This window comes from Candidatus Poribacteria bacterium, from assembly GCA_026702755.1.
In the GTDB taxonomy this organism is placed as follows: Bacteria; Poribacteria; WGA-4E; order WGA-4E; family WGA-3G; genus WGA-3G.
This window is the reverse complement of the sequence record JAPPBX010000061.1, coordinates 1-57,671: the sequence shown is the minus strand read 5'-3', so window position 1 is coordinate 57,671 and position 57,671 is coordinate 1. Positions and strand designations below refer to the sequence as shown.

General features: G+C 46.6%; 54 protein-coding genes and 1 pseudogene (1 of these 55 running past the window's edge). 35 read left to right on the top strand and 20 right to left on the bottom strand.

Annotated elements, in window-relative coordinates; genetic code table 11:
* The 3 genes in view from yajC to ruvB are tightly spaced (at most 42 nt apart) and all read right to left on the bottom strand, a layout consistent with a single transcriptional unit that may run on beyond the window.
* Positions 1-131, bottom strand: the beginning of a protein-coding gene (yajC, locus tag OXH39_11245; GenBank protein MCY3551023.1) for a preprotein translocase subunit YajC. The gene continues 172 nt to the left of window position 1, outside the view; 131 of the gene's 303 nt are visible here — the first part of the coding sequence; the start codon lies at positions 129-131; its stop codon lies off the left edge, out of view.
* Between the two features lie 20 nt (positions 132-151).
* Positions 152-1,180: a tRNA preQ1(34) S-adenosylmethionine ribosyltransferase-isomerase QueA gene (gene queA, locus OXH39_11240; GenBank protein ID MCY3551022.1), complete on the bottom strand. Its 1,029-nt coding sequence runs from the start codon at positions 1,178-1,180 to the stop codon at positions 152-154.
* A 42-nt stretch (positions 1,181-1,222) separates the two neighbouring features.
* Positions 1,223-2,239 (bottom strand): Holliday junction branch migration DNA helicase RuvB, encoded by a 1,017-nt coding sequence (gene ruvB / locus OXH39_11235; GenBank protein ID MCY3551021.1) that lies wholly within the window; start codon positions 2,237-2,239, stop codon positions 1,223-1,225.
* 118 nt (positions 2,240-2,357) lie between these two features.
* Here ruvB and OXH39_11230 point away from each other — a divergent pair, with 118 nt between their 5' ends.
* Positions 2,358-3,635, top strand: coding sequence for a transposase (locus tag OXH39_11230; GenBank protein ID MCY3551020.1), 1,278 nt, complete (start codon positions 2,358-2,360; stop codon positions 3,633-3,635).
* Positions 3,636-3,768: 133 nt separating this feature from the next.
* Here the strand turns inward: OXH39_11230 and OXH39_11225 are convergent, their stop codons facing one another.
* The 3 genes from OXH39_11225 to OXH39_11215 all read right to left on the bottom strand — a co-directional run bounded on the left by OXH39_11225 (position 3,769) and on the right by OXH39_11215 (position 5,832).
* Positions 3,769-4,365 carry a Holliday junction ATP-dependent DNA helicase RuvA gene (locus OXH39_11225; GenBank protein ID MCY3551019.1) on the bottom strand — a complete coding sequence of 199 codons (597 nt, stop codon included), beginning with the start codon at positions 4,363-4,365 and terminating at the stop codon, positions 3,769-3,771.
* A 32-nt stretch (positions 4,366-4,397) separates the two neighbouring features.
* The gene (ruvC, locus tag OXH39_11220; protein MCY3551018.1) at positions 4,398-4,937 is read right to left on the bottom strand and encodes a crossover junction endodeoxyribonuclease RuvC; all 540 of its coding nucleotides are present in this window, start codon (positions 4,935-4,937) and stop codon (positions 4,398-4,400) included.
* A 148-nt stretch (positions 4,938-5,085) separates the two neighbouring features.
* Positions 5,086-5,832: a YebC/PmpR family DNA-binding transcriptional regulator gene (locus OXH39_11215; protein ID MCY3551017.1), complete on the bottom strand. Its 747-nt coding sequence runs from the start codon at positions 5,830-5,832 to the stop codon at positions 5,086-5,088.
* A 157-nt stretch (positions 5,833-5,989) separates the two neighbouring features.
* Between OXH39_11215 and OXH39_11210 the strand changes: the two genes are divergently transcribed.
* A complete protein-coding gene (locus OXH39_11210) occupies positions 5,990-6,772 on the top strand; it encodes a hypothetical protein (GenBank protein ID MCY3551016.1) in 783 nt (260 codons plus the stop codon).
* Between the two features lie 37 nt (positions 6,773-6,809).
* On the opposite strand, the gene OXH39_11205 is transcribed toward OXH39_11210, so the two are convergent.
* The 5 genes and pseudogenes from OXH39_11205 to OXH39_11185 all read right to left on the bottom strand — a co-directional run bounded on the left by OXH39_11205 (position 6,810) and on the right by OXH39_11185 (position 10,433).
* The gene (locus OXH39_11205) at positions 6,810-7,424 is read right to left on the bottom strand and encodes a phosphatase PAP2 family protein (protein ID MCY3551015.1); all 615 of its coding nucleotides are present in this window, start codon (positions 7,422-7,424) and stop codon (positions 6,810-6,812) included.
* A gap of 3 nt (positions 7,425-7,427) precedes the next feature.
* The gene (locus OXH39_11200; GenBank protein ID MCY3551014.1) at positions 7,428-7,916 is read right to left on the bottom strand and encodes a peroxiredoxin; all 489 of its coding nucleotides are present in this window, start codon (positions 7,914-7,916) and stop codon (positions 7,428-7,430) included.
* A 51-nt stretch (positions 7,917-7,967) separates the two neighbouring features.
* Positions 7,968-8,321 (bottom strand): annotated as a pseudogene (locus OXH39_11195) (peroxiredoxin).
* Between the two features lie 248 nt (positions 8,322-8,569).
* The gene (locus OXH39_11190; GenBank protein MCY3551013.1) at positions 8,570-9,433 is read right to left on the bottom strand and encodes a phytanoyl-CoA dioxygenase family protein; all 864 of its coding nucleotides are present in this window, start codon (positions 9,431-9,433) and stop codon (positions 8,570-8,572) included.
* Between the two features lie 46 nt (positions 9,434-9,479).
* Positions 9,480-10,433 (bottom strand): Gfo/Idh/MocA family oxidoreductase, encoded by a 954-nt coding sequence (locus tag OXH39_11185; GenBank protein MCY3551012.1) that lies wholly within the window; start codon positions 10,431-10,433, stop codon positions 9,480-9,482.
* 221 nt (positions 10,434-10,654) lie between these two features.
* On the opposite strand from OXH39_11185, the gene OXH39_11180 reads away from it, so the two are divergent.
* The 9 genes from OXH39_11180 to OXH39_11140 all read left to right on the top strand — a co-directional run bounded on the left by OXH39_11180 (position 10,655) and on the right by OXH39_11140 (position 19,616).
* Complete coding sequence (locus tag OXH39_11180; protein ID MCY3551011.1) at positions 10,655-11,479, top strand: phytanoyl-CoA dioxygenase family protein; 825 nt, start codon at positions 10,655-10,657, stop codon at positions 11,477-11,479.
* A gap of 81 nt (positions 11,480-11,560) precedes the next feature.
* Complete coding sequence (locus OXH39_11175; GenBank protein MCY3551010.1) at positions 11,561-12,859, top strand: cytochrome ubiquinol oxidase subunit I; 1,299 nt, start codon at positions 11,561-11,563, stop codon at positions 12,857-12,859.
* 138 nt (positions 12,860-12,997) lie between these two features.
* Positions 12,998-14,038 (top strand): cytochrome d ubiquinol oxidase subunit II, encoded by a 1,041-nt coding sequence (locus tag OXH39_11170; GenBank protein ID MCY3551009.1) that lies wholly within the window; start codon positions 12,998-13,000, stop codon positions 14,036-14,038.
* A 1-nt stretch (position 14,039) separates the two neighbouring features.
* On the top strand, positions 14,040-14,309 hold the full coding sequence (locus OXH39_11165) for a hypothetical protein (GenBank protein ID MCY3551008.1): 270 nt from the start codon (positions 14,040-14,042) through the stop codon (positions 14,307-14,309).
* 18 nt (positions 14,310-14,327) lie between these two features.
* Positions 14,328-15,329, top strand: a complete 1,002-nt coding sequence (locus OXH39_11160; GenBank protein MCY3551007.1) for a hypothetical protein — start codon at positions 14,328-14,330, stop codon at positions 15,327-15,329.
* A 34-nt stretch (positions 15,330-15,363) separates the two neighbouring features.
* Complete coding sequence (locus OXH39_11155; GenBank protein ID MCY3551006.1) at positions 15,364-16,431, top strand: DPP IV N-terminal domain-containing protein; 1,068 nt, start codon at positions 15,364-15,366, stop codon at positions 16,429-16,431.
* Positions 16,432-16,536: 105 nt separating this feature from the next.
* Positions 16,537-17,505, top strand: coding sequence for a DPP IV N-terminal domain-containing protein (locus OXH39_11150; GenBank protein ID MCY3551005.1), 969 nt, complete (start codon positions 16,537-16,539; stop codon positions 17,503-17,505).
* A 67-nt stretch (positions 17,506-17,572) separates the two neighbouring features.
* Entirely contained in the window at positions 17,573-18,559 is a 987-nt protein-coding gene (locus tag OXH39_11145) for a hypothetical protein (GenBank protein ID MCY3551004.1), read from the top strand.
* A gap of 67 nt (positions 18,560-18,626) precedes the next feature.
* On the top strand, positions 18,627-19,616 hold the full coding sequence (locus OXH39_11140) for a DPP IV N-terminal domain-containing protein (protein MCY3551003.1): 990 nt from the start codon (positions 18,627-18,629) through the stop codon (positions 19,614-19,616).
* A gap of 606 nt (positions 19,617-20,222) precedes the next feature.
* Here the strand turns inward: OXH39_11140 and OXH39_11135 are convergent.
* From OXH39_11135 to OXH39_11125, 3 genes are all read right to left on the bottom strand, one after another.
* Entirely contained in the window at positions 20,223-20,357 is a 135-nt protein-coding gene (locus OXH39_11135; GenBank protein ID MCY3551002.1) for a hypothetical protein, read from the bottom strand.
* Positions 20,358-20,759: 402 nt separating this feature from the next.
* Positions 20,760-21,275 carry a hypothetical protein gene (locus OXH39_11130; GenBank protein MCY3551001.1) on the bottom strand — a complete coding sequence of 172 codons (516 nt, stop codon included), beginning with the start codon at positions 21,273-21,275 and terminating at the stop codon, positions 20,760-20,762.
* A 158-nt stretch (positions 21,276-21,433) separates the two neighbouring features.
* A complete protein-coding gene (locus tag OXH39_11125) occupies positions 21,434-21,889 on the bottom strand; it encodes a hypothetical protein (GenBank protein ID MCY3551000.1) in 456 nt (151 codons plus the stop codon).
* A gap of 338 nt (positions 21,890-22,227) precedes the next feature.
* Here OXH39_11125 and OXH39_11120 point away from each other — a divergent pair, with 338 nt between their 5' ends.
* The 6 genes from OXH39_11120 (at position 22,228) to OXH39_11095 (ending at position 29,772) form a co-directional block, all read left to right on the top strand.
* On the top strand, positions 22,228-23,496 hold the full coding sequence (locus OXH39_11120) for an ABC transporter permease (protein MCY3550999.1): 1,269 nt from the start codon (positions 22,228-22,230) through the stop codon (positions 23,494-23,496).
* Between the two features lie 437 nt (positions 23,497-23,933).
* The gene (locus tag OXH39_11115) at positions 23,934-24,809 is read left to right on the top strand and encodes a GNAT family N-acetyltransferase (protein MCY3550998.1); all 876 of its coding nucleotides are present in this window, start codon (positions 23,934-23,936) and stop codon (positions 24,807-24,809) included.
* Between the two features lie 459 nt (positions 24,810-25,268).
* A complete protein-coding gene (locus OXH39_11110; GenBank protein ID MCY3550997.1) occupies positions 25,269-27,242 on the top strand; it encodes a TRAP transporter fused permease subunit in 1,974 nt (657 codons plus the stop codon).
* The gene (locus tag OXH39_11105; protein ID MCY3550996.1) at positions 27,226-27,426 is read left to right on the top strand and encodes a hypothetical protein; all 201 of its coding nucleotides are present in this window, start codon (positions 27,226-27,228) and stop codon (positions 27,424-27,426) included. Before OXH39_11110 ends, OXH39_11105 begins: the two co-directional genes overlap by 17 nt.
* Positions 27,423-28,880 (top strand): sodium:solute symporter family protein, encoded by a 1,458-nt coding sequence (locus OXH39_11100; protein ID MCY3550995.1) that lies wholly within the window; start codon positions 27,423-27,425, stop codon positions 28,878-28,880. The genes OXH39_11105 and OXH39_11100 overlap by 4 nt, the downstream gene beginning before the upstream one ends.
* 118 nt (positions 28,881-28,998) lie before the next feature.
* Positions 28,999-29,772 carry a carboxypeptidase regulatory-like domain-containing protein gene (locus OXH39_11095; GenBank protein ID MCY3550994.1) on the top strand — a complete coding sequence of 258 codons (774 nt, stop codon included), beginning with the start codon at positions 28,999-29,001 and terminating at the stop codon, positions 29,770-29,772.
* A gap of 54 nt (positions 29,773-29,826) precedes the next feature.
* Here OXH39_11095 and rsmA read toward each other — a convergent pair whose 3' ends face one another.
* The 5 genes from rsmA to OXH39_11070 form a co-directional block, all read right to left on the bottom strand.
* Positions 29,827-30,708: a 16S rRNA (adenine(1518)-N(6)/adenine(1519)-N(6))-dimethyltransferase RsmA gene (gene rsmA / locus OXH39_11090; GenBank protein ID MCY3550993.1), complete on the bottom strand. Its 882-nt coding sequence runs from the start codon at positions 30,706-30,708 to the stop codon at positions 29,827-29,829.
* Between the two features lie 115 nt (positions 30,709-30,823).
* Positions 30,824-32,047 carry a bifunctional phosphopantothenoylcysteine decarboxylase/phosphopantothenate--cysteine ligase CoaBC gene (gene coaBC / locus OXH39_11085; protein ID MCY3550992.1) on the bottom strand — a complete coding sequence of 408 codons (1,224 nt, stop codon included), beginning with the start codon at positions 32,045-32,047 and terminating at the stop codon, positions 30,824-30,826.
* 98 nt (positions 32,048-32,145) lie between these two features.
* Complete coding sequence (locus OXH39_11080; protein MCY3550991.1) at positions 32,146-32,949, bottom strand: hypothetical protein; 804 nt, start codon at positions 32,947-32,949, stop codon at positions 32,146-32,148.
* A gap of 21 nt (positions 32,950-32,970) precedes the next feature.
* Positions 32,971-33,636: a guanylate kinase gene (gmk, locus tag OXH39_11075; GenBank protein ID MCY3550990.1), complete on the bottom strand. Its 666-nt coding sequence runs from the start codon at positions 33,634-33,636 to the stop codon at positions 32,971-32,973.
* A 138-nt stretch (positions 33,637-33,774) separates the two neighbouring features.
* Positions 33,775-34,233, bottom strand: a complete 459-nt coding sequence (locus OXH39_11070; GenBank protein MCY3550989.1) for a 4Fe-4S binding protein — start codon at positions 34,231-34,233, stop codon at positions 33,775-33,777.
* Positions 34,234-34,529: 296 nt separating this feature from the next.
* On the opposite strand from OXH39_11070, the gene OXH39_11065 reads away from it, so the two are divergent.
* The 15 genes from OXH39_11065 (at position 34,530) to OXH39_10995 (ending at position 53,726) form a co-directional block, all read left to right on the top strand.
* Complete coding sequence (locus OXH39_11065; protein ID MCY3550988.1) at positions 34,530-35,300, top strand: SDR family NAD(P)-dependent oxidoreductase; 771 nt, start codon at positions 34,530-34,532, stop codon at positions 35,298-35,300.
* A 26-nt stretch (positions 35,301-35,326) separates the two neighbouring features.
* Entirely contained in the window at positions 35,327-36,316 is a 990-nt protein-coding gene (locus OXH39_11060; GenBank protein MCY3550987.1) for a hypothetical protein, read from the top strand.
* A gap of 621 nt (positions 36,317-36,937) precedes the next feature.
* Positions 36,938-38,221 carry a sigma-54 dependent transcriptional regulator gene (locus tag OXH39_11055; protein ID MCY3550986.1) on the top strand — a complete coding sequence of 428 codons (1,284 nt, stop codon included), beginning with the start codon at positions 36,938-36,940 and terminating at the stop codon, positions 38,219-38,221.
* A gap of 415 nt (positions 38,222-38,636) precedes the next feature.
* Positions 38,637-39,302 (top strand): hypothetical protein, encoded by a 666-nt coding sequence (locus tag OXH39_11050; protein MCY3550985.1) that lies wholly within the window; start codon positions 38,637-38,639, stop codon positions 39,300-39,302.
* Between the two features lie 10 nt (positions 39,303-39,312).
* Positions 39,313-40,023 carry a hypothetical protein gene (locus OXH39_11045; GenBank protein MCY3550984.1) on the top strand — a complete coding sequence of 237 codons (711 nt, stop codon included), beginning with the start codon at positions 39,313-39,315 and terminating at the stop codon, positions 40,021-40,023.
* A 1,100-nt stretch (positions 40,024-41,123) separates the two neighbouring features.
* Positions 41,124-41,633, top strand: coding sequence for an RNA polymerase sigma factor (locus tag OXH39_11040; protein MCY3550983.1), 510 nt, complete (start codon positions 41,124-41,126; stop codon positions 41,631-41,633).
* A gap of 113 nt (positions 41,634-41,746) precedes the next feature.
* Positions 41,747-43,051 (top strand): DUF1501 domain-containing protein, encoded by a 1,305-nt coding sequence (locus tag OXH39_11035; protein MCY3550982.1) that lies wholly within the window; start codon positions 41,747-41,749, stop codon positions 43,049-43,051.
* A gap of 123 nt (positions 43,052-43,174) precedes the next feature.
* Positions 43,175-43,762 (top strand): 16S rRNA (guanine(966)-N(2))-methyltransferase RsmD, encoded by a 588-nt coding sequence (gene rsmD / locus OXH39_11030; protein ID MCY3550981.1) that lies wholly within the window; start codon positions 43,175-43,177, stop codon positions 43,760-43,762.
* Between the two features lie 51 nt (positions 43,763-43,813).
* On the top strand, positions 43,814-44,548 hold the full coding sequence (locus tag OXH39_11025) for a cupin domain-containing protein (GenBank protein ID MCY3550980.1): 735 nt from the start codon (positions 43,814-43,816) through the stop codon (positions 44,546-44,548).
* Between the two features lie 147 nt (positions 44,549-44,695).
* The gene (locus OXH39_11020) at positions 44,696-47,233 is read left to right on the top strand and encodes an alpha-galactosidase (GenBank protein MCY3550979.1); all 2,538 of its coding nucleotides are present in this window, start codon (positions 44,696-44,698) and stop codon (positions 47,231-47,233) included.
* 192 nt (positions 47,234-47,425) lie between these two features.
* Positions 47,426-48,058, top strand: coding sequence for a uracil-DNA glycosylase (locus OXH39_11015; protein ID MCY3550978.1), 633 nt, complete (start codon positions 47,426-47,428; stop codon positions 48,056-48,058).
* An 83-nt stretch (positions 48,059-48,141) separates the two neighbouring features.
* Positions 48,142-49,692, top strand: a complete 1,551-nt coding sequence (locus tag OXH39_11010) for a DNA methyltransferase (protein ID MCY3550977.1) — start codon at positions 48,142-48,144, stop codon at positions 49,690-49,692.
* Positions 49,693-49,694: 2 nt separating this feature from the next.
* Positions 49,695-50,783 carry a hypothetical protein gene (locus tag OXH39_11005; GenBank protein ID MCY3550976.1) on the top strand — a complete coding sequence of 363 codons (1,089 nt, stop codon included), beginning with the start codon at positions 49,695-49,697 and terminating at the stop codon, positions 50,781-50,783.
* A gap of 200 nt (positions 50,784-50,983) precedes the next feature.
* A complete protein-coding gene (locus OXH39_11000) occupies positions 50,984-51,769 on the top strand; it encodes a hypothetical protein (GenBank protein ID MCY3550975.1) in 786 nt (261 codons plus the stop codon).
* A 43-nt stretch (positions 51,770-51,812) separates the two neighbouring features.
* Entirely contained in the window at positions 51,813-53,726 is a 1,914-nt protein-coding gene (locus tag OXH39_10995; protein MCY3550974.1) for a TIR domain-containing protein, read from the top strand.
* Between the two features lie 103 nt (positions 53,727-53,829).
* On the opposite strand, the gene OXH39_10990 is transcribed toward OXH39_10995, so the two are convergent.
* Positions 53,830-54,615 carry a LamG domain-containing protein gene (locus tag OXH39_10990; protein MCY3550973.1) on the bottom strand — a complete coding sequence of 262 codons (786 nt, stop codon included), beginning with the start codon at positions 54,613-54,615 and terminating at the stop codon, positions 53,830-53,832.
* 503 nt (positions 54,616-55,118) lie between these two features.
* Here OXH39_10990 and OXH39_10985 point away from each other — a divergent pair.
* From OXH39_10985 to OXH39_10975, 3 genes are all read left to right on the top strand, one after another.
* Positions 55,119-55,607, top strand: a complete 489-nt coding sequence (locus OXH39_10985; protein MCY3550972.1) for a Rieske 2Fe-2S domain-containing protein — start codon at positions 55,119-55,121, stop codon at positions 55,605-55,607.
* 106 nt (positions 55,608-55,713) lie between these two features.
* Positions 55,714-56,484 carry a cytochrome b N-terminal domain-containing protein gene (locus OXH39_10980; protein ID MCY3550971.1) on the top strand — a complete coding sequence of 257 codons (771 nt, stop codon included), beginning with the start codon at positions 55,714-55,716 and terminating at the stop codon, positions 56,482-56,484.
* A 90-nt stretch (positions 56,485-56,574) separates the two neighbouring features.
* The gene (locus OXH39_10975; GenBank protein MCY3550970.1) at positions 56,575-57,441 is read left to right on the top strand and encodes a cytochrome C; all 867 of its coding nucleotides are present in this window, start codon (positions 56,575-56,577) and stop codon (positions 57,439-57,441) included.
* Positions 57,442-57,671 lie beyond the last annotated feature (230 nt).

Sequence of the window (57,671 nt, the reverse complement as noted above, 5' to 3'; positions counted from 1 at the left end):
TCGCCTTTGGTCAGGTTTTCCAGCATCGTCTGATGTCTTTTGCGTTTGGCTTGTTCGGGCCTAAATAGCAAAAAATACATGATAGCACCCATAGCGATAAAAGGAACAAGTAAACCTGTTAGTGCTTCCATAAAATCTCTCCTTCTGTTTTTTAAATGATCAGCATGGCATCGCCATAACTATAAAAACGATAGTTGTGTTGAAGTGCTTCTTGATATGCCTTCTGAATTAGGTCTCGTCCAGCGAAGGCACTCACGAGCATGAGTAAGGTTGATTTGGGTAGATGAAAGTTTGTGACCAAGGCATCTACGACGTTAAATTGGTACCCCGGATAAATAAAAAGTTCGCTATCGCCACTATAAGGGTGGACAGTCCCTGTTGCCCCTGCCGTTTCTAAAGAGCGTACCACTGTCGTCCCGATGGCGACAATTTTCGTGCTTCCCTCGCGTGCTCTGCGAATTCGGTTCGCTTCTGTTTCAGTGAGGTGAATATATTCAGCGTGCATCTTGTGGTTCTGAATGTCTTCCACTTTCACCGGTTGGAAGGTCCCGGGTCCAACATGCAATGTTAGGGTTGCTGTTTCTACCCCGTTATCTTTCAATTCCTCCAGCAATTCTTGTGTGAAGTGCAATCCTGCTGTAGGGGCTGCGATTGCGCCTTCAGTTGTTGCGTAAACCGACTGATAACGCACTTTATCTTCGGCATTCGGTGGACGACGAATATAGGGTGGCAAGGGCATATTGCCGACATCGGCGAGAATGGTTGAAAACGTACCGCTGTAGTTGAAGCGGACGATGCAGTATCCACTCTCTGGCTTTGCCAGTACTTCTGCTGTCAAGACTCCGTTGCGGAATACAATCTGTGTCCCGATTTGAAGGTTCCGCCGCGGTTTGGCGAGTACCTCCCAAATATCCGCCTCTTTTTCACGAATAAGAAGGAGTTCTATCTTTCCCCCGGTTCTGCTTTTGTTACCGATTAACCGTGCCGGAATTACCTTAGTGTCGTTCAGGACTAACAGGGCATTGTCCGGTAGGTATTCCGCAATCTGCGAAAACTGAGTGTGATGAAAATCACAGGTATCGCGATCAACTACCAAAAGTCGTGATGCATCACGCTGTTGAAGTGGACTTTGCGCGATCCGGTCGGGCGGTAGATCGTAATCGAAATCTGTGAGTTTCATAACTGTAGATGGGGTTTGAAACCTTGTCAGCAAAATGTACAACTAATGGAACAGCGATGTTTGTGTGCCTACAGGATAGTCAAAGTAGGCATAAGCAGCATCTGTAGCGACACGTCCGCCCGGTGTTAGCATCAAAAACCCCTCTTTGATATAGTAAGGTTCGTAAACCTCAGCGATAGTGCGTTCATCTTCACTGAGGGCGACAGCGAGTGCTTTAAGCCCTGCGCGTCCTTTGAATTTTTCAATAAGCGTCTGAAAGTAGGCATAATCTTGTGTATTTAGTCCGCGTTCATCAATGCGAAAGAATTCGAGTGCTTCCTCTGCGATTTCAAGTGAGAGTGTGCCGCTGCCTTTGACTTGGGCATAGTCTCTGACGTTGGCGAGTAATTTATTTGCGATTCGCATCGTGCCGCGAGAACGGCAGGCTAATGCGTATTCTGCGGCTTCATCGATATCAATGCTGAGTTTCGCGCTATTAATACGAATTGCTTGTTGAATGTCTTCTGCTTCGTAATAGTCGAGGTGGATGCGGATACCGAATCGATCTCGAAAGGGACCGGCAAGCAATCCTTCACGTGTCGTCGCGCCGACAAGCGTAAAGGGTTTGAGTTGAAGTTGGACAACATCTGATGTGGGTCCTTGACCAAGCGTTAAGTCGAGTTTATAGTCTTCCATCGCAGGGTAGAGCGATTCTTGCACATGCCCTTTCATCTGGTGGATTTCATCAATAAAGAGAATGTCGGTCCGCTCAAGATTTGTCAAGGTTGAGGCGAGGTCAAGGCGTTCCATGACGGGCCCGATGGCTTGTTTAAAGTTACTCTGAATTTCATTGGAGATAATTTTTGCAAGCGTCGTCTTCCCAAGCCCGGGTGGACTGACGAGTAGAACGTGTTCCAGTGCATCGCCACGCTTTTTGGCAGCTTCAATGTGAATGCGGAGTTGTTCTTTGGCTTGTTCCTGTCCGATAAATTCGCTCAGTGTCTCCGGACGAAGGCTATAGCCAAAGTCATCATCTTCATGTTGCATCTCAGAGAAATCTGGTATTTCGTGGTGGTCCATTTTGTTTCGTCCTATAATAGTTACTATAGTTTGGACAATTTTAAAAATTAAGATGCGCGAAAGCAGAAAAAGAGGTATCCTTTCATAAACATACGCTTGTTTTGAAAGGAACGTAAAAATGAACCTCCTTCTCTGCTTAGAAAGTATTCTATCGGATTTTCGTCATTTATTCAATCAACAAAACTTTGCTCTTTTTCAAGCCTTTATCTTTGGCTTCATCGCCAATAGAGGCAATGGGACACTGACAGACCTTTATCAATGTAGTGGGTCAGAGACGCAGTATTGGTCATTTCCGAAGTTTCTTTCCCGGGGGAAATGGAACGCCGATGCCGTCGCTGGCGTTCTCATCAGACGCATCCAACACTATTTTACCGATTGGGTTTATGTCTATGATGAGACCAAGGCACTGAAGACAGGCATAGCACAATGGGGATTGCATTTTTTCCGCAACTTCAGTTATCAAAAGCGTCGCGTGAATCAATCGAAGTTTCATTACGGACACGAGTTTGGGGCGTTAGGTCTACTTTGCCAGACAGCGACACAGTGGCATCTATTCCCCGTCTGGGTGAAACTCATTCTGCCCCAGTCGATTCGCGATAAAAGTCAGGCGGTGTTGAAACGTATCTGTTCAAAGATACCTCCGGGACTTATCATCTTTGACCGTGGCTTCGCACGGCGAAAAGTTTTTACAATGGCATTGAGTTTCGGACATCATATCTTATGTCGTGCGAAATCTAATGCCGTGTTCTATCGTTTACCGAAACCGACGAAACGCCGTCAACGCGGGCGACCGAGAAAATATGGCGACCGTCTCGATATTCGCCGACTCCGATATAAGGACACAGATATAGACGGTCAAAGGTATTCGATTGCCTCAAAGGTCGTCCGGACGAAGATGTGTGATGCGAATGTTCGACTCGTCATTATTCGTAAGCGTCCGAAGGCATCAAAACCGTATCGGTATTTCTGCGTCTTTACAACAGATTTGACGCTTGAGATACCTCAGATTGCGACATACTATCGCAAGAGGTGGCTCATAGAAACAGCTTTTCGAGATGTCAAACAGCACTTCGGATTTGATGCCTATCGGCTGAAATCTCGAAAAAGTATCAATCGATTTGTGCAGCTAAGTTTTGTCGCTGCGAGTCTAACGAAGTTGATATTCACACTGCCGAATGCTACACAGAAAACTATCAGTGTTCAGAACGTCTGTCAACATCTCGGCATTCATTGGTATCGTCCGAGAAAACTCACACAAGGCTTGCGGGTGGCTTATCTTCGATCGCAAATAGCGGTGTCGTCATTTTTCGCTAAGTTCAATGAAAAAACAAACTCGCAGGATATTAAGGTGAGTGTTCAAGAGGATACACACCTGCCTTTGGACAAGGCAGCATAACTTTACAACATTGTCCAAACTTTAGTAATAGTTACAAGTCATCAGTTAAGAGAGCACTTGTGGCCGCCACGACATCTCTTATTACTCTCACTGCGAGGCAAACTGACAACTATTAACTGAAAACTTTTTCAAACTAATTTCGGATATAGCGGAGTGCCTGCGCAACTAAATTTTCTCGCTGTGCAGAATCACCAAGTACTTTCTGTGCCTTTTCAACGGCTTGTTCGGCTTCGAGTTCCGATGCGCCGAGATTGACGAGCATTTTAATCACTTCTACATTTAGGGATCCCGTCTCTCCGAGTTCAGCCTCACCTTCGAGTTGCATTTTCATAATATTCTTTTTCAGTTTAGTGATGATGACTTGGGCGATGTCTTTTGTTAACCGTGGGACACGCATGAGGGTGGTTGCATCTCCACGCTGAACGGCGCGCTGGAATTGTGTGGGGGAAAGTCTCGCAACGATGTTTTGTGCAAGTGCGGGCCCGACACCGGTAACGGTAAGTGCCAATTCAAAAACTCTCAAGGCATCTCTGGAGGTGAACCCGTAGAGGGTAATTTTATTTTCTCGAGTTTGGTTGTAGTATGTATAGAAGGTAACGGTATCGCCTATGGGTGGTAAATCCGTTATAACTCTCGGTGGTACATCAATGGCATATCCGATGCCGTTTACATCTACAATAACCTGTTTTGTCTCTTTGTGGACGATAATGCCTTTGATATAAGAGATCATCCTAACGTTCCTTTAAACAGAGATCCGCTGCGCTACTGTGTATACTTTTTTTGGAGTTCAAGAACTTTATAAGAACGGGCATGACAAAGTGCGAGCGCGAGGGCATCTGCTGCGTGATCGGGACGAGGCGGTTCCTTGAGTTGAAGGAGTGCCTGTGCCATCTTTTGCATCTGAGATTTCGTGGCTCTCCCGTAACCGACAATCGCTTGTTTGACCTGCGTTGGTGTATACAAGGCAATGGGACAGTCCGCATTCGCGGCTGCAAGTTTGACGATCCCTTTGACTTCACCTACGGCGAATGCGCTGCTTACGTTTTTGCTGAAGAAAATATCCTCAAGTACTATATTCTCAACGGCGAACTTTGCAATCAGATGGGTTACGGCATCGTAAATTTGTTTTAGTCGCACCTCTGACGCTGTTTCCGGGCTTGTCCTGATGTTTCCAAAGTCGCGCGGGGTAAGTTGGTTCGCGTGAGATTCAACCACCCCGTATCCAGTATTTGCGATGCCCGGGTCAATGCCAAGAATTATTTTTTTAGTGTTCCTTTCGGTTGGGTGAGGTGATTTTTGCATTTGATGTCCCTTCCCATAGAGCCGTCCTCCACTACATTACGCACTAAGTTTTTGATGCTGTGAAGAATTTTACCAAACACCTTGAGCGTTATGATCAGAACTTGCCCCTACGACTGATACTCAAATAGTCGCGAGTTGGATGCGGTCGTTAAGCTGCGGCTTCTAAAAGGTTATCGGGAATATCGAAATTGGCATAGACTTTCTGTACATCGTCGAGTTCGTCAAGAGCATCCATGAGACGTAGCATCCGTTCTGCTTCTTTTCCTTCGAGTTTCACTGTGCTTTGGGGAATCATGCTAATTTCAGCGAGTTGGATTTCAGCGGATGTTTCCTGAATTGCCGTTAGAACGCTGTCGAACATTTCAAAGGGGGTAATGATTTCTATGCCTGTCTCGGAGGCAGTTACATCTTCAGCCCCCGCTTCAGCTGCGGTCATGAAGAGTTCTTCTTCATCGATGCTCTCTGATGTAACGACGATCAATCCACACTTGTCAAAGCCCCACGCGACGCATCCCCGCTCACCGATTCTCCCTTCGTGTTTGCTGAAAACGTGTCGAACCTCAGCGATAGTCCGGTTACGGTTGTCGGTTAGGGCTTCTATCATCACTGCGACACCACCGGGTCCATAACCTTCGTAAAGGATTTCTTCATAAGTTTCACCTTCGAGTTCACCAGTGCCGCGAAGTACCGCTTTCTCAATGTTATCGTTGGGAACATTGCTTGATTTTGCTGTCGCAATTGCGGTTCGTAGTCGTGGGTTCATATCTACATCGCCGCCGCCAATACGCGCTGCTGCGGTAATCTCTTTCACCAACTTTGAGAAGAGTTTACCGCGTCTGGAGTCATTTGCTGCTTTTTTATGTTTAATTGTTGACCATTTAGAGTGTCCTGACATAATCTGTATCCTTTCTGTTTCTGATTCAATTAATATAGCATAAAAATGAAAAAGATGAAACTTAAATCTACGCTACTTGTATATTTTGATTGGACAAAACCTGAAGTCTGTGCTAAACTTGTTACATCCTTCGTTTGAGGAGTTTAAATACGTTGCTATGTTACCCTTTGTTCTGAAGATCGCCGACCAACCTGTTGAACGTCTGCATCGTATCAATGCTGAAAATCAGCCTATTGATGTCGATGTGCGATCGGAGTTGTACTCGCGAGAAATTGAGCGTGCTGGTCCGGCGCGTGCGTCGCAGCCACGGCGGTTAAGCCAGTTAATTTTGCAAGAAGCTACCGAGAATGCTTATACAGCGTTTATTGGTTTCCTTGAAGATAACGCGGAACCGGAGGCTTTTTTGCCGTTTGAGCGTCTCTCTGAGTATTCTTGTCAACAATATGCGTTGATTCTCTCGGTGTCGCGTTCTCACGAACTCTTTGAAATTTGTCAGATCCAACCCGATGCCAGCCCTTCTGTGCTGTACTACGGAGGGTATGAGATAGCCATCAAACCGCGCAGATACATTTTAGATACTGCAGCTTATTTGGTCGCACCTGATAAATATACGCTTTTTGTACGACAGGCACGGGAAGAAGACACAATTCGGGTTTACCGTAGCGAATTTATTAATCTCACCCAAAATTCACCACCGCCGTATAAACTTAATACCAGCGATATAATTGAAAGTGTGCAATTAGAACTCGTAGGGGAACGGGAACAGGCTGTGCCAATAGAACAGCTGCTCATGTTTCCACCGAGTGCCGAAGAGACTAACTCTGCTTCGGTAATTAAATGTCCTGAATGTGGTGGGCGTGTGCGCCAGCTCGGCAGAGAAGGTATTTTCTGCTTAGAATGCGATTGGGATAACCTACCTCCGCTCAAACACCCACGATAACTTGAGACTGAAGCGCACATCCAATCCTTTCTGCGATTCAACTTTGGCTTCCAAGTTTTGCCATCTCCAGAACAAGTACCGTGTTGCCAATAGCAAGTAGCGCGCCGACAACGGTTTGGAGAAGCGTGTGCCGTTTTCGGTAGATCCGCGCCCAAGCGATTAAGGGAATCAGCAGAAATAGCCATCCGAATTGTGGGTTAACGAGCATGACGAGAACAGTAATGCACCCCGTGGCGACACTGCTGTGAAAGCTGATTTTCCACATCGGGGTAATTGCGGAGAAGATAACGCTATTTGTAATGTATGCGACTCCCGCCCAGACGATTTCGCGTGCTGCACCCAGCTGATGGAGTAGAACGGTACCTGCAATCATGCTGATAAGCGTACAGCATAAAGGTAGTAGTCGTTCTTCCCTGTTCTGCAGATGAAAGTCACTGACTTTAGCACACCGGACCATCACTGCTATTGACAGGACAGGCAGCACGGTAACAAACAAGACGACAATCGCTAACCAGCGGAGTGCGTTTTGGGGGTCCGCATGTTTTTGGACGACCCCAGCAGCTGTTACAATTGGCACCAAAAATGGGCTGAATAAAACAGAGGTGCACCATGCGATGCATGCCGGGATTGTCAATGAATTGCTACGCGTCATCAATTAATTTGACGTTTCCAAAGTTTTGAAGAAATTGACTAAGTCGGTGCCGTGCGTGCCGGCGTTAACGTTTTTGTCGATTTCCAAGATTTTCCCAGTTTTGTCAATGACAACGGCTAATCGCTGAATCTTGCCGTCTGGTGCATTCGTAGCGCCGTAGAGGAGCGCGAGGTTGCGTCCAGTGTCCACCAAAAGCGGGAAGTTCAACTGATTTTCTGCCGAAAATTTCTGATGTGAGTCTGCGTCGTTTGAGGTAATCCCAAAGACCTGTGCATCGTATTTTTCAAAACTACTCGACTCATCACGGAGCGAGCAAACTTGAGCCGTTCAGCCACGCCCGAAATCGCGTGGATAGAACGCTAATACGACATTTTTCTTCTGATGTAATTCGCTGAGTTGGTGCGTTTTACCGGTTCCATCAGTTGCGATGAAATCTGGTGCGGATTGTCCAACTTCTACCTTCGGTAGGACTTCCTTGAGCAGTGCGGTCACATCTTCACCGTGCGTTTTGACGTTGACTTCTCTATCAATGGCACGGATGTATCCGGCTTTATCAATGATAAAGGTTGTTCGTTTTGAGGCGTTGAAGTTTTCGATGATGCCGCTGTACTGATGACTCACCTCAAATTCGGTATCGGCTAAGAGTGAAAATCCAAATTTCTCTTCTTCCCTAAACCGCTTATGTGAATCAACATCGTCAACACTGACCCCGAAAAGGACACTGTCGGTTGCTTCTATCTCGCTCAAACTATCCCGGAGCGAGCAAAGTTCAGCCGTTCAGCCGCCGGTAAAATCTTTTGGATAAAAGGCGAGGACGATATTCTTTTTGCCTAAATAGTCGCTGAGACTTCGCTCAACGCCTTCTTCATCTTTCAATGTAAAATCGGGGGCGATCATGCCCACTTTTAGCGTATCTGGCGTTTTCACTGCTTTCTCTCCTGAAGCTGTTGGAATCAAAATAGCGGTTATGAGGATAACAGCCCAAACGCTCGCATTAAGCCATGTTTGAAACATCGCGTCATGCCTCCGTTAAATATGTTGTTACTGAAATTATACGCTATTTTGTTGTGGGTGTCAAATGAATTTCTGTTCAGTAGGGCACCGTTTTGTGCTTGTATTAATGTCACGTTGTGATAGGTGTCCTATCAGTTTGAGAGGATACCCTGTTCCTCAAGCCACACCTTCAATGGAACGTCTGCGTCCTTGGGTGAAAAATGCCCGTTTGCATTGGTTCCGCCACCGAGTAGCTGCTGTCGGATCGGATCGTTCCGTTCAAACATCTCTCGTGGAATCGTCATGTTGTCTTTGCTCCGTAGCCATCGGTAGCCGTATCCGTAGAAGAGTCCCTTGCGAGTGATGTCCGAATCGTTTTCACTACGGGCGTGCCATATACGTCGGTCAAAGAAAACGGCATCACCGGGTTTACAGCAGACTGGCGTTGCGCCTTCGGGGAGCGAACCGTCTACCGGTTTCTCAAGTTTGTCCGAGAGATGGCTTCCCGGAACCACATAGAAATTCCCGCGTCCCGTTTCGGAACAATCAGAGAGCCAATAGACGACTTTTATTGAGAGACGTGGGCGCGGTGAACTTTCAATTTCCGTGTTGACACGTCCACTGTCCTGATGCCATCCGAGTGGGGCAGGTTTGCCACGAACCTCATCAGGACGAGGTGGTGTGATGATGAAATGGCTGTGGTAGGAATAGATGTTCCATCCCAGAATGCCCCAGACCTTCGGGAATGTTTTATGCCAGTCCAGGATATTCACGAAAATTTGATCAGTGCCGAGGAAGTTCGGGTAGAAAAAATTGCTGTGCTCAGTCATCTGATTTTTGGTATGTGGATCATAGCCAGCGTCGAGATGGTCTTGGTAGATGCGATCTACCCGTGTTTCAAGACGTTCAACGAGATCTAATGGGAGCGCGTTTTCAACGATGAAATATCCGTCCTCGTTCAGCTTTTGGTGCTGTTCGTCAGTAATCTGATGTTGTAGATGTCGTTCGTCAAGCATGGATTAAGTCTCCAATTTGTGATGTTTGTCCACATAAGCGAATGGGTTAATCTGGTAGAGGGCCTTCTATCTGATCAACCAGGTGGATGGAGTTAATAACATCACGGAGGTCTGTGAGCGGGACTTCTCGGTTGCGGACGCAGTCGGCAAAGTGACGGTGCATCGTTAGTACACCCTCATAACTGGGGCTGTCACGCTGGTCCACTTGATCAACTTCCCAACCTCCCATAACGCTTCTATTGTTATCTTCGTGAATTTCGATTTCTTCGGGAATTTTCATATAACAACCGATACCAACCCCGTGCAATTCGGAACGTAGGACACGTCCACCCGATGCGCGACTCCCAAAAAGTACACCTGTGACGTTGTTATCAAAGCGGACAAAGGCGGTGTAAAAGTTGCGTTGTTCGGCACCAAAAGTGTCGCGATGCGCGGTGACTTCTACGGGTTCACCACCTGCCATATAGCGGAGTAGATCGACAACATGGCAAACATCGTTCCAAAGGGTTGTCGTAAATTCCCGATTTCCGCCCAACATCTGTTTGTTAAAGGTGGTGACGGCTAATGTAACGGGTCCCTTCTCTGCGACGCGCCGCATGGCTTCACGTGTAACAGCAGCATATCTACGCTGAAACCCTACCATGCAGTAGACATCGTTTGCCACCGCTGCCTCAAGTAATTGTTGTGTTTCGTCGCTGTTCGCACCCGGAGGTTTCTCAATAAATAGATGCTTGCCAGCGTTGAGGCAATCCAAGGCGGGTTGCAAAATCCACTTCTCGTTCATGACACAATAGACGACATCTAAGTCCAGTGTGTCGAGCATCTTCCGGTGATCTGTGAAGGTGTTTGGGAACTCATATTTCTGGGCAACTTGTGCGAGTTTCTCCTCATCCAGTTCACAGGCACCGAGCATTTCGACATCATCTTCCAAACGATTTACGCTTGGGTAGTGCGCGCCTTGGCTGCGTCCTCCTGCGCCGATAAATCCTGCTTTGAGCATTGTGGCTCTCCTTCGTCTCAGTGTTCGCTAAATTTCGCCGGTTGAAGTATCCGTACTTTAGCACAAGGCTGAATTGATTGCAAGAAAATTTTTCGGACATTAAAGTTTGATTCTCTCAATTTTTTGTGGTATTCTTAACACGACAGTAATCTTTGAGCAGTTAAAACATTTCTCTGTTCGTAGGGTAACTCGAAACTGAACTGATTAATAAGGAGAGACTCATGCCAGTTTTTGACGCAGAAGCCTTGGATTTTTGGGAAGAGAACGGTTACGTCGTTGTGCCGGAGGCGGTACCACTTGAGAATTGCCGCGCCGCGGAACAAGCCGTCTGGGATTTTCTTGAGATGGACCGCGACGACCCGGACAGTTGGTATCCTGAGCCACCGCGCAAGAGCATCATGGTGGAGATTTATCAGCATCAGGCGTTGTGGAATAACCGCCAATACCCTCGCATCCATCAGGCGTTTTCAGAGATTTGGGAGAACGAGAAACTTTGGGTTAGTTTTGATCGTGCGAGCATGAATCCGCCGGAACGTCCAGACTGGAAGTTTACCGGTCCTTATTTACATTGGGATATGTCGTTAGATAATATGCCGGTACGTTTGAAGGTGCAAGGTGTTTTATATCTGGCGGATACCCCGGGGAATCAGGGCGCGTTCACTTGTATTCCGGGCTTCCATCGGAAGTTGGAAAAATGGTTGGGGGACTTACCTGATGATGCGAACCCGCGGGAAGTTGTGCGAGACTACCAGGCAGAGGCGGTACCCGTTGCAGGAAAAGCGGGGGATCTGGTTATCTGGCATAGTGCATTGCCACACGGCAGTAGTCCGAACTCTGCTGTGCGTCCTCGGATGGCACAATACATCACGATGTCACCAGCACCAAATGATGGTAAGGATACAAACGAAAGCCGTGTTAAAGGATGGCGCGAACGGTTAACTGGTCTCGGGAAAGAGGCGAAAGAAAAGGAGCATTACCAGGGTGAAACAGCGGAATTGACACCTTTAGGAAAGAAACTCCTTGGTCTTGAACCGTGGGTTGCGTGATGTGTCTTTGTCGTTAGCAAATAGGGTGGGTGCCTGTGACGCTCACTGATGTGCAGCTGGCGCATGAAGGAGGTTACTCTCATGTCAGATTTATTGGCAGCACGCGCACAGATGGCGATGTCACTTGCATTTCACATTATTTTTGCGGTGATCGGTATAGCGATGCCGCTGCTGATGGTGATCGCAGAGGGACTATGGCTCAAAACGCGAGAGGAGATTTACCTGACGCTTGCGAAGCGGTGGGCAAAAGGCACTGCGATTATGTTCGCTGTTGGGGCGGTTTCTGGCACTGTCTTGTCTTTTGAACTCGGTTTGTTGTGGCCCAATTTCATGGCTTACGCCGGTCCGATCATCGGCATGCCGTTTTCATTGGAAGGGTTTGCGTTCTTCCTTGAGGCGATTTTCTTGGGGCTTTACCTCTACGGCTGGGACCGCATTCCAAAATATGCACATTGGTTTGCTGGTGTGATGGTGCTGCTCGGCGGTACCTTGTCCGGTATTTTCGTTGTCACCGCGAATGCCTGGATGAACACGCCTACCGGGTTCTCTATTGTTAATGGCGAAGTGACAGACGTTGATCCGATTGCGGCGATGTTAAATCCTTCGTCGTTTAGCCAAGCACTTCACATGACCATCGCTGCTTTTCTGACAGTCGGGTTTGCAGTGGCGGGCATCCACGCCTATTTTCTGCGACGCGATCCGAACAACCTTTTCCATCGCCGGGCGTTCGCGATTGCCTTGAGTGTTGGTGGTGTATTCGCGCTTCTCCAACCGATTTCAGGCGACATTAGTGCCAAGAAGCTCGCGAAGCACCAACCCATTAAACTCGCAGCGATGGAGGCGCAGTGGGAGACGGAGCGCGGCGCGCCTTTACGCATCGGTGGTATTCCTAACGAGGACACTGAGGAGACCCGATACGCGCTTGAGATTCCGAAGGCTCTTAGTTTTCTTGCGCATTCTGACTTCAACGCTGAGATTATGGGGCTTAAGGCAGTGCCGCGGGAAGACCGTCCACCTGTGGCAATTGTGCATTTCGCATTTCAAATTATGGTGGCGTGTGGGATCGTATTGATTGTCGCTGGTGTTCTCGGTGGTTGGCTCGCGTGGAAGCACAAAAGCCTGCCAGACCAACGCTGGTACCTGCGCTTTGTCACGTTCTGTGCTCCGCTTGGGTTTATTGCGATTGAGGCGGGTTGGACGGTCACGGAAGTCGGGAGGCAACCGTGGATTATCTATAACTACATGCGCACTGCTGAGGCGGTAACCTCAATGCCGAACCTCGTCGTTCCGTTTGCCAGTTTTACGGTGCTTTATATTTTCCTCTCAATTATTGTTGTTATCCTGTTACGTCGTCAGATCTTCCAGAGTCCCGACTTGTAAGGAGCCATGGAAAAGAGGGAAGATTGGAAGAGTGGAAGGACTACTTTTGCTATCCATTCTTCCAATCTTCCATGCCTTCAGGCTGCTTTAAGAGATAACATCTAACATTGAAAATTGCTAAGAGGTAGCGAGAGTCTTATGCTGACCCTTGAATTCTGCATTGCATGTGTGATGCTTATTTCCCTGATTATTTATATGCTAACGGGTGGTGCTGATTTTGGCGGCGGCATTTGGGATCTCTTCGCGACGGGTCGTCGTGCGAAAGCGCAGCGTTCACTTATCGCACACGCGATTGCCCCGATCTGGGAAGCAAATCACGTCTGGTTGATTGTGATTGTCGTTCTGCTTTTCGTAGCGTTTCCTGTCGCCTTCGCGGCGATCAGTACGGCTTTGCATGTTCCACTGACATTGATGCTTATCGGTATTGTGCTTCGCGGCACGGCGTTTGTATTTCGTACTTATGATGTCCAATCGGATACAATACACCGACGTTGGAGCCGGTTGTTTGCGATTGCGAGTGCTATTACGCCTGTGATGTTAGGAGTTACGTTGGGGGCTGTCGCATCTGGCACGATTCACGTTGATGTGGAGAATGGACAAGTGGAGACCGATTTTATCTCAGCGTGGTTCGCGCCGTTTCCGTTTGCAATCGGGTTCTTTACTTTGACGTTGTGTGCGTTGCTCGCGGCAGTGTATCTCACGCTTGAAACCGAGGACACTGAGTTGCGGGAGGATTTTCGGCGACGTGCGCTTCTCTCGGCAGTGAGTGTCGGCGTGATGGCGGGATTGAGTTTTATATTATCGGCTGAAGGTGCGCCTACAATTCGACGAGGACTCGGTAGCGCGGTCTGGTCAATCCCGTTTCACATCTTGACGGGTGCGGTGGCGTTGTGGGCAATCTGGACGATTTGGAACCGTCAATTTCACCTTGCACGTATCCTCGTTCCGATACAGGTTACACTCATCGTTTTCGGTTGGGGGCTGGCGCAGTATCCGTATCTTGTCACACCAGACTTAACCTTTTCAAATACAGCTGCACCGGATACGGTGCTACGTCCGCTGTTGATTGTGCTGATTGCCGGGGGGGTGCTGTTGGTGCCTGCTTTCTGGTATCTTTACACTGTGTTTAAGGGTGCAGCTCGGAAGGCGGGGGAAACCGAAGAAGAGATTCGTACTTAACGTGAATTTGATAGAAGATTTTGAAGCGTGCGATTGCGCTGCGTTCAGCGAACTGGGCGCGGGCATGTTTAATATAATTGAGGGGCATATTTTTGCAAATTATGCACCCTTTGTCTACATGTATTGTGTCTTTAATGTTAAAGGCACGAACAAACAACGAAAAGGTTGGCTGAAAAAAGTGTTTGATTTTCCAAGAACTTTACATCAGCTTTACATATTTGAAGCGGATGCTGATTTAGAAGTTATTATTCAAATTGCAGGATGGTCTTAGGAGGGAAGTCTTATGAGAATGATGAGATTATTAGTGCTTTTCTTATTCACTTTGTTAATTCTGAATGTAGATGTCCTTCCGGTTTTCGCGAAAGCACCGACGACCCCAAAAATCCTGTTTACCTCCGCACGAGATGGTAATTACGAAGTCTACATCATGAACCCGGATGGCTCAGAACAGGTGAACCTAACACAGCACCGCGCGCAGGACCTGGATGCCGCTTGGTCCCCGACTGGCGAGAAGATTCTTTTTATCTCCGATCGCGGCGGGAAGCGAGACCTCTATCTGATGGATCCAGATGGTTCCAATGTCCAACGCGTTTTCAGATCCAAGACAAAAGAGATGAGAAGAAGTCCGACATGGTCCCCTGACGGAAAACAGATCGCCTACGATCAAATAAACTTTGACACTCGCACATTTCATACCTACATTGCGACGCTTGGCGAACAAGATAAAGAACAATTTGTACCGGGTACTGGTCCAGCATGGTCGCCAGATGGAACGGAAATTGTTTGCCAAATACGTAGTCGACTTACACTTGTCAATGTGCGCACACAAGAACAAAAATTACTTCTACCCAAGAAAGCAAATGCACATCAACGTGCTTCATCTTGGTCGGCATCCGGTGACAAACTTACATTTGCTTGGAATAACAAGCCGTTACCGCCGCTCTTGCCGGGTGGACGTCTTCCTGACGATTGGCGTGATACGCAGACGATCTACCTAATCAATCGAGATGGCACCGGTCTCCAACAACTTATTGATGAAGCCGGTCCTATGGCACAGTATCCGGAACTATCACCAAATGGAGATGAAGTCCTTTATACAAAGGTAGTTAACGAACGGCACCAGATCTTCAAACTTGATATAAACACCGGTGTCCAGACGCAATTGACACATGTTGGGATGCCAAGATTCGGAAATTTTGGGGGCGATTGGTTTGATCCTTCGTATGGGTTGCCAGTTTCACCGCAACCGGAGCTGCTGACGACACTATGGGGAAAGGTGAAACGGGAATAGGAGTTCAGGCATAGCCGAACAAGAGGAGTTTATTATGAAATCAGCGATGACAGATAAACGGGTATATTTCGCATTTGGGGTCGCATTGGTGTTAGTCCATACACTGCTGATAAATAATATCTGTGCTCAGACTTATGGTACTCAATACATTTCCTATGTATCCAACATAACAGGAGACTATAACGTTTATCGGCAGGATACAAATGGCGAAAATCTCCGTCCACTCACAAACCATCCAACAGATGAGAAAGATTTAACGTGGTCGCCGAATGGACGATTTTTGGCTTATACCTCAAATCAAGACGGAACCTACAAGATTTATGTCTTGGACATAAGGACAGGGGAACATTGGCGACTCACAAACCGCCACGAGAGAGAGTGGACACCGGCATGGTCTCCTGATGGAAAATGGATTGCATTTGCCTCTGGTAATCTTGACTTTATTCCCGGGGTCAAAATCAATCTAACGACCGATATCTACAAAGCGGATATCAACGGCGCACATCTGGTGCAGTTGACCGACAAGGGAACAAACGTGGGACCCACTTGGTCACCAGACAGCCAACGGATCGCGTTTGTCTCCTACCATCGGGGTAATGAAAGGAAAGGTATCTATGTGATGGATGCCGATGGAAGAAGGTTAAGACGAATTAATGATAAAGAGGTACAAGCACTCGATGGCATAATTCAAAGTCAGTGTGCTTGGTCTCCCGATGGCGAACAGATCGCCTTCAGTATGGTTGTCCCCAGGGAGGATCGCATGCACTTGTACGTGATTGACATAGATGGTAAGAACTTTCGTCAACTCACCGAGGGTCCCCCTATATTGGGGAACAAGGATGGTGTTCGGTTTCCTGAGATTCGCCAGCCTGTCTGGTCGCCTAATGGAAAATGGATTGCCTATGTTTATGAAAAATCATTTGGCGATGCTGATATTTATGTTATAGATGCGATGGGAAATGGACGTGGAAAACCGCTTGTGAAGGCTGGCGGGAGGAATCTATCTCCTGCATGGGTGCCGGAGGGGTTTCTCTCTGTATCCCCGAGTCCGGAGAAACAGACAACACTCTGGGGTAGGTTGAAGCAGTCTGTCCACGACTAATTATGTTGTGGATGTTGGGATGCAGCGGCAAACTCTGTCAACGCCCATTTCCCCTATTATTACTAAACTCGTTATGTCTGACTGGTATACGTGGAGGATATAAAAATGAAAGGAAAACTTGCCTATATTGTATTGGGAACGACACTGCTATTCGTGTATTTCTTATTGGCGACGAATCTTTATGTATACGCATCCGATGTGCCGTATATTGCCTTTAGTTCCAAGCGGCGGAATGAAAATTATGATATCTACATGATGGATATCAACGGCAATAATCTCCAGCGGCTGACAGACCATTTAGCTCATGAGACTTATCCTACGTTTTCGCCGGACGGACAGCAGATGGCTTACGTTTTCTCTCCGGATGGCAATAAGGACATTTATGTGATGGATCTCAAGACGAAGGTATCTAAGCGACTGACGAACCATCCGGCACGTGACCTTAATCCCGCATGGTCTCCGGATGGGCGATGGATCGCGTTTGCCTCCGAGAGAGCAGGAACACTTGACATCTACAAAATCGAACTGAGTGGTGCGAATCTCCAACAGTTGACGGACGCGGATGAGAAGAATAACACCCCGGTTTGGTCCCCTGATGGTCAATTCATCGCTTTTCGTTCTTTCAAGGACCCGGCTGGCATCTATATCATGGATGCGGATGGCGGAAATCAGAGCAGACTCAAAAACCAACCCCACCAGGCATATACACCCGCGTGGTCTCCGGATGGCAAACAGATCGCCTTTTGCGCAGTTTTTTTCGGAGGCTATGACATCTGCATCCTAAACGTTGATGGGACAGATCTCAGACGGATCACCCGCCATCGGAACGGTGAGGGGTCGCCCGCTTGGTCACCTGATGGACACACGATTGTTTTCTCGTCCTGGTGGGACAGAACTTCTGACATCTATCGAACAGATATCAATGGCATCATAGGGAATCGCCGCAGATTGACACGCCATCCGGAGTCAGATATGGGTCCGACCTGGGTGCCAATAGGTCCTTTATCTGTTTCTCCGACTGCGGAGACACAAACAACACTCTGGGGCAGACTCAAGCAGACCGCCCACGACTAAATGAAGGACATCGGAGTAGATAAAGCGGTAAAATCAATTCTGACTGGCAAACGTGGAAAAAATAAAAATGAAACGGCACCTGACTTATATCATGTTCAGAACGACCTTGCTTGTGGTGTACTTTGTGTTTGCGGTAAACCTATACGCCTACGCATCCGATGCTCCGTATATTGCTTTCAGTTCCAAGCGGAGTGGAAATTATGACATCTACATCATGGATATAAAAGGAAAGAATCTCCAGAACTTAACAAACAGCCCAACACATGAGTTTCAGCCCACGTTTTCGCCGGATGGACAGCGGATGGCTTATGTGTCCTCTCGGCATGATGGCTATCTCGAAATCTATGTGATGAATCTCAGTACGAAGGTATCCCACCGCTTGACAAATCACCCAAAACATGACGCGAATCCCGCATGGTCCCCAGACGGGCGATGGATCGCTTTTGACTCCAATAGAACAGGGAGGTATCACATCTATAAAATCGAACCAGACGGCGAGAATCTACAACAATTGACGCACGAGGGGTGGGATAACTACAACGCGGCTTGGTCCCCTGATAGTCAATTCATCGCTTTCGGTTCTTTCAGAAGCGGCATCTACATCATGGATGCGGATGGCGAAAATCCGAGACGACTCCCAAATCAACCGCGACGGGGACAAGTGCCCTCATGGTCGCCAGATGGAAAACAGATCGCTTTTAGTGATATGACTTTAGAGGCAAAGCGGGATATTCTACTAATGCCTGATCGGAATATCTACACCGTAAACGTAGACGGGAGCGATCTCAGGCAGAGGACACGCCATCCAGCGGATGATTTGGCTCCTGTCTGGAGCCCTGATGGAAAATCAATTGTTTACTATTCCGTGTGGAATGAGAAATCTGACATTTATCTTATAGAAGGTGGGCTTGGGCGACATGGCGGCCAACTGACGCGTCATCCGGCGGAGGATAAGCATCCGACGTGGGTGCCAAAAGGGTTCTTTCCCGTCTCGCCAACTATGGAAACACAAACAACACTCTGGGGCAGACTCAAGCAGACCGCCCACGACTAAATGAAGGACATCGGAGTAGATAAAGTGGTAAAATCAATTCTGACTGGCATACGTGGAGGAGATAAAAATGAAAGGAAAACTTGCCTATATTGTATTGGGAACGACCCTGCTATTCGTGTATTTCTTGCTGGCGACGAATCTTTATGTATACGCGTCCGATGTGCCGTATATTGCTTTTAGTTCCAAGCGTAATGGAAATTATGACATCTACATGATGGATATCAACGGCAAGAATCTCCAGCAGCTGACAGACCACTTAGCCAATGAGACTTACCCTACGTTTTCGCCGGACGGACAGTGGATGGCTTATAATTCCTCTCGGGACGGCAATGAGGACGTTTATGTGATGAACCTCAAAACAAAGGTATCCCACCGGTTGACGAACCATCCGGCACGTGACTTTAATCCGGCATGGTCTCCAGACGGACGATGGATTGCGTTTGTCTCTGAGAGAGCAGGGACGTTTGACATCTACAAAGTCGAACCGAGTGGGGCGAATCTCCAACAGTTGACGCATGGGGATGAGAAGAACAACACCCCGGCTTGGTCCCCTGATGGTCAATTCATCGCTTTTCGTGCTTTCAAGGACCCGGCTGGTATTTATATCATGCATGCGGATGGCGGAAATCAGAGCAGACTCAAAAACCAACCGGAACCGGGATGGATGCCGGCGTGGTCTCCGGATGGGAAACGGATTGCCTTTACCGTAGTTTTAGGCGGAAATTATGACATCTACACCCTAAACATTGACGGGAGTGATCTCAGACGGGTAACACGCAATATGGCGGGTGATTGGTCGCCAGCCTGGCACCCTGATGGACACTCGATGGTTTTCTCGTCCACACTGTTGAACAATTTGCTGGGAAAGTGGGAGGGAAATTCTGACATCTATCACATAGATGTCAATGGTGCTGTAGATAATCGTCGCAGATTGACACGCCATCGGGAGACAGATATGGGTCCGACATGGGTGCCAACAGGTACTTTATCCGTTTCTCCGACTGCGGAGACACAAACAACACTCTGGGGTAGGTTGAAGCAGCCTGTCCAGGACTAAATGAGGCGTATCCAACGTCAAAATAATGCGGCGTGCTGAGTAGGGGTGAAGCCTTGTCGGTTGGATGTGGTCGCCGCGACAGATATGTCGGAAGAGGGCACCGCGCGTGATGTCGGCGCGTTCGCGATACTGGTTTAGCACGTGATGTGTTGTGTCACAAACTCGGTACGCTTACTGTATTCGCTTTCAACCCTAACAACTGTAATAGGTGGATTGAATCCCCGCTGTCGGAGAGGGGTTTGATCGCCTTGACCCATCACATAATCGAGTTTGCCCTCAAATCACCTATATTCAGTGTTTGCTTTGTGTAAATGGTAAGGTTGGAGTTATTATGCTTGTAAAGTTCAAGGATAATATTGCTAATCACAAATGTCGAGCGTGCTTGTTCAGAATGGATTTTCTTTACAAGGGGTCGTGCGATTTCGAGTGTTTCGTTGAGCTACCTACTGGGGCGTAGGTGTTCAGTGTTCGAGAAAAGAGAGGGTTTGTCTTGAGGGCTTTACCGAACTGCTCTTGGATAATTCTTCACCTTCTCTATGTTTGCACTTAACAAAGGTTCGGGACTCGGTTATGTTGACGATAGTCTTCATAGGGATACCTCTAATTCTATTTATCGAAACTCTCTTTAGATGCATACATTTCAATAACCCACTTCGGGGGTGGATACTTCTCCCAATCCCTTTCATGGTCCCACTTGCCTTGTCTGTGTTCTCGGTAGATTTCAAACATCTTTTCTTTCATTCGGCTTTCTCGCCTTGAGGTGTAAAAACCAAATACGAGAAACAGTACCGCCATCAACACAATTTCCATTTCATAAATCCCTCAATTTCGTGCATTGCTCATCGTTTCAAAAGTAGCCAATGTTGCATAACACTTAAGTACTAACTCTAAAAAGAGTATTGCATCTGCCTCTTTTTTCAGCACGTCGGTCTTGTAGAGCTGAACATCCAAAAACAACTATCTTTTCCCCAGAACCCGCCCAATTTTATGAAGCCCAAGACGCGCTAAGTTCGCCCTCAGAGGCTCCGCCAGAAATTTTAACACAATTTCCAAACAAACCAACCCATCTATAACTATCAATTCGGAAAAGGGGACCGTTCCCCTCCATTGGAACCTCTCCCTCAATCACGATACTGCTTTCCATCACTCATCCGTACCCACCACACCGACAATAATAATAACAGTCCCACCGGTTAGCGTCAGGCAACCGAAGGCGGATCCTGCGGCACCTGATTTAATCTGATACGATCGCATTTTCTCCCGATAAGCATTGGCGTAAGACTTGACGTATTCAGGCGATTTTCCGATCAATCTTTCAGGGGGCGGATTCGGTGGATGGAGACGCATATAATATCGAGTCAATAGACTGAAGACCGTTGCAGCACTCATTCCAGCAATTATGTACGAAGGTTCGGGCTGACTATGTCCAAAGTGCAAGTCAGCGATACATCCAGTCATCAAAGCACACATCCCTGCGGCGAGAGGTGCACTCACGCCTGCTCCAAAGTAAGCCAGTAAATTGACATCGTGTTTGGCATCCGATTCAGCATCTATTTTCGCCTGAAGGTATATGGAATCCTGTGGTGTATTCTCATAACGTTTAGAACCGCAGCCTGTAAGAACAATTGATAAACAACAGAAATATAGCAAGAATCTCACAAGAAATTTCCTTGAAGTGTAAGTTCGGAGAAATCTAAGAGTGTTCATAAGCAAATCGGAAACTTCGGCACGGATTTTACTGTGCATGCCAAAATTTCCGACTTGGGTTTTAATCTAAATCACGGATATTTCTTTATCCTCTACTGGTTCTGCCGCGACTACTCGTCAGGCGGCGGATCCCCGTTCGGAGGTTCAGGCATGGCTTCAGGAGGGTTTATTCTTATTATCATTGGTGGGTCATCATTCTGCTGTATTTCAATAATAATCTCAGGAACTTCGGGTGGTTTTAAGACGCGTATCTTTGGCGGATTCTCAAGTACTTCAGCGATAATAACTTCGGGTACCTCTGGAGGTTCTAATTCTGGGGGCTCCGGTGGATCCTTCTCTAATATCTCAGCGATAACATTGGGATCTAACGGTGGTATCGGTGGGCCCTGATTGAGTATTTGAACGATAACATCGGGCAGTTCTGCTAACGGCTCCTCCTCGACTGGCGGCTCAAGTTTTTTAGCGGATTGGACCATATTTATTGATGGATCCGGTGTTATAATGTCTGAATCGCTTCCACAACCGAGTAGAGCGATCAGAGCGGTGAGTGAGACCAAATGTTTCATGATACTCTCCTTTGTTGAGTGATAGAGATTTTTCCAAACAGTGTAGGTGAAGTTTTCTACCTAAGAGTATACCACAAACACACGAAAATACAAGCAAAAAATTTGTTTGTGATTTGTTTGGGGGAAACCGCTTTTTCCTCGTTTTTTCATTTTCTTAAACCTTTTCCCAAATATTTCCCTCTTTAAGTCTAAAAAATTAGTGGTAAATTAGGGTTGTTACCTTTTTCTATAACGGTGATATCTGGCTACCATTCTTTTTTAGCAGATGAGGTCCTGCTTGGAGGTGGAAGTCTTGATGGTATTATCATTCTCTGGGCTATGAAACCTTATCTACTAAAATGGAAATCCATGATGTTGTCGCTACGGGTATCTTACATCTTTCTCAGAACCGATTGCGTGCTGGGTTATCCATTCTCGGTATTCTTATCGGGATTGCAAGTGTGCTATGCATGATGGCTATCGGCGATGGTGCGAAACGTCTCATCGTTAAAGACCTTGAAAAACTTGGTGGTGCAAACCAAGTCCAATTGTGGACACGGAGTACCATTTGGAAGCGGCGAGGGCTCGTGCGGCGGACAACTGAACGGTATACGCTTGCGGACGCTCATGCCATTGAAGCAGAATGTCCCAACGTCTTATTTGTTTTACCGAAAAATGAAGTATTCAGCCCGCACCTCGTTAGTAGCCGATACGGCAGTCGACCCGCTCCGCGTCTCGAAGGTGTCACCGCAGACTATGCACTCGGTATGCACTGGGAGATTCAAGAGGGCAGATTCCTCTCCGAGAACGATATTGAAAACGCAACTCAGGTCTGTGTCTTAGGTGCCAGTATTGCCAGTGAATTGTTTAGCGAAACCTCTTCTATTGGTCAAGAGGTAAAGGTGCGGTTTTCTTGGCGGTTGCCCTCGGTGAGGCTACGTGTTGTCGGTGTGATGAAAGCAAAGGGTCGTAGTCTCAGTTCTTGGCGTTCTTTAGATGATACCATTTGTGTCCCGCTGACAACGCGTCAACAACGGATTTTCCGCAACCCGTATGTTGATAGATTGGTTCTCTTTTTTCAAAAAGATGCGGATGTTTACAGTGTCATTGATTCGGTTAAAGATGTCCTTCGCAAAAGACACCGGGGGAAAGATGACTTTATCGGTTATTGGATACCGAAAGGTAATATTCAGCGGCTTGCGCACACGCAAAAGATGATAAAAATCGCGTTGGGAAGTATCGCAAGTTTCTCGCTTTTCGTTGGCGGCATCGGTATTATGAATATGTGTCTTGTCTCCGTCGGTGAGAAAACGCGGGAGATCGGTTTACGAAAATCGGTTGGAGCGAGACAGATTCACATTTTCTGGCAATTTTTGACAGAATCAATATGTCTCTGTTTCTGTGGTGGCATATTTGGTATCGCGGGAGGTTGGTTAGCGGCGCACGGAATGGCAAGACTCGCCGTACGCATCGTACCAATTTTGCCTGAGTGGCCCGTCGTTCTCTCTTTACCTTGGATACTGACTTCTGTTATTTTTTCGGTTTTCATGGGTGTTAGTTTCGGCGTGTACCCCGCGATGCGGGCGGCGCGGCTTTCACCTATTGACGCACTCCGGACCGAGAATTAAGATAGTTTCTGTTTTTTCTCCATGTTCAAAGATTATGTTTTAGAATTTTTTTGACAAACGATTTTTTAGTGTGTATAATTTCCTTACTCTATCAGCGGAGATAACAAGAAGATGACTTGACGATTCTATCTAAACACCTCAACCAGAAACTTTTTGAACAAGGTGCTAACCGCTTTGGCAATTGCTGTGCGTGCACCACTGATTCTACTTCTTTTCTCGAAAGTTAACAGTTGGTTTTTCCTTTCTCAAAGTGTTAACTTCTTAAAATTAGTCTTATTCCACTGCCCTTTCACTGTTCCCGTTGCTCTGCTGGGCAATTCCCATAAACTTGAACCTCTTAATATACGCCGACAAGCCCCTTCAAGTACCGCGCGTTATGTGGTTACTTCAAGGGGTACATCTGTTTTGTCAGATGTGATTTACACGAAAGGAGACGTATGCGCAATACAATCGTTTACAGACATTGGATGCCTGGCGATGATGACGCTGTCTTGGCATTTCGACCTAATACCAATGAAGATTGGTTTCGACATAAGTTTGACGATGAGGACCTTGAACCTGAAGGGATTCGTTTGGCGTTTCTCAATGAAAGGGTTGTTGGACATGTTATGGGTGAACTTACTACACTCGATATTGAGGGAAAGGTTCAGAAATTCGGAGAGGTTATGGATGTCTTTGTCGCCCCGGATATGCGTCGGCAAGGCATTGCAACCCGTTTGATGCAGGAGGTGCACACCTACTTTGAGAGGAAAGGTTGTTGCGGAAGTATCCTTGACCTAAATACGGAAGCCTCTCTTCGATTATATCGGAAGGTCGGATATCAGGAGGTTACCAGAACATTACGCACACAACTCTTGCCGAGTTCGGAGGACTCTCAACTCAAATGGACAGACCCGCGTCTTGAAGATTTAAAGGTCTTACATCAATTAGATAAGAGATGGTCAAGGCAGAATTTCCGAGTTTTGTGGGCACCAGGGCACGTGAAGGTAAATCAGTTCAATTTGAATAATTACCGTGTCCTACGTCGCGATAGCGACATCATTGGTTATGCAGAATGGTCTGAGTCGTCGGAAGGCTATCCAAGCGGATTGATTTGGGACCCGATTGTGCCGAATGTGGATCCAATAGAAGTTATCAAATCAATTCAAGCAGTGATTCCGACACCGCTGGCGTGGTGGACTTGTACTGGAAGCAGATATGAAAATCCGCTTCGTCACCTCGGATGCTTGTTTGAAGAAACACTGGATGTCAAAATGATCATATTTTTTGGGCAGCAGATTGATTTGACTCGGCAATTCCGAACCTTTTCGTAGCAAACAGAATTTGATATTCAGGGGCACAATGAAACATTTGACCTATCACGAGTGGGTAGTGCTACCCTTTTCCCTTGATTTACCGCTTCTTTCCTGCTAAACTTAAAGAAATTTAGGGTATCCCGTTATTCGCTTTGAAAATAGGTGGAAGTTCAAACTACACTATAGGTGTCAATTTAGGGATTTTTCAAGTAACAACCTCTCTACAAATGCCGCCCCTACCGGGCTTAGGTCTGTGAGGTCCCGTTTTTCTACACAGATACCATCCCTACGGGATTCAAGAGGTTTTTGAAAGTTTCAAGGTTTCTGTGTAAAACTCGGTTCGGTTAGGAAGGCAGTTCGCATTTGGGCGAGTACGCCGCAAAACTCGGTCCGCGATGGTTGTTTTTCTAAAATTGACAGTTATGGTGGAAGTTCAAATCACACCAGCAGATCCAAAAAGCAGAATTGGTTAATCTATTGAGAGAAAAGATAAAAAATAACATCTTTCTTGCAGTCTCGGTGCTGCTGTGCCTCTTTATCTTAATCGAGGTTAACTATCCGCAGCTTGCACCACAATCTGAGTTGGCACTCTTTGCGATGCTGGGGTTAATAGTGGTATTCTTGAAATACCCTATTCATCCACGTTTTGCGGACTACCTTGTCTTTCGGCTTTTGGATATCGTGCTGATAGTCGGTGTGATTATCTGTTTCGGTTATGTTGTCGGTCAAACGGAACCGATCTTCCGAGCATTTTGGTTAGGTGATAAGTCCCTCGGGGATCGGGCGGGGGCGGAACGGCTATTGGATTATGTGGTTGGCGGGTTTGGACTTATCTTGATTTTAGAGGGGACGCGCCGTTCTATTGGCGTGACGCTCCCGCTGCTCTCTCTTGCGTTTCTTCTTTACGCTGGCTTTGGTCAGTTTATGCCGGATGGATTGTTTCCGCATCGCGGATATTCCGTTCAACGGATTGTCAGCCAGACGTTTCTGCACAGTCAAGGCACATTTGGTGTCGCGCTGCGAGTGATGTTCACTTATGTGTTTCTTTTTGTGTTGTTTGGGACGTTGTTGGAACGCACGGGAGCAACCGGTTACGTTTTGGATTTGGCGAGGCGTGTGTTTGGTTCAAGCGCAGGTGCGCCTGCGAAGGTCGCCGTGTTGGGCAGCGGTATGATGGGATCATTGTCGGGTTCCGCCGTTGCGAACACCGCAACGACCGGTACGTTCACGATTCCGTTGATGCGACGCGCCGGATTCCAACCGGCGATGGCGGGAGGTATTGAAGCTGCTGCGAGTTCTGGTGGCGCGTTGGTGCCACCGATCATGGGCGCAGGGGCGTATATGATGCTCGAAATCGTAGAGCCTGCTGTTACGTATTTTGAGATCATCAAAGCTGCATTATTACCAGCGATCCTTTACTATGTGGCGATGTTGTGTATGGTGCATTTTTTGGCGAAACATATCGGGAACGCCGCGTGGGATAGTGCTCCGGATGTCGATGCTACGGACGAAAATCAAACGCGTGCGTCTACGGACAAACTTCCTAAGATGCAAGGTGTCGTCTTTTTCACGGCGTTTATCACACTGATTGTTTTCCTGCGAATGGGTGCTACACCCTTCCGGGCGGTGAGTTGGAGTCTGTTAGTTGTATTGGTTGTGGGTCTCTTTCATCCTAAAACCCGCGTCGGGATTTCGGGGATTTCAAAGGCGATGGGAAACGCTGCACAGAGCGGTGTGTCGCTGATTGCAGCTGCAGCGTGTGTCGGTATCATTTTAGGTGTGGTGACACTAACGGGTATCGGTAGCAAGCTGCCCTCAACACTTTTGCCGATTGCGTCTACGAATCTGATGTTAGCGTTGTTTTTTCTGATGATTTCGACGATTATTCTGGGAATGGGCTTGCCTTCATCGGTCTGTTATCTATTGATGGCTATTTTGGTGGGTCCCGTGCTTCTGGATTTGGGGGTCGTTCCACTTGCTGCGCATTTTTTCATTTTCTATTTCGGAATGATGTCGATGGTAACTCCACCTGTCGCCTTGGCGGCGTATGCTGCAGCTGCCATCGCGGGTTCGGGGATAATGGCAACGGGATTCGCTGCGTTCAGGTTCGCGCTTGTCGGTTTTGCACTGCCTTACGTGTTTGTGTTGCGACCGGCGTTACTCTGGTTGAGTGGGGATGGTAGTACGCCGGATATGTGGACGGTTTTCGGGAATTTCTCACTAACGTTAGTTGGGACGATTATCTTTGCGGCTGCGATTGCTGGTTATATCTTTAACAGACTGACGCTATGGACGCGCGGCATTTTGTGTATTGCTGCGCTCATTCTCTTTTTTCTACCGACCGGCATGCAGTTCGTGTGGATTCATGGAATAGTTGTCCTCGCAAGTATTGCCGTTTTCTACTATAATTGGCTGGCAAAAAAGGAGGCGCGTCATGAAAAACCCGGTTAGATGGTTGTTGTCCGGCTTGCTCGTGCTACTGTTTTTACTACACAACGATTTCTGGTTCTGGAAGACACCGCAGCTCGTTTTGGGCATACCGGTAGGGCTGCTCTATCATATCGGTTACTGCCTTGTGGCGACGTTGCTAATGGCAGCCTTCGTCAAAGCGCGCGGGGATTGGGGAGAGAAATGAGTCTTGCGATTATTTTTATCTACCTCGCTATGGTGCTGTTGCTCGGTGTTCTGAGCCATAAACTCTTCCGAAACACTGCGGAAGACTACTTCGTCGCGAGTCGGACAATCAATTGGTTTATCCTGTTGATGACGCTTTTTGGCACGAACATGACGGCGTTCTCGATCCTCGGTGCATCGGGTGAAGCCTATCACAGAGGTATCGGTGTTTTTGCGTTGATGGCTTCTTCTTCAGCGATAGTTGTGCCGTGTGTGTTTCTTTTCATCGGAACTCGTCTGTGGCGGCTCGGAAAGCGGTTCGGTTATGTGACACAGGCACAGTACTTCCGCGACCGGTGGGAATCCGATGGTTTGGGGCTGCTTCTTTTCATCGTGTTTGTGTTGCTGCTCATCCCGTATCTACTTATCGGAGTGATGGGCGGTGGCGGGACATTGGCGACACTCACAGATGGCAAGATTCCACAGTGGGGTGGGGGTTTACTCATCTGTGCTGTCGTCCTCTGTTACGTTACCTACAGTGGCATGCGAGGCACTGCATGGGTAAACACGTTCCAGACGCTCGTTTTCATGACCCTCGGAGGCATCACGTTTTTTGTTATCACGAATCGGATGGGTGGGTTTTCAAACGCTATCTCTAAAGTAGATACGGGTTTGCTGATGCAGGCGGAGCATATAAAACCGTTGGAATTATTGACGTATCTCTGTATTCCGCTCTGTGTTGGTATGTTCCCACATATCTTTTCACATTTCTTAACAGCCAAGGATGTGGGAACATTCCGTTATGCAATCATTCTGTATCCATTGTGTATCGCGATTGTATGGATTCCGAGTGTGCTGCTCGGAATATTGGGGAGTGTAGATGTTCCCGGTTTAAAGGGGGCGCAGGCAAACAACGTACTGATTCAGATGATTAGTATGCATGCCCCTGGTGTTTTGGCTGGGTTTTTAGGAGCCGGAGTGTTCGCGGCGATTATGTCCTCATTGGATTCACAATCGCTTGCTATTGGGAGCATGTTCACACACGATATTGTTGAGCATTATCGCCGGGAAGTGTTTTCGGAGAGACAGCGGGTATGGGTCGGGCGGCTCTTTGTGAGTGGTGTGCTTTGTATTACCTATCTAATCTCACTCATTGCGACACCGAGTATTTTTAGACTTGCTATTTGGTCGTTCACCGGATTTGCGGGTCTCTTTCCGATTGTGGTTGCGGCGTTGTTTTGGCGACGCAGCACAAAGTTGGGAGTGTTCGCCGCGATTATAAGTGTTATCTTATTATGGCTCTATTTCTTTCTTCAAAACTGGCGGACACCGGGGTATAGTGTGGACGGAACCGGTATTATGCCTGCTGCGATTCTGATTGCTGTTTCGTCTGTCACGCTGATAGTCGTTTCTCTATTCACGAAACCGCCGAATTCACAAACGCTTGAGAAGTTTTTCGATTCTAATAAAATCTGACTTTTCGGTTGTCGGTTGTCGGTGTTTGGAATGCGCGGCTCACTTGAATGCCACGAGGCTCTCTGGCTGACCAGCGAGTGCTGATAACTGATAGCCATTAAAGGATGGCAAACAGACCATGATATTGAAAAAAAATATTTTACTTCTGTTACTGCTGGCATGTATTTTTGCATGTGGGGAAGCGGAAGAGACAACTGAACCTGAAGAACCAGTTGTGATTGAATACGGAGCAGTCTCTGGAAGCATCACGGATGCTGGAACAGGGAATCGAATTCCTGGGTCAACTGTAACACTGCTGGAACAATCGATCGAAACTGGCGTGGATGGTGCTTACGCCTTTCAAGGTGTTCCTTATGGAGATACCCATACCTTAATTGTTTCAGATCCGGATTACAAACCGTATAGCCAGCCCATTACCCTCAATCAACAGCGTTTGGTTGTGGATATTATGTTGACACCACTTCGGGATCCGGTTGAGGAGATACAGGAATTTTTTGACAATTTTGCTGACCTCCTTGAATCTGTAGATATGAAAAACATTGAAGCAATTGAGGCACTCTTTTCGGAGACGTACGTCGCTGCTGACGATCCAGCGACACTTTTCGGTGTAGCATCAGGAATTATTCCTGAGAATTATGCGGATGTTGTTCCGGCAATGACCCAACTCTTTGAGGAGTATGTCTCACTTCAATTCCTGTTCCAGGATATGGAGATGGATATTACACATGCCCGGAAAGCGGCGGTAACGCTTCAGCTTGATATAAACGCCGAAAAGGGAGAAGATCTCGATTTAAGGGAGCTCAAAGCCCGTTGCCAATTTGAATTTCGCCGTGAAGGACCGGATTTGAAGATTGTGCATTGGCAACTTTTTGAATTGGATGTCCGATTGTGATTCCGTAGGGTTGGGTAACCCAACCCCTACAGACTTTAAAATTAATATAAATACCTAAGATCGAGACAAGAAATTGGTGAGGGCTGCGAATTCCGTGATGTCTAATGTTTCGGGGCGTCTCTGTGGTGCTATGCCGAGTTCCTCAAATGCGGCGGCTAATACCTCTGCCGGTGCGAGTCTGCCTCTGGTTAGGGTGTTTTTTAGCATCTTTCGTCGCGTCCGAAACGCTGTCCGTACTATTTTAAAGAAAAGTTCCTCATCGTCAACGGCAACCTTTGGGTTTTCACGCATTGTCAGTTTTAAGAGTGCGGAATCCACTTTGGGGGCAGGGTAGAAATTTTCTGGCGATAGAGTCGAGATTAATGCCGTATCGGCGCGATAGCCAACCCCAATTGTCAACGCACCATAATCTTTTCCTCCCGGTCCGGCGACGATCCTTTCAGCAACCTCCTTCTGCATCATCAACACACAACTATGTATCTCTTTGTGATGCGAGAGGAGTTTCCACAGGATGGGTGTTGTGATGCTGTAGGGCAGATTAGCGATGACTTTAAAAGTAGTAGGCACACTCCATGTGCCGTAACAAGTCGTAGACTCGTTCCATAGACCGTCAGACAACAATAAATCGAGTTCCAATTTAAGAATATCAGAGTTAAAAAGTTGAACGCGCGAATCCATCGAAAATTGTGCCTCTAAAGCCTTGTACAACAATTCGTCCACTTCAACGGCAATTACGCGTTTGGCATGCCTCACTAACACATCCGTGAGACACCCTAAACCAGCACCGATTTCTATGACTGTATCGGTGTCTGTCAGTTCCCCTGCTTCGGCGATAGTTTTGAGGACTTCTGGGTTAACGAGGAAGTTTTGTCCTAACTGTTTTTTGGGACGGGTCTGATTTAGGGCAAAGAAGTCGCGGACCTGTTGGTGGTTCATTTTTGAAGGATTGTCGGGGGAGTGGTTGTTGGTTAAGAGAGGTGAGTCACCCCCAACGTTTTGCTTGCAACCCAAACCCTCTTTAACTTCTAACCTCTTAACTTATAACTTATAACTATAGCGAAACAACCTTTGTTAAAATAACATCCGCTACGTCACGCTTTGAGGCGCGTGGCAGTTGTTCGCAGGTGCCGTGCCGATCCAGTAAGGTGACAATGTTGGTATCGGATTGAAATCCCGCGCCTTCCGCAAGAATGTCGTTCGCGACAATGAGGTCGCAGTTTTTACGGATTAACTTCTTTTGCGCGTTTTCGAGGAGGTCGTTGGTTTCGGCGGCGAAGCAGACGAGCGTTTGATGGGTTTTCTGTTCGCCGAGAGCCTGTGCGATGTCCGGATTTTTTTCGAGTGGGAGTGTTAATGTGTCGTTCGTTTTTTTGATTTTATGGGGCGTAAATTCGCGTGGTCGATAATCAGCGGGTGCTCCTGCCATGATGACGATATCCGTTTCATCAAATGCTTGCAGGACAGCGTCGTGCATTTCGAGCGTTGTTTCGACCTTTTCGATCTTAATACCGACGGGTGCGGGGACAGTGGCGGTTCCACTAATCAAACGGACTTCTGCGCCGCGCTGTGCTGCCGCTTCAGCGATAGCATACCCCATCTTTCCGCTGGAGCGGTTGGTAATAAATCTGACGGGATCTATGTATTCGCGCGTTGCACCTGCCGTGACGAGGACACGTTTCCCTTGCAAATCATCTGCTCTTTTAGTAGGGGGCGTACCCTCCGAATCGCGACCCTTTAGAATATCACTCATAGTTTGGAGGATCGTCTCTACTGTATTCAGTCGTCCTGTACCTTCATACCCACAGGCTAAATCACCGCTTTCAGGTTCGATGAAATGGACACCTTGGGCTTTCAAAGCGTCGATGTTTCTTTGGACGAAGGGATTTTGATACATGTGTCCGTTCATTGCGGGTGCGAGGAGTATCGGGCAGTGAACGGAAACCGCGACGGTGGAAAGTGCGTCATCGGCGATGCCGTTGGCGAGTTTACCGATGGTGTTCGCTGTCGCAGGAACAATCGCGAATAGATCGGCACGGTCGGCGAGATCAATGTGGGGTGGCTTCCAATCTGTCCCCGTGTCGAAGAGATTCAGGAGGACTGGGTTTCGTGAGATGACTTGGAATTGCAGGGGCTGTACGAGACGTGTGGCGTTCTCCGTCATCACGACGTGGACGTAAGCACCGCTTTTAACGAGTTGGCTTGCCACGTCAAGCGATTTGTGAATGGCTATGCCGCCTGTAACACCTAAGATGATCGTTCGCCCTCTGAATTCCATATTTTTGAGGATTACAAGATTTTATTTGCGCAATCTGAAGGATGATATGTAGAACGTAAAGGAGTGTTGCAACTGATAATTTGTGTTTGTCGTATGCTTCATGAAATATCGTTGTTCTGGTGATGAGCGAGTTGCTGACGGAGCCGTTTTAGCTCGGCTTCCATTTCCTGTCGTTCCTGTTCTGCTGCTTCTGCGCGCGTTTCTGCTGTTTCTGCGCGCGTTTCTGCCTCTATCCGAAGGGAATGCTCTTCCATAGAAGTCGTAATCGGCGTGCCGTCTGGCAGATACGGACGCAATAGTCTAACGTGTGTATGATGTTGTTCCTCGCAGTGAAAGTAGAGATTTAACGCTTCACTGAACAGACCACCTTCCGCATCCGGTTCCATCTCAACAATACTACCTGATAGATCCTGCCGCCACCCCCGAAACTCTGCGGGTTTCTTCAGCTCCGGTTGATGGATAAAATACTCTTGGACACCTATATCATTTAGATACACACCGACTTTTTCATTTCTATCTTGACGTGCCGTCGCGTCGGAGAGAAACTCAAAGACAGCAACCGGGGCGGCACCTTCTGCCCACGTATAGAAACTACGCCGTAACGGATACTTCGCGACCCCGAACACAATGTGAATATCAGGTGCCACACATTTTGTGATGTCGCCTTCACTATAATAGATAAAACTGTCGATACCGATGTGAACAAGTTCATTAATTGCGAAGTATCGCTTGAACTGTTCGTAAAGTGATGCAATCTGTTCGCCGTGAAAATAGGTTGCGGCCATAGGTTCGTCATCTTCACACGGATAACCTTCAATATAGACAGTCGTTTTACCGTTTGCTTTTGGAAAGACTGGCATATATTTTTTTCGTTTGAAGCCAAAGTCGTTTATGGTATCCATGGTTATCTCCATTTGATTATTTTAGGGTTTACTATAATCTGTGCCATCAATACCGAGCAGTGGATTAATTGTCTCTATCAGTTTGTCATCAACGCGGGAGCGTTCTGCAGCGATGATAGTCTGAATCTGTTGAACTGCCTCTTCGATTGCCTTCTCTGGATTGCTAACCCAGTAATCGTAATTCTTAATCTCTTGGACTTCGGATTTGGCTATGTCCAATCGTTGTTTCTGTTCTGCCTCCGATTCTGTTTTTCTGCGGCGAAGGCGTTTCGCTAAGACAGTCAAAGGTGGGGGTATAATGAAGATGAGCACACTTCTCGCTGGCGCAAGATTTTGCTTTTGAATTTGCAGAGAACCTTTTACCTCGATCTCTAAAATAGAATCTTTCCCGGCTTCGCGTGCTGCGGCTATTTCAGATTTGAGCGTGCCGTAGAGGTTGCCTCCATATTCTGCCCATTCTAAGAAGCTGCCTTGCTGAATATGCTTTTCAAATTCTGCTTTTGATAAGAAGTGGTAATCAACACCGTCTTTTTCACTTCGACGCCGCTTACGCGTTGTTGCAGAGATGGATAACCGCAGCGTTTCATCCAATTTGCAAAGGGCGTTAATAACGGTGCTTTTCCCTGAGCCGGAAGGTCCAGAAATGACGATGACAAGGTTTGGTTTGTAAAGATGGATATTCGCCATTGGAAACATTGCACCCTTACAAAGGTGTTAGGACTTACGCAATTTTCTATGAATCCCTACATATTACGTGCGGCTGTCGAGGTTCCAAACCTCGACAGCGAAAGGGCTGCGTGAGTCTTGGGTGTGTTGCCTTGAATGTTAATCTGCGGCTTCATCTAACTCCACGAGGACAGGCGATTCAATGCGAATAGCGTCTTTGATACAGACTTCTTCGCACAACTTGCATCCGACACAATCCTTGGGTTTAACCAATTCGCAGATGCCGAAAAAACTTTCGGCGTGCTCGCCGGTGTCCGGGTCCTTAAGTTCTAAACACTCCCAGGGGCAGATGTGAACGCAGAAATCACATCCGGAGCAGAGTTCTTCGTAGATGACGGCAATGGGTCGATGTGTTGGACGGCGGATAAACTTGCACACCTCACCAAACTGGTCCCGAATCGCTTCAACGGGGCAGACCATCCCGCACGCACTGCAGTCGATACAAATATTTGGATCGATGATGTGCAGCATGTTCCTGTCACCCGTGATTGCGTCAACGGGGCAATTGGTTAAACACGCCATACACCCAATACATTCGTCAGTGATATAGTATGCCATGAGTCCTTTCCCTGTTTTTTAAATCGGACAGAATTTTCTATTATCTTCAACACATATATTTTACCACAAGCTTTGTAAATTGTCAAGTGTGTTTTTATTTTAATGGAGTCATTGGGCAAAACACCCTCACCGTTGCTGGCGAGGGTTGTATCCTCGCATCTTATAACTGAAAACCGAGAACCGAAGACTGAAAACTATCCCGTTGATATTTTCAGGGTTATTCGCTATAATAACAGCATAGATATATTAGGGTGTTACTATACAAGTTCATACTACAAGAAAGGACGAGGATTCTAATGGACTTAGGACTGAAAGGCAAAGTGGTTGTTGTAACGGGTGCGAGCCGTGGGATCGGTCGCGCGATTGCACACGGATTCGCTGAAGAGGGTGTACGGCTGAGCATCTGTGGCAGAACCGAGGATACACTCCAAAGTGTTACGGATGAACTCACAGCGAAAGGTGCGGAGGTTTTCGCTAAACTCACGGATGTTACGGATGGGACACAGGTTGAGGCGTTTATCACAGAAACGGTGGACACCTACGGCGGGATCGATGTCGTTGTGAACAACGTGGGTGGCAGTCGGTGGACACCTTTGGAGGAGATTTCGGATACCGAATGGCACGAGATCCTTGATTTGAACCTTGTTTCTGCGGCACGCGTTAACCGACTCGCGATCCCTGAGATGAAAAAGCGAGGTGGCGGTGCCATTCTGATGATAACGTCTATCTACGGCAGGGAAGGCGGCGGACATATCACCTATAACGCTTCAAAGGCTGCTGAGATTAGCATGACAAAATCGTTGGCGAGAGAACTCGCACCGGACAATATCCGCGTCAATAGCGTTGCCCCGGGTTCGATTCTGTTTCCGGGTGGCGGTTGGGCGCGTCGGATGGCGGCGGACCCTGAGGCGATGGAGGCTTTTGTAAAGAGCGATATGCCGCTCGGCAGGTTCGGGAAGCCGGAAGAAATCGCGAATGTCGTTGTTTTTCTTGCATCGGAACGGGCAAGCCTTGTGACGGGTGCCTGTGTGAACGTTGATGGGTGTCAGTCGCACTCAAATATTTGACTCGGTGAATTTCAAAAGGAGTTATCATGAAACCCTTTTTCAAATTCCTCTGTTTATGTCTGACTTTCCTGCTTCCGTTTGCAACAGCACAGGCGAAACTTACTGGCGAAGTCATCTTTAGACCTCCAATTAATGCATTCAACGAACTCTGGATCACCAACGTGGAAAAAGCACGCGATGATCACCCATTGTTTACCCTGGGATATTCGCCAGAGGGACTCGCCGTACAAACAAATGGGAACCTCGTCGTCACGATGGCTTTGCACAATCAACTCATGTTTGGTAACGACATCTACGTTTTTGATAAAGAGGCTGATTTTCCAAAAGTTCGAGACCTTACACGTCAGCAATTTAGTCTTATTTGGGGTCTCGACATCTCACAAAACGGTGATATCGTCTTCACGCACGAGCGGACAGGACCGGCACCAGCGACTGGGATATATCTCATTCCAAAACATGAATTAAAGAAATTGCGACCGAAAGTCTACCTGTTAAAAGAGGGTGAGGCGTATACTGTAGAATGGTCATCGAGCGGAAAACATATCGTTTATAGTACTTCCGACGGCGTTTGTATCTTGAATATCCTAACCCAAGAAGTTTTACAGATAAGCAGAGATGGTGGTTACCCCGCCTTCTCACCAGATGGGAGATACCTCGCTTTTGCGAATAGGGCTTTTGCACACGGGCGTTGGGCAACTACGTATACGATTAGCATTGTCTCACTTACTGGCCGACCAAACTTGAAAGCTATAGAAACGCAAGAAGCCCAGGGAGGCTACTTTAACCTCAAATGGTCACCTGATGGACAGTACGTCGTTTACACAATAAGATGGAACGGAACATATCGCAACTTCGCAGCACCTATCAACGGAGGCCCCCATGAAGAATTCTTGGATGAATATGAGGAAGGTGTGTGGTTATTTGATTGGACCCAGACTGATGTTGCGTATGCTGTAGAACCTACTAACCGATTGACCACGCTCTGGGGAAAACTCAAGCAGCAGGACTTAAAGTAAGAAAACCCGTCTGTAGTAATATTCGGTTTCGCGTGCCTTTGACTATCTATATGATAGTTGCCAGTATCCCTTTAATCCAACCTACACACCAAGTTGAAGATTATGGGCGGGGAGTCTCCGCCCTTGTTTTTTATACACCTTCCTCCTCTTACATTCACCACCATTTTAGTTCAACAGCAACCTTTTATTTTTAACGTGCATTTGAAAATAAAAATTGAAGTTCCCGTAGGCGTTTTTGCTTAGTGTCTTTGCTTGGGTGTTTCTGCGGATTTCCATTAGGTTGGATGGAGACCTCCTAAAAATCGCACACAGCACAAAATTTTCTTTGCTTTTTCCTAAAAATATTGTATGATATTGGTTAGATATAGTCTTTTAAATTGGTTAGATATAGTCTTTTAATTTAATAATTGAGATAATTTTGATAAAATTAACATAAGTTATAACCTAAGTAGTTGCGGGTTGCAAGTCTAAGCGAACCTCAACATCTCACTTTTATCAAACTCACGTTTAATGAACGGATTATATCCATTTGGCAAGTACCGATCGCGAGGATACTAACGGAAACACCCCAACAAAAACACCTTCGCCAGCGACAGTGGGATCGGGAAGGAGGTCTCTATAGTGAAACACATTGTTATTGTAAGTAATGTACCTGATACAGCGAAAGAGGTAAAAGAAGATCTTGAAGGGATGGGATACAAGGTCTCTATTGCGGCCAATCAAGGTACGCAGACCTCGCCTCTTACAAGCGATCCAATCTTAAAGATAATCCACGGGGATGATGCCGATGTACTGGTTCCACAACGGAGAAATAGTGTATCTGCAGTTATAGAGGAGACAGTTTCTCAAGTTACGTCCGCCAGAGATAGTTTGTCTGGGGACTACAGAGAGATCATCGGGAGGAGTCCCCAAATTTTTGAGGTTCTGCAGCGCATTGAGAATTTTGCGGCTACGCCGCTGAGGATCCTGATTTTCGGCAGGACCGGGACCGGTAAAGAGTTGGTCGCGCGTGCCTTACACAAAAACAGTGGCAAGTCGGGAAAGATGGTTCCTGTCAATTGTGCAGCGATGCCGGCAGACTTATTGGAAAGTGAACTGTTCGGACACGAGAAAGGCGCGTTCACGAGTGCGGATACACGTCATATTGGTAAGTTTGAAAGGGCAGACAAGGGGACACTGTTCCTTGATGAAATCGGGGAGATGCCATTTGCTATGCAATCGAAGTTGTTAAGGGCGATTGAGGCGGGTGAGATTGAACGCGTCGGTGGCGAGAAACCGATCGCGGTGGATGTCCGAATCGTGGCGGCTACCAACCGAGATCTTACACAAGCCGTTAAAGATGGCTTTTTTCGTGAAGACCTCTATTATCGGTTGAATATGGCATCTATTTCTCTACCGACGTTGGCGGAAAGACGAGAAGATATTGAAGATTTAGTGACACACTTTCTTAAGAAATATCGCTTGTCCTATGACTCGGAAGTTCCACAGATAGCACCGAGTACGTTGGCTCTCCTTGAAAGTTACGCTTGGCCCGGGAATGTCCGGGAGTTGGCAAGTGCTATTCAAAGGGCGTGTTACGCTGTCAAGGAGGGGGTTCTTTTACCAGAGCATCTACCCGAGGAGATTCGGATGTGTCAGGAACGCCCCATGAATTCCCTTAAAGAACTACTTACATCTGAAAATGAACAGGAGATAAGTTTTCCTTTCGACACGACGCTTGAGGCGATGGAAGGATCGTTCATCCGTACCACATTGGCGCGGCTTGACGGGAGTCGGAAAAAAGCCTCGGAGATGTTGGGGATAAGCGTAAGGACCTTGCAACGGAAGTTGAAAAAGCATCGTGCTGACGATCAATCCGAAGAGAAGCGCACGGAAAATGAGAAGTTTTCTTTATTGGATGAATGACGAAAATCTGATAAAATCCTGCTCACGGCGAAAAGGATGTCCAGTTTTTATTTGTGGTAAATACGTCAAAAATGACGGGGTTAGGTGCGTCAATAATGACGTACACGTCAAAAATGACGGGGTTCAGAATTGTCCTGAATTTAACTTTTTCCATTCTTCAAGGGGGTAGTTTTTTGAAAGTAAACGTCTCTGTTTGCTTTGACAAACCGAGCGTCTACCTATATTTTGGGCGCATCAAACTAAATAAGGCTTTTGTAATTTCACTGGTTTTGACACACAGATTACGTTTTATTAGGGCATTGGCATGAAATTTGCTTTAAGTGCTTTAAGACAGACAAACTAATGTGATGTAGCATAAAACGCCTCTGTTTTGTGAGACTTTCAGGTTAGCACCTTTAATATAGGAGATATTTGGATGTTCAAACGAAAGTGGTACTGGGCACCTACTGCAGTTGTTGTTCTCTGTATCAGCGGAATTGTCCTTTTCTTAAAGCCAAAAACTGAAACTCAAGAACCCATAAAAATCTATAAAGCGGTAACACCAGACCCGAAAACGAGGGCAATAAAGGAAACTGGTAAGGAAGAAACGGGCATCACTCCGTCGCACAGCCACAACCACGACCACAGCCACGGGCATTCCCATGAGACTGTGCCGCACTCCCACGGGGACGAAACGAACATCGGCAGTAGCGGATATGACTGGCGAGACGAGAGCGCATTTGATGCTGCACTCCCAAAGAGCGATCCGTGGAAACAAACCCATCCAGAGAGTGAACCTACCGACACTGCTGATGACACATATCCGCCCCGAGATTGGTACAAAACGGAAGATCCGGAGTTGCACGCAGAATACCTTTACGCCCAACTTCTCAAGCAGTTTGGGGACATTCCAGAAGTTCATACCGTTGGCGAACACAATTTAAACGTTGCAAAGGGTGTCCCGCAAACTCTTGGTAATATTGAAGCCTATCTTGAAGCAAACTATTATCTCTTTCCGAATGAGAAAAATAAAAAAGCGATCGAAGACTTTCAGGAGATAAAAGCATCAGGGGCAACAATGAGCTCTGAGAGCTCTGAATAGAGGAGATCTCATGAACACTCACAACTTTTTTTGTTTTCGTTTCTTTTTGATACTCACAGTTTTCGTCAGTTTACTCTCTTTTTGGGGATGCGGCGACAGAGAAGACGACCCCGTCAATCCAACGGCTCCTCTTGTATCGGGAGAATTCAAATGGCCCCCCGGAACCACAGGTGAAGCGTGGGAACTCACAGATGCGGATGTCGCTGAGCTGTTAGCACTAAACCCACCGCCAGATTGGCCCAAGACAGAAGATCCCGAGTTGCGCCAAAAATATGAGTTCGCCCAACTTCTCAAGCAGTTTGGGGACACTCCCGAGCTCCGCTACATTATAGTATTTAACCTAAAACCCAAGAATAATATCACACTCGAGCAAGCCATCGCTTATTCTGAAGCCATGTACCGCCTCTTCCCAAGTGAAAAAAACCTAAAAGCAATGCGAGACATTCGCGCAGTGTCCACCGAAGGGTATCTACCGCCACAAGACGGACCTAAAGATGAAGTACAGGTATGGATGGAAAAGGATCCTGAGGGATTCATAGAGTCCCAGAGGTTATTGTATGTGAAAAAATACGGAGACATCCCAGAGGTCCACACTTATCTGAATCTCCTACGAAAACAGTTGTTGGGAGAAATACTCACAGATGCGGAGCGTCAGGAAATGCAAGCTGCACTTTCACATCTTCGGCAACTTCGAGAACAGGATGATGATAATGATAACTAAAACTCGCGAGGCTTTTTTACTGTGCAGGTAGGTTGATTCTTCTCTCTAAAAGTGAGTGGACCTATCTCAGACGCTGGCTCATGCCAGCAAATTTACCAAAGGTGAAAAGGTAAAAGAATGAAAAAATCGCATGCGGACTGTCTACATGCGGCGCGTTTCCTTTTACCGTTCACCATTTATCCCATAAGGAGAACAAATGTTAAAAAAAATATTGGGAGGCTTTTCCGTCTTCCTATTTGTATTTGCTATTGTAATGCCTTTACTGGTTACCACCGACACTGCCCATTCGACCCCTAATAAGAGAATTTTTTATCGCTGCGAGATTACCACGGTCTGCCCTGATGGATCGGTTCTTTCGAGAGATACTGAATGGCGAAGCATGTTAGTAACGGACAGCGATCATCCACCTGATGGGGAATTTTGCTACGATACGGGCCAGGGAATACGATGTGATCCTGTGCACGCAAATCATGGGATCCGCGATGTTATCAACCATGGCCTTACAAAGATCACCAGATATGCTTCTGCAAGGGCCTGTCGTTAATTCGTTAGAAACTGACTGATGCTTACGTCAGTATATGGCAAAAATAGATCGTCAATACTGACAGAAATTCAAAAGGGAACGTGGTTATACTACATCGTTACTACGTTTCCTTTTTTCTAATATGATAAACCATGTCTCCAAAACCCCTAAAACTCACTGAAACACCGCACTGGAAAGAAGAAACCCTCATTCTCAACGTTAAGACAATACCTCCGCTTAAAGAAACATTTCTAACAATCCGTACTCGCGGCCCAGGCGCACAGCAAATTGCTCCACATTTGCGGTTTGCTGACCTCTTGCTGCTCTTCTTCCCAACCAAGACATCCTTAGCACTCCGCTATAGTGCAAATAACAGACTACAAATCATTACCTCTGACGAAGAGACAAAGATTAATATTGAAAAAAGGGAAATCTTAACATCATAGAAACTTGTATTCCTCCAAATTCCTAAAACGATTACCAATCCACACACGCGAACCACTTTGCTTACATACTTCGGCGAACACGCATCCATCCACTATATACAGCAGGAAGATACCGAAGCCTTTGATCCTTGGTGCGAAAATACCACCCCAAAATCTATACCCACATCCTGAGGTGCGTCAAAGACACCGAAATCGCAAAGGAATTGACACAAGAGACATGGATAAAAGCGTTTCGTGCCATCAACACCTTCCGTGCAGACGCTTCGTTTTACAGCTGGCTCTACCGCATCGCCGAAAATGTCTGTATCGACTACTACCGAAAACGGAAGGTAGCACACACCATTGAACCCATTCATGACATCGACGAACGTCGCATCATAGATACACATCCTTGTCCAAGCCACAACATTGAGCGGCAGGAACTCCGACACCATCTTCAGGAGGCTGTTGCGCCCCTGACACCGACACGCAAACGCGTCTTTCTTCTATACTATGTTCATGAAATGCCTATCAAAACCATCGCAAAACAGATAGGGCGGAGCGAAGGTACTATCAAGACCCATCTTCGCAATGCCCGCCTCCAACTCCGAGAACGTCTCACCCCTTACCTGAAAAATCAACACATTCCATGGCTCGCATGAGCTTTCACACAAAACCTTCCATCTTATCTTCCACCCTTCCGTTAAATTTTGTCCTTGTTTAAAAGACGTGAACATGTTAAAATGATAGGAATGAAGAATTAAGGAGGGTGGACATGGACGCGAAATTGTGGGTGCCAGAATACGATACCCCGGAATTATGGCACAAAGAGATCTCACGGCGTGGGTTTTTCAAAAGTAGTGTCGGCAGTTTTTTAGGACTCGTCGCGATGCAGCATTTTAGTTCGATGGGACTTGCGCAGCTTGAGGATGTTGTGCCGCGCGCCAAAAATTGCATTGTGCTGTTCATGAGCGGTGGCGCGAGTCAATTAGACACGTTTGATCCGAAGCCCGGCACCAAAAACGGCGGTCCCTTTGCAGCGATTCCGACGAGTGCTGAAGGCATAAAGGTTTCGGAACACCTCCCAAATGTCGCGGAGCAGGCGCATCATCTCTCCATCATCCGATCGATGGTCTCACGTGAAGGAAACCATGAACGCGCACGCTATCTACTGCATACGGGTTATGCCCCCGGTGGTGCGGTCAGACATCCCACCCTCGGTTCACTCACCTCTTACTACCTTGAAGATGACACTTCCGATCTTCCGAGTTGCGTTAATATCAATGCGCCGGCGTACTCTGGTGGTTTCCTCGGTGCGACGCACGATCCGTTTATCGTCAAGGATCCGATGAGTCCTGTGGATGACCTCTCCTATCCTGCGCAGATGGATACACACCGTTTTCGCGAACGTCTCAAGATGCTCAAGGCGATTGAAGCGGATTTCATTGCGAAACGGACTGGGCGCAGCACGGAAGCACACGAAGCGATTTACAAGAAAGCCGACCAGCTCATCAACTCCCCCAAAATAGATGCGTTTCATCTCAATGAGGAACCCGTTGCTATCCGTGAGGCTTATGGCATGAATAAGTTCGGTCAGGGCTGCTTGATGGCACGCCGACTCGTGGAAGCCGGTGTTAAATTTGTGGAGGTTTCAATAGATGGCTGGGATACGCATGAAAACAACTTTGAACGGACGAAAGAACTCCTTGATATGGTGGATCCCGCATTCGCGATGCTCCTGAAGGATTTGGCTGAACGTGATCTTCTTGAGGAGACGATTGTGCTATGGCTCGGCGAATTCGGACGCACACCGAAGATTAATGACAACGATGGACGCGACCATCATACCGAGGGGTGGTCGGCGGTTGTTGCAGGCGGTGGTACACGCGGTGGTCAGGTCATCGGAAGTACGAATGAGGATGGGACTGAGGTTGCCAGTGGTGCTGTCCGAGTGCCTGACCTGTTCGCGTCCCTCTGCTTTGCCCTTGGGATCGACGGTGCCGAAGAGAACTATTCCCGATCTGGTCGTCCAATTCGGGTTGTTGACGATGGCACGGCGATAGAGGAGTTATTCATATAATAGTTGTCGGTTGTCAGTGGTCAGTTATCAGTTAAAGAAGGTTCTGGTAACAATAACCGCTTCTTAGCGCACTTCAAGTTGGGTAGATTTTTAAAACCTTTCTTAACCGATAACTGGTAACTCATGCGCGTTATTGCTGGCATATTCAAGGGTAGACGTTTGGCTGCTCCTAAAGGAGATCGTCTCGTCCGTCCGACTGCCGATCGGGTTAAAGAGTCGGTTTTTAGTATTCTGCGGGAGCAGGTCGTTGATGCGAACTTCTTAGACCTTTGTGCCGGTACAGGGAGTATGGGGATTGAAGCATTAAGCCGTGGCGCGAAGCATGTCACATTTTTGGAGCGTGACGCGCGGTGCATCGAGATTATAGAGCGAAATCTCCGTATGTGTGGACTCCTTGCTGGATCCGAGGCGAGGCATTGTCTGCTCCGTCGCGATGCTGTGAAAGGGATTTCGGACCTCTGCAAGCAGTCTGCTGTGTTTGAGGTTATCTATTTTGATCCGCCATACAGTGTTGGTTTCGTGAATGGCTCGCAACTCTATACGGACTGTCTAAAGTTGCTTGCTGAGAGTTCGCTACTCCGTGTCGGTAGTGTCCTGCTTGTTGAACATGCGAAGCAGTACGTTGTGCCGGACGCAGTTGGGAGTTTGAAACAAAGTCGGCAAGCGCGTTATGGGGATACGGTTGTATCTTTTTATGAAAAAAGTCTGTAGGTATTTAAGCATTATTGAAGGCATATTGTGCTTTAGGGACTGAAGAAAAAAATGAAAATCTTGAATCTGCAATCCGGAACGCCCTTTCAAATGGGGAAAGGTAAAAATTGGCGTGTTGTGCATCCCGATATGGGTTCCAAACAGTTGACGCTGAACCACGGAGTTCACGCCCCCGGTCAAGAATTTACACAGCATTACCACGATGCCTCGGAAGACGCGATTGTTGTCTTGGAGGGTGGTGGGGCTATTCGACAGGGGGAGGTTTATACACCGATTGCTGTGGGCGATGTTATTTTTGTGCCTGCAGGGGAGGTCCACGGAACGGTGAACACAACGCCGAATATGGCGCGTCTCATTAGTTTCCAGGCTCCGCCGGATATGGCACTCTACCGGGGTGAACGGGATACTCCCGATGAAGCCCCGATGCCCCAAGATGGACATCGGAGTAACGTTCAGGTGATCAATATGGCGCGTAGTGGTCCCGTTTTTGGGAAATCCACCGATTGGCGTAGCGTGGTCTCACCCGAAAAAGGCTCTGTTCATCTCTCCTTGGATTACATTTCCCTCAACAAAGGTGAGCGTTTTACACATGAACCGATAGATAGTGAAGCGATTTATGTGCTAAAGGATGGAAATGCTGGTGTGACAACTGGGACTGGTGAAACGTGCGAATTGGGACAACATGATGTCCTCTTTCTTTCTCCTGGAGACACCTTCTCGCTTTCCCAAGCAGGAGATGAACCGACAGCGGTCATATCTTGTTGGGCAGTTGCCCCTTTCGATTAGCGAAACTTGCACTCCTATATTATTAAGGTGGTGGAGGTTTCGCTTGTCGTTTTGATTGCCCTTTTTAAAGGGGATGTCTGGCAAGATTTCGGCTTCTGAATAGGTACGGCAGATTCTTTACGCAAAGATGAAAAGGAAATTAAATGGATGAGAGCAGATGATATAGAAGTCTCACGGCAGGGGAATCTCGCCGTGATAAACCACAGTAAGTATGAGATTAAATTTAACCTTTCAAAAGGAACATGGGATTACATTGATGAGGGCGGTGCCACAATTATTCGGGACGGGTGTGCCCAGATAACGCTTAAAGATGGGAGCGTCGTCAAAATGGAAGACGCTGGCACCCGCGAATTTATCACCGAGCTCTCGGAGACGGATGTTTTCGGTGACTATCACCAGATTCGCTTCTCGCACGAAGCGACAGGTAAAGGGGTTCGGATAAACACTTACCTCAATTGCTATGCCGCTCACCCTGCCGTCCACCTCAAAGTTGGCGTTGAGAACCTAAAACCGGAACCGCTGCAACTGGATAGCATGACGGTGCTTGGCGTTTCAGGGAACCGTGGGGCTGTGCTGCTCGGAGATGCCTCGTCAGATTATCATCTCTTTATCAACATGCCTCCTGTTTCTCCCGGTGTCAGTAAAAGGTTGTATGAGGGGTTTCTACTGAGTGAGACCGAGGCTATGCATCCCAGTCACGATGGTATCCTTCACGATACAAAGAGTGGTAAGGCACTTGTCTTCGGTTTCTTGACGACTGAGAAATGGTGGCCCCGAGTTCAGATTGGATGTCAAGATGCCAATAAGGGGCGCGGCTCGCAAGGGCAGCGGAAAAAATCATCGGCATCCGCTGTTAACCCGTGGGCACTTTATCATCAGTGTGAACAGCAGTGCGCCTCCGGTGAAGAAATCACCTCCGAAACTGCCTATATCAACTTTACAGAGGGGGCTACGGCAGCCTATAAACATTATACTGAGTTGGTGGCGCGGAGCGTTGAGCAAGCGTCTGGATCCGTACCGGCATGTCGTAAACCGATTACTGCATGGACGTTTCCGGATACACAAGAATCCCTTGACACGAACGCCATTTTAACGCAAACGGATGCCCTCGCCGAGAATCCACTGTTTCAGCCAGGTTACACTGGCGGTATTGATTATATCCAATTAGATGCGGTGTCGGAATCAGAGTTGGGGAGTGTTGCAGAAAGTTCAGAGGCTTCGGCACTACAAGATGGTGGCGGGATCCAAGCGGTTGCCAATCAAATCCGGGCAAAGGGTTTTAAGGCGGGCATCCGTTTTAATCCATTCTGTGTGTCACTTGATTCGGAACTTCTGAAGAGCCATCCAAACTATTGCATACAGGAACAGACCACGTCTCGTCGTGGAAAAGGAAATTCTCGTAGTCGTTCAGGGCGTAATAGTTACAAACCTGCCACAGTCCATCTGCCAGAGGGTGGTAAAGAGGTTGCCCTCTTGGACGTTTCGCATCCGGAGGTGCAATTGCGCATTCGTGGACAGATTAAACAGATTGTCAACGAGTGTGGGTATTCCCTCATCAACGCAGATTTCACGCCTTATACAACAGGACTCACGAACGGTTCACACAACTTGCATTGGCACGACAGCAACCTAACTTCAGTGCAGCTTTATCGGCTCGCTGGAGAATTAATCAGGAATGCGATCGATGATGCACGCTCGGAAAGGTCACCTTTTTTTAAAGAGGACGTTTTGCTTGCAGGATACAATGCCGTTCCGGGTCCCTGCATCGGTAGTATTGGTGTTAGTGCCCCACTCCTGAGTTCTTCGGTTTCCACTGACGGTGCGGTCTCCAACCGCACAAGCGACCCTTGGCATCATCAGCGTGGCACGAAGCATCGCTTGAGTAGATATGCAGCACATATAAGGGAACATAACGTTCTCTGGGGGCATGTTTTTGGTGAGATTGCTGTTGATGAACCACGACCTATCAACGAGGTAATCGTGGAGGTAACAGCGGCTGCGTTGAGTGGTGGAACAGTCTTCTGCGCCGATCAATTCGCGACCCTCACTTCGTCGCGCGCTGCATACTTGGCAAAAATCTTCCCACTCATAGGTGAAGCGGCTACACCGGTAGACCTTTACGATGAACCTTTTCCTAAAATATGGAGCCTACCGGTTTCAACGCCTCGTGAAACTTGGCATCTCGCTTCTGTCTTCAACTGGGATGACCACGAGAGTGATGCTTACTTTGAGTTAGACGCGCTTGGGTTGCCTGCGTCTAAAGAGTTTCTCGTTCACGATTTCTGGATGCGCCAATATCTTGGAAAGGTTTCAGACGGTGTGACCTTGTTGAACATACCGCCTCGTTCTGCCAAACTGCTCTGCTTCCGCGAAGAGCAAGATGTACCGCAATTGCTCGCTACGGATATGCATTATACGCAAGGTGGTGTTGAAATTCTGTCTGCGGGTTGGGATAGTCATAGTGAAAGTTATCTGCTTGTTTGCAAACCGCTTAGACAGGCTGATGGTACCTGCTTTATTCATGTGCCAGAGGATTACTTACCGACAAGCGTGGCAACTTACGGCAGCGATTATCAGTATGAATGGGACAAACCGATCTGTAAATTAACATTTACGGGAATCCAACCGAATAAGTTGGTGCAAGCCAGCATTCACTTTGCGAAAACTTCGGGTGGAACCTTGTAGTTTCAGTGGTAGTTTGTTCTAAGGAAATCGGTCTCCAACCAAAGTAGGTGCGGAATGTAATACAAGGAATGGATTTAGTCTAACCCCAGACTAAATCCCCTAACCGCACGGAATCTGAAAAAGTGACGGTTCTCATGCCTGAATCGGCTGAGCTATTTATGAGGGAATTTGTAGAAAAATTGGTGTGAGGAGATGAATAGTACGCATACCCAGATACAAGCCCTTAAAGCGCGCGCCAGCACTTGTACAGCTTGTGATTTGGCGAAGACCCGTGCGAATGTTGTTTTCGGTAGCGGGGATTCTACGGCGAAATTAGCAATTGTTGCGGAGGGACCCTCCGCTGCCGATAATCACACAACATTTCCATTTTCAGGTCCTGCTGGCGATTTGCTTGATGAAGTTTTAGCGGCAAACGAGTTAACGCGTGCAGATATCTGGCTCACGAACATCATTAAATGTCGTGCAGCAAGTCTGAAGGGCGGTGTGTTGAAAAATCGTCCGCCGAAGGCATCAGAGATTAAGGCGTGTGCTAAATGGCTTGACGGAGAGCTTACGTTGATGCTGCCCTCGGTGATTCTCTGTATGGGTGCCCCTGCAGCAAAAACTCTTATTGATCGCAGTTTCCGCATTACGGAGGAACGCGGGGTCTGGTTTACGGATACCCACTATGCGCCGTTTGCCATGGCGACGTTTAACCCTGCTTATGTACTACGACAAGAGGGCGAGAATTTTACAGCACTGCGCCAAATCGTCATTGACGATATTGCCGAGGCGGTGCGGAAACTGCAGGAACCGATCGAAGTTCCCAAACTAACGCTTTTTTAAAATGAAAATACGGTTTAAAAAATCGGCAAACCAAAAAGAAACTTGGAGATGGTGCTCAATCAACAAATCTTGGGAATTAAAAAATGGTAGAAAACTTGCAAGCCACATTTGACTTCGAGGAAAATAGGGAGGTCGGTGTCCAATTATCGCCTGATCGTCCTTGTGATACTCATCTACCAGCAGGGTACAAAGGATTCGCCAGTTTCCACAAATATTGGGGGAAAAAGCCAATTGAATCATGGCAATTTCTAATAGATAAATTAACAGAACCCAATAGTATTGTGTTGGACCCATTTCTTGGTTCTGGACTTATCGCTAAAGAATGCATCGCTCGAGATCGCAGATTTATTGGTTTTGATGTCAATCCTATCAGTATTGAATTGACAAAACTTTATCTGCAGGCACCGGACTACATGGATTTAAGAAATGCTGTTTGTCACATTGACAATCGTCTTAAGGTGCTCATTAATTCTATGTACCTTTTGCCGGATGGAAATCTCGCTACGCATATTCTGTGGGAGAATGAGCGAATAACACAGGTGTGGACGAAACGTGGCGCGAAGCGGGTTGAGCTTACCTTGGCTAAAGAAGAAATGGAGAGACTCCAAAGCGTGGAAATGTACGAACCACGTCTACTAAGGGAGCTCCGGTTGTTTGATAATTCGCGAATTAACTCACAGAAAACCTGTAACTTTACAAAACTTTTCACCCCGCGTGCGTTGCGATCAATTGACTTAATCAAGGCTGAAATAGAGCAGTACTCCGGTGATTTAAAGAGAGCTCTCTATCTGATCCTTTCAGCATCAGTAGGTCAAATGTCTAAGATGGTTTTCGCTGTTTCAAAGAGAAATAAAACCAAGGACGTGGAAGCAAAAATTGATAAGCGAGTTGATCGTCTTCGTGATAGCAGATCTATTGAGGTAGGAAGTTGGGCTGTTGGGTATTGGCAGCCAGCCCGACATTTTGAAATAAACGCATGGAATTGTTACACTACCAAAGCTCGAAAATTATTAAAAGCTGTCGCGGAAGCAGGATTAACAAAACCGGTGGTAATTTCGCCGTCTCTAAGCTGTTTTATAAGTGAACACCAAGCAGCTTATATCCAGCAAGGTGACTCCGAAGTCCTTCTGAAGGATATACCGACAGGCGCAATCAAAGTCGTTTTAACGGATCCACCTCATGGAGATCGGATCCCTTATTTAGAGCTCAGCGAAATGTGGAATAGTATAATCGGTCTTGAATCAAACTATGAAGATGAACTCGTTGTCTCAAATGCGAAGGAGCGTGGTAAAGATATATCTGCTTATAACAAGAAATTGGCATCAATTTTTCATGAATGCTCTCGGGTATTGGAGAAAAATGGCGTTTTGGCAATTATGTTTAATGCGCGTTCAACGGATTATTGGGATAACCTGTGCGAATTGGAAGCCTCTTCAGATCTCGTCTATTTAGGATGTTACCCTGTTGCATATTCTGCTGGATCGATTCTTCAAGATAACAGAAGAGGAGGATTAAAAACAGATTTCGTGTTACTATATGGCAAATCCATGAACAAGGAAGATCAAGTCCCGATTATAGATGCTTTTAGAAGGACGAATGGATGGACAACCCGACATCCTAAGAAGATTTATTGAAGATGTTAAACTTCAACACAGCGGTGAATCTCTACAAAAACGATAAAATTCAAGAACTTGCGGGGACAGATGAGGGAATGCGGTTTTTGAAACTACGTTCGCTCTCGCGAAAAAAACACCTTGATTACCTAATCCGTAAATTTGAAGTGGAAGTAGGAAACCTTAAGTCAGCACAGTGGCTGCAGTTTATTTATGAATCGGCTATCCAATTGGAAGATATAGATGATATTATACAAGAATTGTTTGAAGAGGAACGGAAAATTCGACGCGATAACGAACAACAGTTAATCAATGAGTTGTATAAAATCCAGTCTTTTGATTGGGGAGGATTACATCAGAATAGTTTAGAAACAACAATTGTGAACAAATATGTAAAACAGATTACCTCTTATGAATCCTTACAAAACGAGATAGAAGGCGATCTTCATAAGAGTTTGCGGGCTTATGTAGTAGCTTCATGGTACAACCATTGGAGTTCTATCATCATTGAAGATATTTTTAAAGAACATGTCAATGTGATTCCAGCAATTGGACAAATAAAAAAAATTGACTTTTTCGTTAACAATAAACCTTTTGATTTGAAAGTCACCTATTTGCCTGAAGGATATATTAAAGATCATCGTAAATCTCGTGGTTTTCGTCCGGAATTAACATTGATGAAAGGCTTAGCTAGGGAACTCGATATAGGATTTGACAAGTCAGCAACGGATTCAATATTGATTCCAGATTTATGGCGTAAACTCGACGACAATCCGCATCGTAATGCCCGGAAACTAATACGTGAACTGCAAAAATACCGAGAGACATTGTTAGACGACTGTATAGCGAATTCGGAACCACTTGTTAGATGGTTGTATGAAAACCAAGGCACACGGCGTTTTGATGCTTCAAACCGGTTATTTTTGGTTTTGGTAGATAAAAGCGATTTTTTTAATTCGTGGAAGTTGAAAAGAGCTAGGTCCCTAATTTCAGAGCACGTGACCAATTATTTAACCGAGGTCGGTCAAGATATTGGTTTTCAGTTGGATTTCCTCTGGGAAGGTGAACCTTACTCAACTGAAGCAGATGTAATATTCGTGATTAAGCAGTAGTATCCGTCACATCAAGGCATTCAGTTTGCTATTTTCTGAAAAGAGTTGACGCGCGTTGGAATTGCATTTATACTTTCTATGCTAATCTCAATCTGTAGACGCGTTAATGAATATCATATCGAGTTTGATTGATATGCTCAACAACCAAAAATATCGCAATATCATGTAAATGGTAAAAAGTTGTAAACCGGAGATCAAAAATGGGTCATAGGCGAATAGGTGTTCTTCCGACAAGTCAAAGGTGGCAGGATATTGCTCAATTGATTGCTGGGGAGCATATATCTGATGCCGAAGTCGCGGACATTGCCCAAAAGACAATCCAGAATGTTAGGTCTCGGTTTCGTCATATTGAACGAGATGATGGCGTTTTGGGGACGTTTCAATTCCTTGTCAATCTTGCTATTGCTTCACGTGAAACAGATCCACAAGCCTGGCTATTGAATATTGGGATTGAACTTCCTGATAATCTTACACCACTTTCGTTTGCGAAAGCTGTCAATGCTTATGTTGCACCAAAGAAAGATTCTCTTGAGTACGGTGAAATGGCGCAAAAAGCTGCTAGTGATGCAATTTCTATTTGGTACCATCAGAATCAACCAACAACAGGGAGTCTTTTCAAGTCATTGGAGGATCCGTTTGAAGTGTGGCGTAAAGCCGGAAGTGGCGCAGGATTCTGTGAGTTATCGCGTCTGTTTTTCGCAAAGTTTACGCAACGGTATTTAGAATATTTTCTTCAAAGAGCATCCCCAGCGACTTTGGGGGGTATTGACGAACGAGCCCAATTTAATCAACAACTTGCAAAACATGTTGATGATATTTCCTTGCATGCCTTTGAGACGGCGAAGATTACACAGTCTTTTGCGGCGGGTTGGTTTAATGAACGCTTAAAAGGAGGCGTTCCAAACGAAAAAGAAATTGAGGGATTTCTCTCAGTCGCTTTTGGGAAGATACGTGATGCCTTGCAACAGGAGGACGATAAGGAATGAGAAATGTCTCTCCTCGAATTGTCCCCTATGTAACGGTGCTGATTTGCCTCAGCAATGGGCTCAATATGAACCTTTGATTCTTGAATATAGTGAGGCTGCTAACAACACCCAAAATGTCAACCTTTCTTTGTCCAGCTTTGTCCGTAGTGTTGGTCATCTTCCGGATCGTATTCTTGATTTATTGGAGATTGCCACCTATGTCTTTTGTGCGGATCGGCTGATTTTACGTGGAAATAAAACCAGTGTGGAGTACCATGGTTGGTCGCGATTATTTCACTTTGCCATTAAGGTCCGGGATTGGGATTTCTGGAACACTATTGAGGTGAAGGAAAAACTTAAAGAGGCCCTTGTTTTCATGTCAGGGGATCAAGCTTATCATTTTACCTTTCAGCCCGGACATTCAACCCAACTATCAGGCTTGTTTGATGGTGAGGAGTTTCAAATTGAATCCCAGCAAAATACAAAAATTATACTTTTTTCAGGTGGACTTGATTCGTTGGCTGGAATCGTTAGCGAGCTTGAAAGTTCTTCCGACCAACTTTACCTCGTTAGTCATCGCTCTGGTCAGCCCGCGACAGCAAAAACGCAAGATCAACTAGTTGATGCCCTTGAACAGTATTATCCAAATCGAATCAAATACTACAAATTTAATTGCAGCTTACACGGAATTGGACGGAAAGAAGAAACACAGCGAACCCGCGCTTTTTTATACACATCTATCGCTTATGCATTGGCGTACGCTTTTTCTCAGCGAGAAATTTTTGTTTATGAGAACGGAGTAACTTCAATAAATTTTCCCACTCAACAGAATCAGATGAACGCAAGGGCTAGCCGTACAACGCATCCAAAGACGATAGCTTTTCTTGAAAATCTCTTTCATTTGTTTGCAGAAACCGATCAACCGAGGGTCAAAATTGTTACCCCTTTCCTATGGAAAACCAAAACAGATATCTTTCATATCCTAAGTAAAGTTGGACGAAGAGATTTAATCTCAAGTACGGTATCTTGCAGCCATACATCCCATAATCGTGGGAAAGTGACTCATTGTGGTGGTTGCTCGCAATGTATTGATAGAAGATTCGCCGCCTATGGTTCGGAATTGGATGATGTGGACGATGTTGGTATTTACACCTCGGATTTTATTCGCAGCGGAATTGAGAATGATGAAGTTAAGACTATGTTACTTGATTATGTTTATCAAGCAAAGGAGTTCGCTTCATTGAATCTGGACGGCTTTTATTTACAAATGTTTAGTGAGTTAGCTGATTTCATTGATTATATTCCTGGAGCGAACGAGCAGGAGAAAGTTGAAAACATTTGGGAACTCTGTTGTCGTCATGGTAAACAAGTAGGTGCTGCCATCCGCAGAATACAAGCGATACATGATGATCCGTTTCTTCTATTACCAGAAGGTTCGTTTCTCCAAATGATTGCGGAAAGAGAGTATTTACCCGAACCAATTCAAGAACAACAACGGAGTAGAACAATGAATTCAAGATTGGAGCCAAATAGTGTTAAACTTTTTTATGCTTACTCACATCAAGATGAAGAGTTACGGCAACAACTTGAGAACCACCTATCTATTTTGAGAAGGCAGAAAGTCATCATAGATTGGCATGATCGAAAAATAGGGGCTGGTAGAGAATGGGAAGGAGAGATTCATGAGCATCTGAATACTGCTCATATAATACTCCTGCTTATTAGTTCTGACTTCCTTGCATCCGATTATTGTTATGATGTTGAGATGAATCGAGCACTGGAAAGGTACAACGCTGAAGAAGCCCGTGTGATTCCAGTAATACTTCGTCCTGTTGACTGGAAAGACGCACCCTTTGGTAGACTTCAAGCATTACCTAGGGACGCGAAGGCTGTGACACGATGGGAAAATCAAGATGAGGCATTTGTGAATATTGCAAGGGGAATCAGAAAGGCTGTTGAGGATCTCAATCAGACCTGAATCTATTATGAAAAAATTGCCTCTGCTAAAGTATATCAATAAGAAATTCCAATCATACCTCCGAGGGCGCGCTTTTCAAGCGCGCCTACCGGAGAGTGCCTACCTATTTGTCCGTAAATTCTGACTTAATTTTACCCCAAATTGTTGCAGCTTTGTTTGCTGCTTCAACAGCGAGGGTGTCTTCTAAACCGTTCTCCATGAGCATTTGAATGTCGTCTTCCTCCAATGCGACATCAAAGAGTAGCATTTCATCGAACATGCCTTCCCACTCTCTGCCGCCACCACTCCATGAACCGATACGTCCGGGTCCAAATTCTCCGGGCAAGGGACCCCATTTGCCCTCGGCATCAAGTTCACCGTCGAAGTAGACGCGAACGAATTCATCCGTGCTGCTATAAGCAACTGCGAGATGAAACCATTTATTTAGGGTATCCTTGTCTGCTGTAAAATCCGAATTGGGCCAACCCGGATGTCGCACTGGGTTGTTGGAGTGAATCGCCATCTCCATCTTGTTGTCTGGACGGAATTGATAGTGGACAAACCCAGGAGACCAACCATCACGGTTAAAGAAACATCTCCACAGCCCAACCCTACCTGTCGAATTAAACCATTTTAGGAGTGTAAAGTCCTCAAGTGGTCCAATTTCTGGCACAGTGACCCAAGCATCCTTACCGTTAAGTTCAATGGCGTTACCGAATTTACCCTTCACCCATTTAGCACCGCCAACAAGGTCACCATCGTTGCCATTGTCGGATGAATCTGCAGCGACTTTTCCACTTTTTTCGTTGAACAACCACGCACCAACAATAGATTCTGGGTCAATTTCAGCGGTGCTAAGTTGTGTAAACATGAGAGTTATGGTGATTAAACTGATTATCAAGCGTATCATCTTGGTTCCTCCTTCGTTCGGTTGCTGGTTCCTGAAAACTGGGAAATCATCGGGTAGATTATATCATAAATCGTTGAAGAATTGAACAAAATTTTGCTCGTTTTGTTACAAATTGGATAGTTCACCTCAGCGATTTCCTATAGACTCTGTCCGTTTTGTTGAGCTTTGCAGTCCTTTAAAATGTTGATCGAAAAGAAAGGGCGTGTTCACCTATAATTTTTTTTAAAATTCTGTGAAAAAATTTAAAAAGTGGTTGACAAACTTTTGAAGACATGTTATAATAATTAACGCTCGTGGCGTGAAATTGCTTTGGGCAAACTTTGTGCTCTTTTAATCAAACCAATCTGAAATTGATGCGCCTGTCCTGTTTGTGTAAAACGGACTTTCAAATGCGGCAAGATTTTGGTGACATTTATTTTCAACTGGTTTATAATAATATACGATTTGCCTTATAATTCGTGGGTGTTGCGTGTAAGCATTGCCTGCAAGATTCGGGGGTAGAAGTGGAATCGCGACGTAAATTTTTCAAATCTCTCGGTTGGGGGACTTTCGTTGCAGCATCGGGTTTGGCCTTCGGACCGGGATTGGTTCGGTATCTGTATCCACGCGTGCTGTTTGAACCCTCCTCCGTTTTTAAAGCAGGATTTCCGGCTGAATATCCACCGGGCAGCGTTAGTGAAAAGTTCAAAAAAGAGCCGTTTGGTGTCTGGATTGTCCGAAAACAGGACGGTGAATTCTATGCACTTTTAACTATCTGTACACACCTCGGATGCACACCTCGCTGGCTCGGCTCTGAAAACAAATTCAAGTGTCCGTGTCACGGTAGTGGTTTTGACCGAGAGGGCTTAAACTACGAGGGTCCGGCGCCACGACCTCTTGAACGGGTTAAAATTACGTTAGCAGAAGATGGCCAGATCGAAATCGACAAGTCTGTGAAGTTTTTAGGTGAGAAGGGGCAGTGGACCGATCCAGGCTCCTTTTTGAAGGTCTGAAGAAAGGAGAGCATTTGTGCCTGGCTTCGGTTAGGCAGAAAAGGGGTTTCGGCGTTGTGGGGGCAACGTACTGCTAAAGTCCACGTCGAAACTTGCTAAAGAAAGTATGAACGAAGAACGTAAAGGGCTCAAAGAAAAGATTACGAATTCCGACATTTGGCGCTCTATATTCCGCCACGGATATGAACAAACGGGGCGTCGCTACACCTTACAGGTTCTCCAAAACGTCTGGTTGCATCTCCATCCTCCTCGGATTTCTCGGCATGCACTGAACTTCCGCTTTACATGGTGCATGGGCGGCATCACTTTTCTCATGTTTCTCGTGACAGCCGTCACCGGCGTGCTCCTAATGTTCTATTACCGTCCAACGGCTGAATATGCTTTCCACGATGTCCAGTACCTTGAATTTGATATTCCATTTGGGATGCTTCTGCGGAACATGCACCGCTGGGCGGCACACGGGATGGTTATCTCGGTGATGTTGCACATGTTTAGGGTTTTCTTGACGGGTTCGTATAAGAAACCACGAGAGTTCAACTGGGCAGTCGGTGTTATCTTGTTACTCGTGACATTTTTCCTGAGTTTCACGGGTTACTTGTTACCTTGGGATCAATTGGCATTTTGGGCTGTGACTGTAGGAACGAACATGGCACGTGCGACCCCGGTTTTAGGACATGAAGGCCCATTTGCTCCGCAAGACATCACACAAGCGAACGATGTCCGATTTGCACTGCTGGCGGGTACAATAGTAGGTCCCTCAACGCTGTTGAGGTTCTATATTTTACACTGCGTTGCAGTTCCGTTGTTAGCAAGCGTGCTGATGGCTTTGCATTTCTGGCGTGTGCGTAAAGATGGCGGCATCTCTGGCCCTCTATAAAGGAAATGTAGCAGCGAATCTTTTGTGTGGTGAATGGGACGCGGTCCCTATTAGCATGGGCAAGGAATCCAATCTTCAAAGGAGCAGAATATGGAGAATTTTATAGCACTGGTGACGAAACCGGATAATGTCCCCATTGTTGCTATTCTCTTTTTGATACCTTATTTTATTTGGCTTTCATATCGACAGGCACGCCAGACGGACAAGACAGGTGTCCCTTCGGATGCCGCTCTTAACGATAAAGTCTACGTGTGGCCCTACCTGTGCCGAAATGAGTTTATCTGTGCGATTATCGTGATGTTGGTGCTGGGTGTTTGGTCGATTATGATTGATGCGCCGCTTGAGGAACCGAGCGACCCGACGAAGACACCGAACCCTTCTAAAGCCCCGTGGTATTTCCTTGCACTCCAAGAAATGCTTGTTTACTTCGACCCATGGATTGCCGGGGTGGTGCTGCCGGGTCTGATTATCGCGGGCTTGATAGCTATTCCCTACATTGACACAAATCCAAAAGGTAAGGGTTATTATACAATCAAGGAGCGTCCGTTCGCGCTCAGCGTATTCTGCTTCGGATTTATTATTTTATGGATTGTTTTGATGGTTGTCGGTACATTCCTCAGAGGCCCCGGATGGAATTTCTTTATGCCTTGGGAGAAGTGGGACCCGCACCTTGTTGTTCCATTGACGAACGTGAATTTGTCGTATCTTTTCGGCATTCGAGATCCAAATACTGCGAACTTTTTCGGGTTTGTTGTCGTTGCGGGCTATTTCGCGATCGGTCCTATTTTCTACTTATGGAAGCGTAAAGGTAGCCATTTCCTGCAGGAGCTTGGTCTTGTTCGATATATCATCGTCTCATTTCTGTTCTTAACTATGCTCGCGCTGCCGATAAAAATGATCCTGCGCTTGACTTTGGATATAAAATATATCTGGGTATCCCCGTGGTTCAATATCTAACGAGGCGGTCGCACCCTTTACGGTATATTATTGGCAATGACATCGTAATGTATTAATCGACATGGAGGGAGAAGATTTCGTGAGGAACAAAAAGGAAATTCCTGCTGAGAGTAAGTCGTATTCTGCTTTGTTCTTTATTCTGTCTGGGTTGTTAGGACTGGTGACCTTATGGGGATTCTGGAGTGAGATGATTACCCGCCGCCCATGGAAGCAGATCCAGCAGCAATTTT

Coding starts and splice junctions, on each gene's coding strand:
- OXH39_11185 (MCY3551012.1), bottom strand. CDS start 10,433: ATGCTCAAAGCAGGATTTATCGGCGCAGGAGGACGCAGCCAAGGCGCG.
- OXH39_11065 (MCY3550988.1), top strand. CDS start 34,530: ATGGACTTAGGACTGAAAGGCAAAGTGGTTGTTGTAACGGGTGCGAGC.
- OXH39_11125 (MCY3551000.1), bottom strand. CDS start 21,889: ATGAAACATTTGGTCTCACTCACCGCTCTGATCGCTCTACTCGGTTGT.
- OXH39_11035 (MCY3550982.1), top strand. CDS start 41,747: ATGGACGCGAAATTGTGGGTGCCAGAATACGATACCCCGGAATTATGG.
- OXH39_11095 (MCY3550994.1), top strand. CDS start 28,999: ATGATATTGAAAAAAAATATTTTACTTCTGTTACTGCTGGCATGTATT.
- OXH39_10975 (MCY3550970.1), top strand. CDS start 56,575: ATGGAGAATTTTATAGCACTGGTGACGAAACCGGATAATGTCCCCATT.
- OXH39_11050 (MCY3550985.1), top strand. CDS start 38,637: ATGTTCAAACGAAAGTGGTACTGGGCACCTACTGCAGTTGTTGTTCTC.
- OXH39_11020 (MCY3550979.1), top strand. CDS start 44,696: ATGAGAGCAGATGATATAGAAGTCTCACGGCAGGGGAATCTCGCCGTG.
- coaBC (MCY3550992.1), bottom strand. CDS start 32,047: ATGGAATTCAGAGGGCGAACGATCATCTTAGGTGTTACAGGCGGCATA.
- gmk (MCY3550990.1), bottom strand. CDS start 33,636: ATGGCGAATATCCATCTTTACAAACCAAACCTTGTCATCGTCATTTCT.
- OXH39_11210 (MCY3551016.1), top strand. CDS start 5,990: ATGTTACCCTTTGTTCTGAAGATCGCCGACCAACCTGTTGAACGTCTG.
- OXH39_11105 (MCY3550996.1), top strand. CDS start 27,226: ATGAAAAACCCGGTTAGATGGTTGTTGTCCGGCTTGCTCGTGCTACTG.
- OXH39_11225 (MCY3551019.1), bottom strand. CDS start 4,365: ATGATCTCTTATATCAAAGGCATTATCGTCCACAAAGAGACAAAACAG.
- ruvC (MCY3551018.1), bottom strand. CDS start 4,937: ATGCAAAAATCACCTCACCCAACCGAAAGGAACACTAAAAAAATAATT.
- rsmD (MCY3550981.1), top strand. CDS start 43,175: ATGCGCGTTATTGCTGGCATATTCAAGGGTAGACGTTTGGCTGCTCCT.
- OXH39_11230 (MCY3551020.1), top strand. CDS start 2,358: ATGAACCTCCTTCTCTGCTTAGAAAGTATTCTATCGGATTTTCGTCAT.
- OXH39_11180 (MCY3551011.1), top strand. CDS start 10,655: ATGCCAGTTTTTGACGCAGAAGCCTTGGATTTTTGGGAAGAGAACGGT.
- OXH39_11060 (MCY3550987.1), top strand. CDS start 35,327: ATGAAACCCTTTTTCAAATTCCTCTGTTTATGTCTGACTTTCCTGCTT.
- OXH39_11135 (MCY3551002.1), bottom strand. CDS start 20,357: ATGAAAGAAAAGATGTTTGAAATCTACCGAGAACACAGACAAGGCAAG.
- OXH39_11155 (MCY3551006.1), top strand. CDS start 15,364: ATGAAATCAGCGATGACAGATAAACGGGTATATTTCGCATTTGGGGTC.
- OXH39_11070 (MCY3550989.1), bottom strand. CDS start 34,233: ATGGCATACTATATCACTGACGAATGTATTGGGTGTATGGCGTGTTTA.
- OXH39_11175 (MCY3551010.1), top strand. CDS start 11,561: ATGTCAGATTTATTGGCAGCACGCGCACAGATGGCGATGTCACTTGCA.
- OXH39_11170 (MCY3551009.1), top strand. CDS start 12,998: ATGCTGACCCTTGAATTCTGCATTGCATGTGTGATGCTTATTTCCCTG.
- OXH39_11000 (MCY3550975.1), top strand. CDS start 50,984: ATGGGTCATAGGCGAATAGGTGTTCTTCCGACAAGTCAAAGGTGGCAG.
- rsmA (MCY3550993.1), bottom strand. CDS start 30,708: ATGAACCACCAACAGGTCCGCGACTTCTTTGCCCTAAATCAGACCCGT.
- OXH39_11215 (MCY3551017.1), bottom strand. CDS start 5,832: ATGTCAGGACACTCTAAATGGTCAACAATTAAACATAAAAAAGCAGCA.
- OXH39_11025 (MCY3550980.1), top strand. CDS start 43,814: ATGAAAATCTTGAATCTGCAATCCGGAACGCCCTTTCAAATGGGGAAA.
- OXH39_11115 (MCY3550998.1), top strand. CDS start 23,934: ATGCGCAATACAATCGTTTACAGACATTGGATGCCTGGCGATGATGAC.
- OXH39_11160 (MCY3551007.1), top strand. CDS start 14,328: ATGATGAGATTATTAGTGCTTTTCTTATTCACTTTGTTAATTCTGAAT.
- OXH39_11045 (MCY3550984.1), top strand. CDS start 39,313: ATGAACACTCACAACTTTTTTTGTTTTCGTTTCTTTTTGATACTCACA.
- OXH39_11145 (MCY3551004.1), top strand. CDS start 17,573: ATGAAACGGCACCTGACTTATATCATGTTCAGAACGACCTTGCTTGTG.
- OXH39_11120 (MCY3550999.1), top strand. CDS start 22,228: ATGGAAATCCATGATGTTGTCGCTACGGGTATCTTACATCTTTCTCAG.
- OXH39_10980 (MCY3550971.1), top strand. CDS start 55,714: ATGAACGAAGAACGTAAAGGGCTCAAAGAAAAGATTACGAATTCCGAC.
- OXH39_10990 (MCY3550973.1), bottom strand. CDS start 54,615: ATGATACGCTTGATAATCAGTTTAATCACCATAACTCTCATGTTTACA.
- OXH39_11140 (MCY3551003.1), top strand. CDS start 18,627: ATGAAAGGAAAACTTGCCTATATTGTATTGGGAACGACCCTGCTATTC.
- OXH39_11080 (MCY3550991.1), bottom strand. CDS start 32,949: ATGGATACCATAAACGACTTTGGCTTCAAACGAAAAAAATATATGCCA.
- queA (MCY3551022.1), bottom strand. CDS start 1,180: ATGAAACTCACAGATTTCGATTACGATCTACCGCCCGACCGGATCGCG.
- OXH39_11100 (MCY3550995.1), top strand. CDS start 27,423: ATGAGTCTTGCGATTATTTTTATCTACCTCGCTATGGTGCTGTTGCTC.
- ruvB (MCY3551021.1), bottom strand. CDS start 2,239: ATGGACCACCACGAAATACCAGATTTCTCTGAGATGCAACATGAAGAT.
- OXH39_11150 (MCY3551005.1), top strand. CDS start 16,537: ATGAAAGGAAAACTTGCCTATATTGTATTGGGAACGACACTGCTATTC.
- OXH39_11015 (MCY3550978.1), top strand. CDS start 47,426: ATGAATAGTACGCATACCCAGATACAAGCCCTTAAAGCGCGCGCCAGC.
- OXH39_11190 (MCY3551013.1), bottom strand. CDS start 9,433: ATGCTTGACGAACGACATCTACAACATCAGATTACTGACGAACAGCAC.
- OXH39_11010 (MCY3550977.1), top strand. CDS start 48,142: ATGGTAGAAAACTTGCAAGCCACATTTGACTTCGAGGAAAATAGGGAG.
- OXH39_11205 (MCY3551015.1), bottom strand. CDS start 7,424: ATGACGCGTAGCAATTCATTGACAATCCCGGCATGCATCGCATGGTGC.
- OXH39_11005 (MCY3550976.1), top strand. CDS start 49,695: ATGTTAAACTTCAACACAGCGGTGAATCTCTACAAAAACGATAAAATT.